Source organism: Vibrio misgurnus, assembly GCF_029635775.1.
Taxonomy (GTDB): domain Bacteria; phylum Pseudomonadota; class Gammaproteobacteria; order Enterobacterales; family Vibrionaceae; genus Vibrio; species Vibrio chanodichtyis.
The window spans coordinates 2,017,359-2,075,029 of sequence record NZ_CP113241.1; the positions used below are offsets into that span (position 1 = coordinate 2,017,359).

The window sequence follows — 57,671 nt, forward strand, 5'->3', positions numbered from 1 at the left end:
TGGCGATTGCGGATCACGCTTCTGATAAGGTAAAGAAACGCCTGCAAAGCTTAGCGCAGTTGGCACAGACTAAACACCAGTAAAGCGCGATCTTTCACCGCTCCACACTTTGCTTTGCCGAGAAACAATAAAGCCAGACTTGAAGTCTGGCTTTATTAGCAATTCTATTACGACGCTTTTATTGTGACGTAGTGCTTGATGAAGCGCTTAGGCAATAACCATATTGGGCTCTGCAAACGCAACCGGAGAACCCGCTTGCTCTTCGAACGTTGCCCATTCCCAAGCTTCTTGATCAGCTAATACAGCACGTAGCAGTTGGTTGTTCAAACCGTGACCTGATTTATAAGCACGGAATTCGCCGACAATCGCATGACCTGCCATGTACAGATCGCCAATCGCATCCAGCACTTTATGCGTGACAAACTCATTGTCGAAACGTAAGCCTTCATCGTTCAGGATCCGGTAATCATCCAACACGATCGCACAATCAAAACTACCGCCTAAACAGAGATTTTGTGATTGTAGGTACTCGATATCACGCATGAAACCGAACGTCCGCGCACGGGAAATTTCTTTCACAAAACCTTGCGAAGAGAAATCAAACACAAGGCGTTGATCATCACCATCAATCGCAGGGTGATTGAATTCAATTTCGAAATCCATACGGAAGCCATTGAAAGGCAAAAATTCCGCCCACTTATCACCGTCTTCAATACGTACAGGTTTCTTAATGCGAATAAAGCGTTTAGCGGCATTCAGTGTTTCAATACCAGCTTGTTGCAGCAGATAAACAAATGGGCTAGCACTGCCATCCATAATAGGAATTTCAGGTGCATCGACTTCGATAATCGCGTTATCGATGCCCATGCCAGCCAGTGCAGCATTGAGGTGCTCAACTGTAGAGATGCGTACACCATGGTCATTGACCAGAGCGGTACACAGCATGGTATCGCGCACTGAAGCTGGATCAGCAGGAAAATCAACCGGTGGGTTGAGATCAGTACGGCGATAAACGATTCCGGTATTGGCAGCAGCTGGGCGAAGAGTTAGCGTAACTTTACGACCAGAGTGTAAGCCCACCCCAGTTGTTTTCACTATTTCTTTGAGAGTACGTTGTCTGATCATCTCGTTGCCTCGAATTTATTAGCCATAATGCACGGCCGGCACAACACCGACCGTCATCCTACCAGAATTTTGAACACTGTCAAATTATGCTGCTATTTTAGTCAGCCTGGCGTCTTAGGAATGCAGGGATATCAAGATATCCACTCTCTTTTTCCTGCTTTGGCGCCACACTTTGACTGGCTGAAGCGTGAGATGGCACTGCGACTGATTGAGCTTTGATTTCCACTCGTTCATGCACAGAAGCAACCGCTTTTTCTTCAACACGGGCAGTAACCGGAGCTGATACCGCAGCCACTTTCGCTTTACCACCAGCGACTAAGGTAATGTCTGGTTTTTTCTCATTACCAATACCAGTTGCAACTACGGTAACGCGGATTTCGTCTTGCATATCTGGATCTAACGAAGTACCGATCACCACAGTGGCATTGTCCGATGCAAAAGCTTTCACGGTATTACCAACCGTTTCAAACTCATCCAATCGCATATCTAAGCCTGCAGTAATGTTAACTAACACACCTCGAGCGCCAGCCAGATCGATATCTTCTAGCAGCGGGCTAGAAATTGCCATTTCAGCCGCTTCTTCGGCGCGATCATCACCGCGCGCAACACCGCTGCCCATCATCGCATGACCCATTTCCGACATCACAGTGCGTACGTCGGCAAAGTCGACGTTAATCATGCCTGGGCGAGTAATCAATTCCGCAATACCTTGCACGGCATTTTTCAATACGTTATTTGCGCTAGCAAAAGCTTCCAGTAACGTAATACCGCGACCCAAGACTTTGAGTAGCTTTTCATTAGGAATCGTGATCAAAGAATCAACGTGCTTAGACAGCTCTTCAATTCCTTGTTCAGCAAAGGCCAAACGTTTTTTACCTTCAAAGCTAAAAGGCTTGGTGACCACCGCAACGGTTAAAATCCCCAACTCTTTAGCCACTTCAGCAATCACGGGAGCGGCACCTGTACCAGTACCACCACCCATACCCGCTGCGATAAACACCATATCGGCACCGGTGAGAAATTCTTTAATCCGCTCTTTATCTTCCAGAGCGGCATCACGTCCCACTTGTGGATTGGCACCAGCGCCAAGACCTTTAGTGATATTGCCACCAATTTGAATCACCGTACTCACACTGGTTTTACGTAACGCTTGTGCATCGGTATTGATGCTCATGAATTCCACACCTTCGATGGATTCACGCACCATGTGTTCAACCGCGTTACCGCCGCCACCACCTACTCCAACGACCTTAATTACCGCGTCGTCAGACATTTCCATCATCGGTTCAAACATGTGTTATCTCCGTTTTTCCTGTCTCTCAGGTTAAAACTCTTTTTGTATCCAATTGCGCAAGCGGCTTATCCAACCGGTCATTGACGGTCGTTTCGGCTCTTGATATTCAGCCTCATCATTGATTTGGCTATCTCTTGCGTAGTGAAGTAATCCAACGGCCGTAGCATGATACGGCTCTTTTACATAGTCAGTAAGGCCGCTCACTTCGAGTGGTTTACCAACCCTAACTTGATTGCGGAATACGCGCTCGGCGCATGCCACTAAACCTTCAATTTGTGCTGCGCCACCGGTCAATACAATCCCAGCGGCTAATTGGTGTTTAATGCCTTCTTTACGTAGTGATTCTTGAACGGTATCCACGGTTTGGTTAACCATTCCGATCAGCTCAGTGTAGCGAGGCTCAATCACTTCCGACAAGGTTTGCCGTTGCAAACTGCGTGAAGGACGCCCACCAACGCTGGGGACATTCACGGTATCGTCTTTGCTGACCAATTCACTCAGTGCGCAGCCATATTTTACTTTGATCTCTTCGGCGTCACTGACTGGGGTACCAAAAGCAAACGCAATATCACTGGTGACCGCATTGCCCGCATAGGAAAACACTTCGGTATGACGCAGTGCGCCGCCGGTCCAAATCGCGATGTCCATGGTGCCTGCGCCGATATCAACCACGCACACACCCAGTTCACGCTCATCTTCGGTGATCACCGCATTGCTGGCAGCTAAACCAGAATAGACTAATTGTTCAACTTTTAGCCCACAGCGTTCGACCGCTTTGATAATGTTTCTCGCCATATCATTATGGCATGTGATCAAGTGCACGCTAACTTCCATGCGAACCCCTGATAAACCCAGTGGGTTCTTAATTCCTTCTTGATAATCGATGGTGAACTCTTGCGGAATCACATGCAGAATGCGTTGTTCTTCACCAATTTTGATCGATTTAGCGGTATGGATAGCGCGATCCATATCCTCTTGGCAGACTTCTTCATCAGAAATCGTCCCCATGCCTTTCTCAATCCGACTGGCAATATGCCGCCCGGAGATAGACAGAAATACCTGGCTAATTTTACATTCAGCCATCATTTCTGCTTGATCGATCGCTCGCTGAACCGATTTAACGACCGATTCAAGGTCGTTGACCCCACCTTTATCCATTCCGCGCGATGGGCTACTTCCCGCGCCAATAATATTAATTTGACCATCAGGGAGTATTTCACCCACGAGAGCGGAGACGGTGGCAGTGCCTATGTCCAGACCAACAATAATGTTGTCATCGACAGTCTTAGTCATCGTTTTTCTCTTGTGTTAACTCTTGTTCAGGGAACCAACCCACGGCGGCTCCAGTATCATACCTGAGGTCGATATAGCTGACTTGTTCAGCTTTATTACCTAATTGTTTATAGAGCAAAAAGAAACGCGCCACTCGCTCTTCTAATGACTCTTTACCTAATTCTAGACGAATGCCATTGTCGAGAATAATTTGCCAAGCTCTGCGCTCATTTAAAACTAATGAGGAGATATTTAAACCTAGCTGGGCAAATTTCGGGTTGAAATCTCGCCACGCGCTTAATACTTGTGACGCGCTGCCCTCAGGGCCATATAATTTAACGTATTCGCCTTTAACTTGGCCAATATCGCCATAAAAAACTCGGCCATGTTTATCTAATAACGCATTGGCATTCCACAACGCTTCAACCTGATATTCGGTTAAATAAACTTTAATCGTATCTGGCCACTGTTTACGAATCGATGCCTGAGCTACCCATGGGATCGACTGCACGCTCTGTTGCAGAACATTAATATCTTGTGACATAAAAGTTCCAATATGATTCAAGCGCGCTAATACCCGTTGCACATCGAGCGCGGAAACATATTGTAAGTCACCCTGTAAAACCAATTTCGACAGCGGTAGGCGTTGCTCATCCCACATCCAACTGATCGTGGTATACAGCAGACTCACGAGCAGCAGCAGTACCACCAAAAAAAAACTCGCCCCACAGGCATGTTGCTGAACATGTGGTGAGCGGGTAATTCTACGGCCTTCTAAAAGTACTTGCTTGATCAAAGCCTGATGTTCCTGTTTTAACCACTGGCAATTGGATGCTCCATTTCGCTGCATCATTACAGTATAAAGCAATAACTTTAACCCACGGATTATACTGAGGTGGTCAAAAGTAGCAAATACCCAACATCAGAAATCTGGGTTTGATACCAAGTAATTCACCAATGAGACACCCATAAGGTTGCTTATATTGCTTGCATACGCGCAATATTGAGCTCTAACGCAGCTAAATGTTTGGCTACTTTCCCAACATCGCCCGCACCTTGCGTCAGTACCAAGTCACCATCTTGCAAGATGTTAGCCAACACCGAAGGCAAGGTGTGACTATCGGCAACAAAAATCGGGTCAATTTTGCCACGACTACGAATGGTACGACATAACGAGCGACCATCCGCACCTGCAATCGGTTTTTCGCCTGCCGAGTACACATCCAGCATGATCAGGACGTCCACCTGTTCCAGTACGTTCGCAAAATCATCATACAGATCGCGAGTACGTGTATAACGGTGCGGTTGGAAAATCATCACTAAGCGTTTATCAGCCCAACCATTGCGAGCGGCTTTGATGGTGACATCCACTTCTGTCGGATGGTGACCGTAATCATCCACCAGCATCGCAACCCCATTACCGGTAACAAATTCACCGAGGTGATCAAAGCGGCGGCCAGTACCTTGGGTATTGGCCATCGCGCGTAAAATCGCCTCATCACTAATGTTATCTTCACTCGCCACCGCAATCGCGGCCGCGGCATTGAGTGCATTGTGTCGACCTGGAATATTCAGGGTGATATCCAAATTGGCTTTGCCCTTACGCACCACCGTAAATTGACCTTGCTGACCAAGCTGACGATAATTTTCGATGCGTACATCAGCATCTTGCGCAAAACCATAGGTGATCACTTGGCGGCTAATACGCGGAATAATCTCGCAAATCACCGGGTCATCAATGCAAACAATCGCTTGACCATAAAACGGCAGGTTATGCAGAAAATCGATAAAGGTCTGTTTCAGGTTGTCAAAATCACCGCCGTAAGTGTCCATGTGATCCGCTTCAATATTGGTGACGATAGTCACCATCGGTTGCAGATGTAGGAAGGAAGCATCGCTTTCATCGGCTTCGGCAATCAAAATTCGGCTAGAGCCCAAGCGTGCATTGGTACCAGCGCTTTTTACCAAACCACCATTCACAAAGGTAGGATCTAATCCGGCTTCAGAATAAATCTGCGTGACCAGCGCGGTGGTGGTAGTTTTACCATGAGTACCAGCCACCGCTATCCCGTGACGAAAACGCATCAGCTCGGCCAACATTTCAGCCCGGCGCACAATCGGAATGCGTTTTTCACGGGCGGCTTGAATTTCTGGGTTCTGTTCATTGATCGCGGTTGAAACCACCACCACGCTGGCATGCGCCACATTTTGCTCTGCATGACCAATAAAAATGGTCGCGCCTTTTTGCGCTAAACGTTCTGTGACAGGATTGGCCGCTAAATCAGAGCCAGAGATTTGGTAGCCTTCATTAAGCAACACCTCTGCAATCCCGCTCATCCCAGCCCCGCCAATACCGATAAAGTGAATCGCTTTCACGCGGCGCATCTCTGGCACCATAGCGCGAATTTGCGCGAGGTCTTGGGTATGTTTAATCGTCATAATTCTGTTCTCATTATTGGGTGATGGCGATGATTGCCTCAGCCACCACCTTATCTGCATCTAATTTCGCCGCGTGACGAGCTTTGTGGGCCATGGATAATAACCGAGCGCGATCCAAATCGCGCACGGCCTGAGCCAGTTTTTCCACACTCAGATCGGGCTGCTCAATCATTTGCGCGGCACCACAAGCCACCAAATGATCAGCGTTCAGCGCTTGCTGGCGATCTTTATGCATGAAGGGAATAAAAATCGCCGCTAGCCCTGCGGCCGAGACTTCCGAAACGGTCAGCGCTCCAGAGCGGCAAATCACCAGATCGGCCCAGCCATAAGCTTCGGCGACATCATCGATAAACTCGGTCACTTGCGCGTCAGCGATCCCCGCTTGTGCATAAGCATCGGCTACCGCTGGCTGATTGTGTTTACCCGCTTGATGGCGAATTTGGTAACCCTCGCCAAGCGCGGCCATCACCGCAGGCATGGTTTGATTCAAAATGCGCGCACCTTGACTGCCGCCCATCACCAAAATTCGCAGCGCGCCACTGCGCTCGGCAAAACGTTGTTCCGGCCTCGCAAGCTGGACCACATCTTGGCGCACCGGATTACCGACCACCGGCGCATTGCGAAATGCGCCAGGAAAAGCTTGAAAAACACGACGAGCGATTTTCGCTAGCCACTGATTAGTCAGGCCTGCCACCGCATTTTGCTCATGCAACACCAGCGGAATACCGAGTAGCCAAGCTGCAATCCCGCCCGGGCCACTGACATAGCCGCCCATGCCAAGCACTGCATCGGGCTGATAAGCCTGCAAATGACGACGCGCTTGTAAAATCGCGTTAACGATTTGCACGGGAGCTTTCAGCAAACTAACCCATCCTTGGCCGCGCAACCCTTTGACCTGAATAAAATCAATGTCGATACCGTGTTTGGGGACCAAATCCGCTTCCATGCGATCCGCAGTGCCTAACCAGCGGATCTGCCAACCTTGTTGCTGCAACTGCTTTGCCACTGCTAAACCCGGAAATACATGACCACCAGTACCACCGGCCATCACCATCAATTTTTTACTGTTCATCGACTATGCTTTCTTCTGCTGTGTGGCGCTCGGCTAAACGGCATTCATAATCAATGCGCAGTAAAATCGATACCGCCACGGACATAATAATTAAACTGGAACCGCCGTAACTGATCAGCGGTAAGGTCAAACCTTTGGTTGGTACCATACCCGCGGCTGCACCAACGTTAACCAAGGTTTGAAACGCAAACCAAATCCCAATCCCAAACGCCAGATAACCACCAAATTGCTGATCGTACTGAAAGGCTTTTTTACCAATCAACATCGCTTTTAAGATCAGACTGAAAATCAACATCAGCACCAACACCACACCGACAAAACCTAGCTCTTCGGCTAACACCGCGAAGACAAAGTCGGTATGTGCTTCTGGTAGGTATTCTAGTTTTTGGATCGAATTGCCCAAACCTTGCCCAAACCATTCGCCACGGCCAAACGCCATCAGCGATTGCGTCAACTGATAACCACTGCCAAACGGATCTTCCCACGGATCTAAAAACGCAGTCACTCGCCGCACTCGATAAGGCTCGATAGCAATCAGCGCGACTACTGCTAGCACTCCGGCTACCATTAGCGCCAAAAATTGCGACAACTTAGCCCCAGCAATAAATAGCATGCCAAACAGGGTCACTAGCATCACGATCACGGTACCTAAGTCAGGCTGAAAGAGCAGTAATACCGCCAAAGCACCAAACACCATGATCGGTTTTAAAAAGCCGCCAAAGAACGTCTGCCGGACTTCATCGTGCTTGCGCACCAGATAACCAGACATAAAAATAAACAGCGATAGTTTAGCCACTTCAGCGGGCTGTAAATTAAAGATACCCAGTGGGATCCAGCGCGATGCACCGTTGACTGATTTACCCGCAGCTAACACCACGATCAGTAAAAAGAACGAAAAGCCGAGCAGCAGCGAGCTGTATTTCATCCAGCGCTCTAACGGGATTTGCAGCACCACACTGGAGGTGAGCAGCGCCAGCAGTAAGAACAGTGCATGGCGCAGCATAAAATGAAATGGCTGATCGGTCAGCCGCGAGCTGATCGGAAACGAAGCCGAAGTCACCATTACCAAACCGATCAACATCAGACCAAAGGTAATCCACACCAATTGACGATCAAACAGCGCCTTGGGTGAACGAGAGCTCAACCAAGTGCGCAGTGCGGTGACAGTTTGGGCTACAGACAAGCTAAGTTACCTATCGTTATGCGTATTGCTGAGCGAGTTGAGCAAAGCGATCTCCCCGCGCCATAAAGTTTTTGAACTGATCAAAACTGGCACACGCCGGTGACAGCAGCACCATATCGCCACTTTTTAACTGTGGGCGCAGGGTATCGATGATGCTTTCCAGCGAGTCATAAAAACGCGCAGTGGGATGTAGTGACATAAATTGCTGACCATCAACGCCAAAACAGCACAAATGCACTGGCAAAGTCGCGAGCACTGGCGCTAACGGTGTGAAATCCGCACCTTTACCGACACCACCGACCAAGAGATATAATTGACCTTGGATGTGCAGCCCAGACAAGGCCGCTAAAGTACTGGCTACATTGGTCGCTTTTGAATCGTTAACCCAGCGGATCCCATGTTTGTCGGCCACTACTTGGCAGCGATGGCTCAAACCGGTGTAAGATTTAAGCGCAGGCAAAGCCAAATGGTAATCCACTCCGGCCGCATCAAGCAAAGCGAGCGCGGTCAGTACATTCGCCACATTATGTCGCCCGACCAAACTCAGCTCATCAGTCGCCAATAGCGCGTGATCACCGGCCACCAGATATTCACGATCTTGCCGCTTCGCCACACTAAATTGTGCTGGCTGCTCAACCGCAAAAGTGACCAACTTAAGGTGATCGGTCTGATCAGGTAAAGTTTGCGGATCATCGGCATTCACCACTGCGGTTTCAGCATGATCAAATATGCGCAGTTTGGCTTGGCGGTAATCGGCCATGCCTTGATAGCGATCCATATGATCTTCAGAAAGATTGAGAAACGCGGCCGCTTTCAGTTTTAGGCTAGAGGTAGTTTCTAATTGGAAGCTTGATAGCTCCAGCACATACAGCTCGACCTCAGGGGCGAGCAGATCCAACGCCGGAACACCAATATTGCCGCCAATCGCTGTTTTTACACCAGCGGCATTGGCCAGCACACCGCTTAAATCGGTCACGGTGCTTTTGCCGTTCGAGCCAGTGATCGCAATCACTGGCTTATCCACATGCCAAGCGAACAGTTCAATATCGCCGACCACAGGAATTCCAGCGGCCAGTACTTGTTGGATTTCCGCTGTCGCCAGCGCGATACCTGGATTGGTGACCACTAAATCGGCATTGAGCAACCACTCAAGATTCCAACCGCCACGATGCAGTGCAACGTCAGGCGAAAGTTGCTCTTGCCCCGCTGGTGTTGCGCGAGTATCGATCACCTGCACGGTCACTGACGGATGGTATTTGCGCAGATAATTGACGACCGATAGCCCAGTAATACCGAGCCCAACCACCACCACATGCTGTATGTTTTGCCAACGATCCATGGAAATTTACATCCTTAAGCCAGTTTAGCGAACCTTGAGGGTCGCTAAGCCAATCAATACCAACACAATCGAAATGATCCAAAAACGCACGATCACGCGCGGCTCAGGCCAGCCTTTTAATTCGTAGTGATGGTGGATAGGCGCCATGCGAAAGATACGCTGCCCGCGCAGTTTGTACGAACCAACCTGTAAAATCACCGAGAGGGTTTCCATAACAAACACGCCGCCCATGATCACCAGCACAAATTCTTGACGCACCAATACCGCGATCGTGCCTAATGCACCGCCTAATGCTAATGCGCCGACATCGCCCATAAACACTTGCGCCGGATAGGTGTTAAACCATAAAAAGCCTAGCCCAGCACCGACCATTGCGGTACACACTACCACCAATTCCGAACTGTGCGGGATGTAAGGGATGTGTAGATAATTAGCAAAATTGACATTACCAGTCGCCCAAGCAATCACCGCAAATCCAGCCGCCACTAATACGGTTGGCATGATCGCTAAACCATCCAAACCATCGGTCAAGTTCACCGCATTACTGGTGCCAACAATCACAAAATAGGTCAGCACGATGTACATTAAACCGAGCTGGGGCATCACCTCTTTAAAGAAAGGCACCACCAGTTGAGTGGCCGCAGTATCTTGGCCATGTACATACAGCGCAAACGCCACCACTAACGCAATGGTTGATTGCCAGAAATATTTCCAGCGAGCAATTAAGCCATCAGTATTCTTGCGCACCACTTTACGGTAATCATCCACAAAACCGACCGCACCGTAACCGAGCAATACCGTGAGTACCGCCCAGACATAAGGATTGGAGAGATCGGCCCACAGCAACACGGTGATCACAATCGCAGCAAGGATCATGACGCCGCCCATGGTTGGGGTACCGCGTTTACTAAAATGCGATTCTGGTCCTTCACTGCGAACCACTTGACCAATTTGCAGCAACTGCAAACGCTTAATCAGACGCGGTCCCATCCACAAGGAAATCGCCAATGAGGTTAAAATGCTGACAATCGCGCGAAATGACAGATATTCAAATAGACGAAAAAAAGAAAAATATGGCTGGAGCAGTTCAGCAAGCCAAATAATCATGCAAATTTCTCCTTAAGAGCAGCCGCAATCTTACTCATTCCGGCACTGTTGGCACCTTTAACCAACAGCACTTGAGCGCGACCCTGTTGTTGTTCTATATGTTGCTCAATAAATGCTAGTAGGTCTTGATGGGTAGCAAAGTGATGGCCTTGGCACCGATCACTGATCACTTTTGCATCCTGACCATAAGTCAGGACAAACTCAAAACCAAAGGGTGCAGCATGTTCACCGACTTGTTGGTGAAGTGCAAGGCTTTCGTCACCTAACTCCGCCATATTGCCCAAAATTAACCAGCGCACTGCCGAAAAGCTAGCGAGCAGATTAATCGCCGCTTGCATCGCCGGCACACTGGCGTTGTAGCTGTCATCAATCAAGCGAATATCGCCGCGCAGTTGTGTGAGATCAACCCGACCTTTGACTTGGGCAAGCTCCGCTAAGCCTTGAGCAATTTCGGTCAAGCTCGCGCCCATCTGTTGTGCTAACGCAGCGGCGGCCAGTGCATTAGCCACATTGTGTTGACCAATAATGCCAAGCTCGACATCAACCGCGCCTTGTGGCGTCACTAAACTAAAACTAGCCACTCCGTGCGCATTTAACCGCACATCACGTGGATAAAAGTCAGCGCTGTGATCGACCATAGAAAAAGTTGTCACTTGTTTATCGGCTAATACATTGTTCCAGTACTCGCCACCTTGGCTATCTCGATTGACAATCGCGACCCCACCAGCGGCTAAACCTTGATAAATTTCACCTTTGGCACGTTTAACCCCATCAATAGAGCCAAAACCTTGCAGGTGTGCCGCCGCGACATTATTGACCAATGCCACATCCGGCTTAACCAATCTAGTAGTGTAAGCAATTTCCCCCACATGATTGGCTCCCAGCTCAATCACCGCATAATCATCCGCTTCGGTTGAGCGCAGCAAAGTGAGCGGCACACCAATATCATTATTAAAATTACCTTGGGTATACAGCACTTGGCCTTTGGCACTTAAAATGCTCGCGACCATCTCTTTAACCGTGGTTTTGCCGCAACTACCAGTGATCGCCACGGTGGGGGTATGACATTGTGCATGTACCCAAGCCGCCAGTTGACCTAACGCTTGTTTGGTATCCGCAACTACCAGTTGCGAGCACTCACTTGCTAGCTCACGCTCAACCAGTAAGGCAACCGCGCCGCCGGTCACCGCTTGAGCGGCAAAATCGTGCGCATCAAAACGCTCGCCAACCAAAGCGACAAATAGCGCTTGAGCTGGAATGTTGCGGCTATCGGTCGAGACCGCGCTGATCGCGCGATCTTCGCCAACGAGGCGCGCATTAAGGAGAGTGCAGAGCTGTGAAAGCATCACGCGGATCATAATGGTAACTCCAATAACTGTTGCGCGGTTTCCCGATCTGAATAGTGGATCGTTTGCTGAGCCAGCACCTGATAATCTTCATGGCCTTTGCCCGCGAGCAAAATAATGTCTTGTGCACTGGCCTGTTGCAGCGCATAACTCGCGGCCTGAAAACGGTGATGTTCAATATGAGCGAGTTCGGGATGAGCAAGTCCAGCCAGCATATCGGCCACAATCGCTTGCGGCGCTTCACTGCGTGGATTGTCATCGGTGAGGATCACTCGATCGGCAAACTGCTCAGCCATCGCCGCCATCAATGGCCGTTTACCACGGTCGCGATCGCCACCACAGCCCACAATCACCCACAATTGTCCGGCACAATGCACGCGCAAAGCACGCAGCGCTTTTTCTAATGCATCCGGTGTATGGGCATAATCGACCACGATTTTGGCACGCTGCGCACGTTGAAACAGTTCCATGCGGCCTAAGACAGGGCGCAGCTGTGGCGCGCTCGCCAACAAAGCACTTTTGTCAAAACCTAAGCTGAGCAAGGTCGCCAGAGCGAGCAAGACATTACACGCATTAAACTCACCGATGAGCGGAGCGTGCAATTCGCCCTCGCCCCAACTACTCTCAAAATTGAGCGTGATACCGCTTTCGGTGTATTGCACTTGGCGCGCCCAAATCCCTTGCGCGGTGCTTGGTTGTGCTAGCAACGAAACCCCAATCGCATCGGGTAACTGTTTGACCCATTGCGCACCCACTGCATCATCGACATTGATGATAGAACGTTGGCAAGCATGCTCACTAAATAGAGAGAATTTCGCTTGCGCGTAAGCCTCCATAGTGCCGTGGTAATCAAGATGGTCACGAGTGAGATTAGAAAATACCCCGGCAACAAAATTAAGCTGTTTGACTCGCCCTTGCACTAAGCCGTGCGAAGAGGTTTCCAGTACGGTGTACTGCGCGCCGCGCTCGGCGAAATCACGCAGACTGGCTTGAATTTGTAATGCATTACCCGTGGTATTCGCCGCTGGTTCAAGTGCATTTAAAAAACCATTGCCGGTGGTGCCCATCACCGCCGCTTGATGGCCTAATAACTCAAGCCACTGCGCAATCAATTGGCTAATGGTGGTTTTGCCATTGGTACCCGTCACCGCAATCAATTGATTGTGATGACCGCCATACAGACGCCCAGCCAACTCAGATAAGTGCAAACCAAGCTCAGCCAAGTAGATCACGGCCACTTGCTGGCAATATTCAATCTGACCGTGGGCATGCTTGGCATCCGCCTCAGCCAATACCAACGCGGCACCTTGCGCGATCGCTTGCTGAATATAATGCCGACCATCAACGGCATGGCCTTGAATCGCGACAAACGTATCACCCGCTTTGATCTGGCGGCTATCCAGCTCTAAATGAGTGATGGGCTGTGCCGCCAAATGTGCGTCGCTCAGCTCTAACCAAGGAGCGATCAGTTCAAAGAGCGCTTTATGCGTGTTCATGTTCCCTCTCACACTATGCTTTATTCGGACCGCGAGCTCGACACAACGCGGCCAATTTGAGGTGTTTCTGCTTTAGGAATCTAGCCAAAAGATAATCAAACTATCTGGCTTGGAAGCGGTTTTCATCCGGCGCGACATTGAGGATCTGTAACGCACCTTTCATAATTTCGGAAAAAACCGGCCCCGCCACCGCACCGCCATAATAAGAATCGCCCTGCGGCTCATTAACCATCACCACCAACGAAATTCTGGGATTACTCACCGGAGCGACACCAGCGGTATAGGCAAAATATTCATCACTATATCCGCCCGCAATCGCTTTACGCGAAGTGCCCGATTTGGCTGCAATCCGATAACCCGGTACGGCAGCGCGAGTAGCAGTGCCTCCCGGTTGGGTAACGGTTTCCAACATTTCTAGCACTTGCTTGACGTATTTAGGCTCCACCACTTGGCGCGCAGGAGCAGGCTGATCGCCTTTAATAATGTGGATTGGCTGATATTTGCCATGATTACCCAACGTGGCATAGGCGTGGGCAAGTTGGATTGGAGTGATCGCCAGTCCATAACCAAACGATAAGGTGGCAATTTCAAACGGAGACCAGCGGCGGCGATTGGGGAAAATCCCCGCCGTTTCACCAACCAAATTCAAGCTAGACATTTCGCCTAGTCCGACCGAACTGTACATACCAAGCAAAGCTTCCAGCGGCATCTCTAAGGCTAATTTCGCCACGCCGATATTGCTCGATTTTTTCAAAATTAGGGTTAAGTCAGCTTTCCCCACTTTAGAAGTATCACGCACTCGACTGCCACCAATTTGCATGGTGCCATCACCGGTATCAATCACGGTATTTTTATCGGCGATGCCATTGGCCAACGCCGCCAGCACCACAAAAGGCTTAACCGTCGAGCCAGGTTCAAAGGCATCGGTGATCACCCGATTACGCATTTTAAAACTTTGCCAGTCATTACGATTATTCGGGTTATAAGATGGTGCATTAACCATCGCCAATACCGCGCCAGTTTTGACATCCAACATCACCGCCGATGCCGAGGTGGCACGATAATCAACCATCGCCTGCTTGACGGCACGAAAAGCGATCGCTTGTAAGCGCTGATCGATGGTCAATTGTAACGGCTTGCCCTGCTCGCGCTCTTCTAGCGCAATATTTTCTACCACCCGACCATCTTTATCTTTGCGGATCACGCTCTTGCCTGACTCGCCGGTCAAAGTGTTGTTGTAGCTGCGCTCGATCCCCTCAAGCCCGGCACCATCAATCCCTGTCACTCCAACTAGATGAGCACTCACTTCACCGGCTGGATAATAACGCCGAGACTCTTCTTTAAGGCCAATTCCGGTCAATTTCAGTTCACGAATATAGTTAGCCATCGCGGGGCTGACTTGGCGCTGCAAATAAATAAAACGTCGCGTGCGGTTATCCTCAATTTTTTTGATCATCTCTTGTCGATCTAATCCGAGCACATCAGCCAAGGCATGCCACGGTTTTTTATCGACCAAGCCACCTTTTTTATAGATGTCGACCGGATCGGCCCATACCGCTTCCACTGGCACGCTCACCGCTAATGCTTCGCCATTACGATCGGAAATAATACCGCGCGCGGAAGGTAAGGTTTTGGCGCGAATTGAGCGTAAATCCCCTTCGCGGATCAGATTATCAGGCTCAATGATCTGGATATACGCCACCCGTGCCACCAAGGCACAGAAAGCGATCAACACAAAAAACAGTAGCAGATAAAAGCGCCAGCGGATAAAAACTGGCTCAGGCTGAGTAGAGCTCACTTTAGGCGAGACTTTGGCTGATTTGGCTCGGGCAGTTTTGTTGTTCATTTAAGATTGATCACGACTTCGGTTTCTGAGTCTGGACGCTGCATCTGCAGATCTTGTCTCGCCAATTGTTGCACTCGGCTATGTTCCGATAGAGCAGTTTCTTCCAAAATCAAATTGCGCCACTCATTATCAAGCCGTTCACGCTCCATAAACGCTTGGTCTTTAGCGCTGATCGCTTGTCTGGCCTGATGAGTCATAAATACCACCGCCATCGCGCAGCTAAAAATCAGCAGCAGCAACAATAAAGACAGCCGACCTACGGTGAGTAGGTCGAGGGCAATTAATTTAGCCAAATTCGGCGGTGACTGACGAGGCATAGCAACCTGCTACAGCTTTTCCGCCACGCGCAGCACAGAACTGCGTGAACGCGGGTTAAGTTCAACTTCTTGATCGGTTGGTTTGAGCGCTTTACCGACGGTTTTCATCTTGGCGCTACCGAGGGCCTGGATCTGCACTTGAGTCAGTGGCAAACCATGGGGTACTACTGGACCTTGGCTCTCTTTACGCATAAAGCGCTTCACCATGCGATCTTCCAACGAATGGAAACTGATCACGGACAAACGCCCTTGCGGAGCCAGAATTTCACTCGCACCACGCAGCGCGGTATCAATCTCTTCTAATTCACTGTTGATGTAGATCCGAAAAGCTTGAAAAGCGCGGGTGGCCGGATGTTTTTTCTCTTTAAAACTCTTTGGTGCCGCTTCGGAGATCAGCTTGGCTAATTGACTGGTGCGGGTTAACGGCTCATTAAGCTCGTTTTGGCGGTATTCGACAATCGCTTTGGCAATTCTGCGCGCATGTTTATCTTCGCCAAACTCGCGGATCACCCAAGTAATATCATCCAGATCCGCTTGTGCTAACCAAGCAGAAACCGGCATACCACTGGTCGGATCCATACGCATATCCAGCGGGCCATCTTTCATAAAGCTAAAACCGCGCTCGGCATCATCCAACTGTGGTGAAGACACGCCTAAATCAAACAGCACGCCGTCAACTTTTCCAACTAAATCATAACGCTGTGCGTATTCTGCAATCCCAGAAAAAGGACCATGGACGATGGTAAAACGCGGATCATCGATTTTCTGCGCTTCGGCAATCGCTTGTGGATCACGGTCGATACTGTACAAACGGCCTTGTGGGCCTAACTGGGCGAGAATGCTGCGGCTGTGACCACCACGGCCAAAGGTACCGTCGATGTAGATCCCATCCGGCTTGATCGCCAATCCTTCAATCGATTCGTTAAGGAGTACTGAGATGTGTTGGAAAGATGCAGTCATGATTTTCTCGTTGTGCTGGGCATACCCGCCATATAGTGTACTGATTTCAGACACTACCGCTAACTATAAGCGTTACAGGACGTGACTTTGCGCTAAGTTTAATGGTTTTGCTGTTACCTGAGTCAGCAAAAAGCAAAAAACCCACCATAACACAAGGCTATGATGGGTCTGCAATAGGTGGAGTCGACGTATAAGCCGGGTTCTGTTCCGCTTGCGCGGTAGTAGCCATTCCTCTAGGCCAGCAATCACTCACTGGCTCAAGCAACCTACCCGCCTCCTAACGCGAGCAACGCTATGTGGAGGCCTATTTGGTCTTGCTCCGGGTGGAGTTTACCCTGCTACGAACTGTTGCCAGTCGCACGGTGCGCTCTTACCGCACCCTTTCACCCTTACCTGATCCTATCCCGAAGGAGAGGCCATCGGCGGTTTGCTCTCTGTTGCACTTGTCGTAGGCTTGCGCCCCCCAGGCGTTACCTGGCACCCTGCTCTCTGGAGCCCGGACTTTCCTCCCCCTTATCAGTCTCCCTGACACAAGGCCAAGGGACGTCAATAAGGCAGCGACTACCCAGTCAACTCCGCGGCGGATTGTAGCGGGAAGTGTGAACAGAGTCCAGAAACAATCGGTCAGCAGCTCAAATCTCGCTTTAACTGCTTACTTTGCCGCCAATCAGGAAGCGGAGACGAAAAAAAACCGCTGCCAGCAGCGGTTTCTTCAATCAAACGCGGAAAGTTAACCGCATAGATCAGGCATTATTTTTTCTTTTTCGCTTTGGCGTTTGGCAGGTCAGTAATCGTACCTTCAAACACTTCCGCCGCCAGACCAACCGACTCATGCAGCGTTGGGTGAGCGTGAATGGTCAGTGCGATGTCTTCTGCATCACAGCCCATTTCGATCGCTAGACCGATTTCGCCCAGCAGTTCACCACCGTTAGTACCGACGATAGCACCACCGATCACACGGTGAGTCTCTTTATCGAAGATCAGCTTAGTCATGCCGTCCGCACAGTCAGAAGCGATCGCACGGCCAGAAGCGGCCCACGGGAAAGTCGCCACTTCGTAGTTAATCCCTTCCGCTTTCGCTTCTTTTTCAGTTTTACCTACCCAAGCCACTTCTGGCTCAGTATAAGCAATCGATGGGATCACTTTAGGATCGAAGTAGTGCTTCTTCCCTGAGATCACTTCGGCTGCCACGTGGCCTTCATGCACCCCTTTGTGGGCGAGCATCGGTTGACCTACGATGTCACCAATCGCGAAAATGTGCGCAACGTTGGTACGCATTTGCTTATCCACATGGATAAAGCCGCGCTCATCCACTTCCAGACCCGCTTTCTCAGCATCCAGCAGTTTACCGTTTGGCACACGACCAATCGCAACCAGAACCGCATCGTAACGCTCAGGCTGAGCTGGCGCACTCTTACCTTCCATTGACACGTAGATCCCATCTTCTTTCGCTTCTACCGCGGTGACTTTGGTTTCTAACATCAGGTTGAATTTGTCTTTGATGCGTTTGGTATAGACTTTAACCATATCTTTATCCGCCGCTGGGATAAGTTGGTCAAACATCTCAACCACATCAATTTTAGAACCGAGTGAGTGGTAAACGGTCGCCATTTCTAGGCCGATGATACCACCGCCCATGATCAGCAGTTTGCCCGGAACTTGCTTCAATTCCAGCGCATCGGTTGAATCCCAAATGCGTGGATCTTCATGCGGAATGAATGGCAATTTGATAGGACGTGAACCTGCAGCTACAATCGCGTGCTCGAAAGTCACCACAGTGGTGCCGTCTTCGCCTTGCACTTCAATGGTGTTCGGGCCAGTGAATTTACCGTAACCATTGACGACATTCACTTTACGCATTTTCGCCATTCCAGCCAGACCGCCGGTCAGCTGAGTGATCACCTTCTCTTTCCACAGACGAACTTTATCAATGTCTGTTTTTGGCTCACCAAATACGATACCGTGCTCAGCCAACGCTTTGGCTTCTTCAATCACTTTGGCTACGTGCAGCAGTGCTTTAGAAGGAATACAACCAACGTTAAGACATACACCACCTAGCGTGTTGTAACGTTCGATGATGATGGTATCCAGACCTAGATCTGCACTACGAAATGCGGCGGAATATCCGGCGGGACCGGCACCTAGCACCACGACTTGGGTTTTAATTTCTTTGCTCATTGCGACCTCTTGTAGTCAATATCCCTAACAGGCTGATGGGCGTTATCTCTCGTGGTGTGATTTAACCTACCGCAACGAGAATGGCAAACCAATCATCTAACACGCTGACTTGCAGACCGTAACAGTTTAACGAGATGTTAATGGTGTGCAAAGTCAATCCATGTAGCCTGTGAGCGAAACAACAATTCAACCTAGCAAGCTTGCAGCGTCAAATTGCGAGAGAACCAATAGATCGGGTGGCTTACACCACCCGAAAACTCGCTTACAGTACCAAACGACGAATATCGCTCAGACTCTCATTCAAGTAAGTGATAAAGCGAGCACCTTCCGCACCGTCGATTACGCGGTGATCATAAGACAGCGACAGTGGCAATTGCAGACGTGGCACAAACTCTTTGCCATTCCACACCGGCTTCATCTCCGACTTAGACACGCCAAGGATCGCTACTTCTGGTGCGTTAACGATCGGCGTAAACGCAGTACCACCAATGCCACCGAGGCTAGAGATAGTAAAACAGCCGCCTTGCATATCCGCCGCCGTCAGTTTACCGGCGCGCGCTTTCTTCGAAACTTCCGCCAGCTCTTTCGATAGCTCGTAGATGCCTTTCTTATTGACATCTTTAAACACAGGAACCACCAAACCATTCGGAGTATCGACCGCAATGCCGATATTGACATATTTCTTCAGGATCAAGCTTTCGCCATCATCAGACAAAGAAGCATTGAACGCTGGGAAAGCTTCTAACGCTTTCGCCGCTGCTTTCATGATGAACACTAATGGCGTGATTTTCATTCCGGTATCACGCTTGGCTTCCATCGCATTTTGCTCTTGACGGAATTTCTCTAACTCGGTGATATCCACGTTGTCCCATTGGGTTACGTGCGGGATCATCACCCAGTTACGGTGCAAGTTAGCACCAGAGATTTTCTTGATGCGCGACAGTGGTTGCACTTCGGTATCACCAAACTTGCTGAAATCCACTTTTGGCCAAGGCAGTAAGCCGAGCGCCGAGCCGTCACCTTTACCCGCCGCTTGCGCACCAGATTCCAAACGTTTCAACGCTTCTTTGACGTAAAGCTGTACATCTTCTTTTAAGATGCGGTTCTTACGTCCAGAGCCTTTTACTTGCTCAAGATTAACCCCAAACTCACGTGCTAAACGACGCACTACAGGTGAGGCATGTAAGTACTGATGGTTTTCTTTAAACTCACCACTGGCGGCCGGTGCTGCTGCAGCGACTGGCGCTGCTGCTGGCGCTGAAGTAGCCGGGGCCGGAGTAGCAACTGGGGTCGCAGCTGCCGTTACTGGAGCCGCGACGGGTGCTGCGCCCGCCACTTCAAATACCATGATCAGCGAGCCAGTTGAGACTTTGTCGCCAGCGGCAATTTTGATCTCGGTGACCGTGCCAGCAAAAGGCGCGGGTACTTCCATTGACGCTTTATCACCTTCAACGGTGATCAGTGATTGCTCTTCTGCCACCACATCGCCCACTTTGACCATGATTTCAGTCACTTCAACTTCATCACCGCCAATGTCTGGCACTTGTACTTCCTTGCGTGCCGCGGCGGCTGGAGCCGCAGCAACAGGTGCCTCTGCTTGAGGCGCAGGAGCTGGTGCAGCCGCTGCTGCACCTTCTGCTTCAAAGACCATGATCAGCGAGCCAGTAGACACTTTGTCACCCGCCACGACTTTGATCTCTTTCACGATGCCCGCTTGAGAAGCAGGCACTTCCATTGATGCTTTGTCGCCTTCCACTGTGATCAGCGATTGTTCTTCCGCCACTTGGTCGCCAACTTTGACCAGAATCTCAGTGACTTCAACCTCATCCGCACCGATGTCAGGTACATAAATTTCGATTGTCATTACGTTTCCTTCCTTCAATTAAGCGTACTGCGGGTTGGTTTTTTCAGGGTCGATGTCGAATTTCTTGATGGCATCTGCAACCACAGACTTCTCCACGTCACCACGTTTAGCCAATTCATTCAGCGCTGCGACAACCACGTAGCCAGCATTCACTTCGAAATGACGACGCAGATTTTCACGGCTGTCTGAGCGGCCGAAACCATCGGTTCCCAGCACTTTGTAAGACTCAGCTGGAATGAATGCGCGTACTTGATCCGCGTAGTTCTTCATGTAGTCGGTCGCTGCGATCGCAGGCTCACTACCCATCACTTGTGCGATGTAAGGCACTTGCGCATCCGCGGTAGGGTGCAGCATGTTGAAACGCTCACACGCTTGGCCATCACGTGCCAATTCGTTGAATGAGGTCACTGAGTAAACATCCGATGCAACACCGTACTCTGCACTCAGAATTTGCGCGGCTTTACGCACTTCATTCATGATCGTGCCTGAGCTCATCAGTTGCACTTTGGCTTTGTCACCCGCCTTTCCTTGAGACGAATAGCTTTCCAGCTTGTAGATCCCCTTACGGATCCCCTCTTCAGCACCCACTGGCATCGCAGGATGAGCGTAGCTTTCGTTCATCACCGTCAGGTAGTAGAACACGTTCTCTTGCTCACCATACATGCGGCGAATACCGTCTTGTAGGATAACCGCCACTTCATAAGCGAAGGTTGGATCGTAAGAGATACAGTTAGGAACGGTACCCGCCAGAATGTGCGAATGACCATCTTCATGCTGCAGACCTTCACCATTCAGTGTGGTACGGCCGGCTGTCGCACCCAATAGGAAGCCACGCGCTTGTTGGTCGCCCGCCATCCATGCCATGTCGCCAACGCGTTGGAAACCGAACATCGAGTAGTAGATGTAGAACGGGATCATCGGCAAGTTGTTGGTGCTGTATGAGGTTGCTGCCGCAACCCAAGAGGACATCGCACCCAGCTCGTTGATACCTTCTTGCAGTACCTGACCTGACGTCGCTTCTTTATAGTAAGAAACAATATCGCGATCTTGTGGGGTGTAGTTCTGACCATGTGGGTTGTAAATACCAATTTGACGAAACAGACCTTCCATACCAAAAGTACGCGCTTCATCAGCGATGATCGGCACAATATTCTGACCAATGTTCTTATCTTTGAGCAGGATATTCAGCGAACGGACATAGGCCATAGTTGAAGAAATTTCACGGCTCTGCTCTTCCAGCAGCGGCTTAAACTCTTCCAGCGCTGGCACCACGAATTCGCCAGTGAAGTTAGGCAGACGCGCAGGGGTATAACCGTGCAGCGCTTTACGACGTGCGTGCAGGTACTCGTACTCTTTTGAGCCTTCATCTAGCTTCAGGTAAGGCAGGTTTTTGATCTCTTCATCAGAAATCAGATCTTGCAAGCCAAGACGGTTACGCATCGCCAGAACATGGGTCATATCCATCTTCTTCACTTGGTGGGCAATGTTCTTACCTTCCGCCGCTTCACCCATGCCATAACCTTTGACCGTTTTGGCTAGGATCACGGTTGGACGACCTTTGGTCTCTTGGGCATTTTTGTACGCCGCGTACACTTTCGATGTTTCATGACCACCGCGTTTCAGTGCGAAGATCTCATCGTCAGTCATATCAGCCACTAGCGCAGCTGTCTCTGGGTATTTACCAAAGAAGTGCTCACGCACATACGCGCCATTTTTCGATTTGAGCGTTTGGTAATCGCCATCAACCGTTTCGTTCATCAGTTGCAGCAGTTTACCGCTGGTGTCTTTGGCCAGCAGTTTGTCCCAGCCGTTACCCCAGATCACTTTAACCACGTTCCAGCCTGCGCCACGGAACAGACCTTCCAGCTCTTGGATGATCTTACCGTTACCCGTCACTGGGCCATCCAGACGTTGCAGGTTACAGTTGATCAGGAAACACAGGTTATCCAGCTTCTCACGGGCCGCAAAAGAGATCGCACCGCGTGATTCTGGCTCGTCCATTTCACCATCGCCAAGGAAAGCGTAGACACGCTGTGCGGTAGTGTCTTTTAGGCCACGGCCATTGAGATACTTCAGGAAGCGCGCTTGGTAAATCGCAGAAATTGGTCCCAAACCCATAGATACGGTTGGGAATTGCCAGAATTCAGGCATCAATTTCGGGTGTGGGTAAGAAGGAATGCCTTTGCCATCCACTTCCTGACGGAAGTTATCCAGTTGCTCTTCGCTCAAGCGGCCTTCAACGAAAGCGCGAGCATAGATCCCCGGAGAAATATGACCTTGATAGTAAACCAAGTCACCACCGTCTTGCTGATTAGGCGCACGGAAGAAGTGGTTGAAACAGGTCTCGTAGAACGCTGCAGAAGATTGGAAAGAAGCCATATGGCCACCCAGTTCCAAATCCTTTTTCGAGGCACGCAGCACGATCATGATCGCGTTCCAGCGAATGATCGAACGAATACGACCTTCGAGCGTGGTATCACCTGGGTAAGCAGGCTCTTGCGCCGCTGGAATGGTGTTGATGTAGTTGGTGGTCACGCCGGTTGGCATATCAACCCCATCTAAACGCGCTTTTTCTAATACTTGCTCAAGCAGGTATTGGGCACGCTCTACGCCTTCTTCACGGACAACGGATTCAAGGGCAGCAAGCCACTCCTGAGTTTCCAGTGCATCTACGTCATGCTTCATGTCAGACATGGCGATCTATCCTTCTGTTGGTTGGATTAAGTTGAATCGCAATGGCCGCTTATTGCGGCGCATTACCTTGCTGAATTCGACGCAGAGATCGCTCTCGACGAGTCTGCTCTCGGGTCAAGTCCAACAACGTTTCTTCAATATAAGCTAAATGAGAATGGGACATTTCACGCGCCTTTTCCGGCTGACCAGAAACAATCGCATTCACAATGTTAGCTCGGTGCTTAGTTACTTTCTCTACCGCTGCTGGGCGGTGATGTAATAATGTAAAGTTTTGACGAATATTCTGCTCAAGCAGCGGGCTTAAACTGCGCACAATGTGTAATAGCACCACGTTGTGCGCCGCTTCAGTAATGGCAATTAAAAATGCCATAACACATTCCGCTTCTTGATCGACATTGTGTTGATCAACATCGTTGCCGTGTTGAGTTTCGGCAATCTTAGTCGCACAGTGTTGGATCTGAGCAAAATCTTGTTCGGTACCACGCAATGCCGCAAAATAAGCGCAGATGCCTTCCAGCGCATGGCGCGCTTCCAACAGATCTAACTGCGTTTCGGAGTGGCTAGACAATAAATTGAGCAAAGGGTCGGTAAAGCTTTGCCACATACGATCACTAACGAACGTACCACCACCTTGGCGGCGGGTGAGCAAACCTTTGGCTTCTAGGCGTTGTATCGCTTCTCTGATTGAGGGACGAGACACATCAAACTGCTTGGCCAGCTCACGTTCCGGGGGCAGTTGCTGACCGGGCGAGAGTGATCCTTCCACTATCAATCTCTCCAATTCTTGTTCAATCGCATCAGAGAGTTTTGGCTGACGAATCCTTTGATAGGCCATAATTTATTGTTCTTCTACTTTTATTCTTGTTGCTGGCAATTGGTCATACCAATTTCAAGTTGCTGCAGAAATTAACATAATTAAAATATCACTGTCCAGCCAAAAATTGACCCAAATCATGGAAATGCCACCAAGCAAACATTTTGCTAACAAGATTTAATTGAGACTGTAAAACAATTAAGCGAGTCAGTTACAAAAAACACACGAACGGGGCATTAATGGGCTAGAAAACGACAACACCAGCGGATTTGTTGCTCGCAAGAGTGCGATTTGGGGATATTGCTCAGCGCAAAATGCGTGGACAGTCAGTGCCCACGGCAGAAAAAGAAATGGCAAAATGGGAGTATCCACAACTCAATGATTTGGCGTTGTGGATCAGCGGCAACAGGCCGCTGATGCTTAAAATCACAAACGGATGAATCTATTTGGCTTCGATATGATCGATCATCAATTGCAGTGACTGATTACCACGGAATTGATTGATATCGAGTTTATACGCTAAGCGAACGGTTTTGACCGAGGCATCCGGCCAGCGGCGCAGATCAACATTAAACGCAATCCCATCGATCATCACATTGCTGGCAAAGCCTTTATACAGTGGCTCTAACATCAATTTGAGATGCTTCTCGCCAACCAATTTTTGGTGCAATACTTTAAACTCGCCATCAAACAGTGGCTCAGGGAACGCTTGCCCCCACGGCCCACCCGCGCGCAGTATTTCAGCGGTGTGTAGCGAAAACTGTTCCGGCGTCAGCTCACCATCACTGAGAATAATGCCTTTCAAGGCGGCATCATCCAGCTCTTGGCGTACTAGTTGATCAAACAGCTGACAAAAACGCTCAAAGTTTTGCGGCTCAATAGTTAAACCCGCCGCCATCGCATGGCCACCAAATTTAACGATGATATCGGGATGCTGGGTGTCAATTTTATCCAGTGCATCGCGCATATGCAGCCCAGCAATTGAGCGGCAAGAGCCTTTCAGTTTGCCATCACTGCCTTGCGCAAAAGCAATCACTGGGCGGTGATATTTCTCTTTGATGCGTGAAGCGAGAATGCCGATCACCCCTTGGTGCCAATCACGCTGAAACAGCACTAAACCGTAAGGCAGCTCGCGATCGTCACTCAGTTGCAAACGCTCACAAAACGCCACCGCCTCTTGCTTCATGCCCTCTTCAATCTCTTTGCGAGTTTGATTAAGGCCATCCAGTTCACTGGCCATGCGCCTTGCGGCGTGGATATCGTTACACAGCAGCAACTCAACCCCAAACGACATATCATCCAAACGGCCAGCGGCGTTGATCCGAGGCCCGAGCGCAAAACCAAAATCAGCCGCCACCAAACGCGATGCATCACGTTTCGCGATTTCAATCAATGCTTGGATCCCCGGACGCGCAAGCCCAGCGCGAATGCGTTGCAACCCTTGATGGACCAAAATGCGGTTATTGTCATCCAGTGGCACCACATCAGCTACCGTGCCGAGCGCGACGAGATCAATCAATTCCATTAATTTAGGCTCAGCCATGCCTTGTGCGGCAAACCAACCTTGCTGACGCATATGCACGCACAGCGCCATCATCAAATAGAACGCAACCCCAACTCCGGCTAATGCCTTAGAGGGAAAAGCACACTGCTGCAAGTTAGGGTTCACCATTGCATCCACCGGCGGTAACTGTTGCCCCGGTAAATGATGGTCGGTGACCAACACTTGCAAGCCTTGCTGTTTGGCGTAACTCACCCCTTCTAGCGAAGAGACCCCATTATCGACCGTCATGATCATCTGTGCGCCACGCTGCAGCGCTTGATCCACCACTTCTGGGCTTAAGCCGTAGCCATCGTCAAAGCGGTTTGGTACTAAGTAATCAACATTACGACTGCCAAGCATCCTCAGCGCCAACACCGACAACGCCGAGCTGGTCGCACCATCGGCATCAAAATCGCCCACCACTATGATGCGTTTTTGCTCGACAATCGCGGCAAACAGCAACTCCACCGCACGCTCAATGCCGTGCAGTTGTTTAAATGAGTGCAGCGCTTTGGCGGCTTTTTCCAGTTGTGCTACATCGCTTACACCACGGCTCAGATAAAGCCGCCGTAACAGTGGGTCGATGTGATCAGGTAACAGCGCAAGATCAGGCGCAGAGCGACGTTGAATTTCTATCATGTGATGACAGGCCAAAGTTACCTTCGGCCTGATCCTTTAATTAATGGTCAATAAGGATGACAACAGATTATTGAGTGGCTTGTAGACGTTGCAACAACTGTGGCGCAGGCAGATAACCGCCAACCATCTCACCATTAGGCAAGAAAATCGCCGGTGTGCCGCTAATACCTAACTCTTGGCCAAGTCGGTAATGCTGGGCAATGGTTTGTTGGCACTGGGCGAGCGATTGACCTTTGGCCAGCGAATCTGCACTAATGGTTTTACGATTGACTTTCGCCTCATGCAGCGCCGCTTTCGGATCGCTGGCGCACCAAATCGCGGCCATTTGCTCAGCCACTTGGCCAGTCGGCCCTTGGCGAGGATAAGCCAAGTAGCGCACGGTAATACCTAAATCGTTGTACTCTTGGATTTGGCTGTGCAAGCGTACGCAGTAACCACAAGAGATGTCGGTAAACACACTGATCGCGTATTGCTCATTGGCCGCTTTAAATTCCAGCATGCTCGGTTGCAGTGCCGCCAATTTTTGCGCATTCAGCGGAGCTTGACGCTGCGCCAACACATCAACATAGCCGCCATTAGCATCCAGCGCGTACAGCGTGCCCGCAATAAAATGCTGACCATCTTCGGAAGCAAACAGTACCCCACCAGAAGTTTGCACTTCGAGTAAACCGGCAATATCCGCCGGTTTGACCTGCACCACTTGCAGGCCGAGTTTGGCAAAGCGCTGTTCAAGTTGCGCAGTATTTGATGGCGCAGTGCTGGCTTGTACGCCCGCTGCCATGCTCAATAAAGGAAAGGCCAGCCATGTTAGTCGGCGCAGTATGCTCATCAATATCACCTTATTTTCAAGCCCTTGGATGGTGCTCGTTGTGGAGTTGTTTAAGCCGCTCAGTCGCGACATGCGTATAAATTTGTGTGGTGGATAAATCACTATGCCCAAGCAGCATCTGCACCACACGCAAATCCGCGCCATAATTGAGCAGATGAGTCGCAAACGCATGCCGCAATACGTGCGGCGAGAGTTGATCGAGTTCAATCTGCGCAATCAGCGCATAGTGTTTGATGCGATGCCAGAAGGTTTGCCGGGTCATTTGTTGACCACGGCTGCTCGGAAACACAATATCTGAAGTCCGTTCACCTAACAGTAAAGACCGTCCGTGCTGTAAAAAAGTTTCAATCCATTCCACGGCATTTTCGCCCATCGGCACCAAACGCTCTTTGCCACCTTTACCGGTCACGCGCACCACCCCTTGGCGCAAGCTCATATTTTCCATGGTCAGCGAGACTAATTCAGTGACCCGCAAACCGGTAGCGTACAACAATTCGAGCATCGCTTTATCGCGTAGCTCAATTGGCGCTTGCGGATCAGGTGCATTCAGCAGCGCCTCCACTTGCGCCTCACTCAAATCTTTGGGCAGACGCACCGGTAATTTGGGGCTGATCAACAGTGCGCTCGGATCATCGGCTCGCACTTGCTCACGGTGCAAATACTGAAACAGCCGCCGGATGGCCGATAGCATGCGCGCTTTGGAGGTTGCTTGGTAATTTTGCTCACTTAACCAGCTTTGATACTCCAGCAGGCCCGCAAAGCTAATGAAATCTAATCGATAGCCCTGTTCGGCCATCCAATCTAATAATTTAATCAAATCATTGCGATAAGAAGCGACGGTATTTTCCGCTAACCCGCGCTCCAACCACATCGCATCTAAAAATCGTTCAACCATCCCCAGATCTGTCGATAAAGGTTCAGCAGATAAGGGATCGATAGATAAGGGATCGATAGATAAGGCTTCGCTCACACAGTCCTCAGCTTTAGCTGTCTCGTTACAGCGTGTTTTTATTCTTAACTCAACAATTCCCGCCCGACTTGGCGTTGCCGTTAGGCGGCAAGTAGCACGGGTATAACATAAAAAAGCCCACGATGCAGGATATTGGCTGCATTGCGCCCATATTTATGGTTAGAATTTGCCATTGCTACCCCAACCGATACAAACAACTGATGAAGATTGGTCTATTTTATGGTTCTAGCACCTGCTACACCGAAATGGCAGCCGAGAAAATTCGCGCCATAATTGGTGAAGAGCTGGTGGATATCCACAATGTCAAACATGCTCCGCTCAGCTTGATGAATGATTATGATCTGCTGTTGCTGGGCATTTCAACTTGGGATTTCGGTGAAATTCAACAAGACTGGGGGGCGGTATGGGATCACATCGCTGGCGTGTCGCTAAAAAACAAGTACGTCGCGTTATTCGGCTTAGGCGATCAAGAAGGCTATGGCGAGTGGTATCTGGATGCGATGGGGCTGCTACACAGCCAGATCCAACAGAGCGGAGCTAAGCTGCTTGGCTACTGGCCCAATCAGGGCTACCAGTTTGAAGCTTCCAAAGCCTTGACCGAAGATGGCAGTCATTTTGTCGGCCTAGCGCTGGATGAAGATTCACAATATGAATTGAGCGATCAGCGCATCGCCACTTGGGTGGAACAGGTGCTGAGCGAATACCACGCCGCGCTTTAAGCCTAGGCCAAATCTATGCCGCAAAGCCAGGCTGCCAAGTAAAACCATGCCACCAACGATTAAAGCGCTTTAGCCTGTAATCCCGCGCGCAAGCGTGGCCAATCAAATACTAAACCGGGATCGGTTTTGCGTAGCGGCGCAATATATTGATGCCCGGTAATCCGCGGCACGGTGATGTGCGGATAACGCGCCATCAGCGCTTGAGTCAGGGTGATCAACGCCTGATATTGCGCTGCGGTGTACGGCACAAAATCGGTGCCTTCTAATTCAATGCCAATCGAATAGTCATTGCATTTCGCGCGCCCAGCAAACGATGACACCCCAGCATGCCACGCGCGCAAACCAAACGGCACCAACTGCACCACTTCACCATCACGGCGGATCACACAATGCGCCGACACGCGGATTGGCGCGATCACTTTAAAAAACGGATGCTGTTCGGCATCCAATTGGCCGAGAAAAAACTGCTCAATATACGGGCCACCAAATTGACCGGGCGGCAAGCTGATGTTGTGGATCACCAACAAAGAAATATCTTCACTATCACCGCGCGCATCACAGTGTGGCGAGGGGACTTTTCTCGCCTGATGGTACCAGCCTTGTGCATCGATCATGCTCGCTCCTTGATAGGTTCACTGCTTGGGTTTGTTCGCGACTTGGGTTTGTTCGCTACTTAGGTTTATTGACGACTTAGCTTTATTCAAAGCTTAGCTTTGTTCGCGACTAGGAATAAATTTGCCGCTGACAACCAACGCCAAGTCGCTGGCAGAGGGTGCCCATTCTAGCGTGCGGCAAGTGAAATGCGAGATTAAAGGCTGAATTTCTCGCCGACAGTCAGTATCATGACCTAGTTAGCCATTAACACGGACCCTCGACTTGCGATGAAATCGACTCACAACAGCCAAGATCGCCTAGCATACTTAACCCAACAATTGCCGGCCGATATTACCCGCAGCGTCAGCGACGCGCTCAAAGAAGATTTAGGCGGCACACTTGATCCCGCGGCCGATATTACCGCAAGCCTGATCCCCGCCGATCGGATCAGCAGCGCGACCATTATCACTCGTGAAGCGGGGGTATTTTGCGGCCAACAATGGGCGCAGCAGGTATTTGAACAGCTCGGTGGCCAAGTCCATATTGAGTGGCATGTGCAAGACGGTGATACGCTTACGCCCAACCAAACCTTGTGTACCTTAACCGGGCCAGCGCGGATTTTGCTCACCGGTGAGCGCAGCGCGATGAACTTTATCCAAACCTTATCCGGCTGCGCCACGCTCACTGCGCGCTATGTGCGTGAACTGCAAGGCACCCAGTGCCGTTTGCTCGATACCCGCAAAACCATTCCCGGTTTACGCAGCGCCCTAAAATATGCGGTCACTTGCGGCGGGGGCCATAATCACCGAGTTGGGGTATTTGATGCTTACCTGATCAAAGAGAACCACATTATCGCCTGTGGCGGGATCACACAGGCGGTGACTCGCGCGAAGCAGCTTAACCCTGGTAAACCGGTTGAAGTGGAAACCGAAAGTTTGGCCGAATTGGAAGAGGCGATCCGTGCCGGAGCCGACATCATTATGCTGGATAACTTTAGTCTTGAGATGATGCGTGAAGCGGTAAACATTAACGCTGGACGCGCGGAGCTGGAAAACTCCGGCAACATCACCTTAGACAACCTCAAACAGTGTGCTGAAACTGGCGTGGATTATATTTCGGTCGGCGCGCTGACCAAGCATGTGCGAGCGCTCGATCTCTCGATGCGCTTTAGCGCCGATCCCAAGCCCAATTAACAGCGCAGCCCGTCATCATCCCGCGCAGGCCACCGATAAAGTGCCTGCGTTTTTTTAACTGACTCGTAATCTTTTGCGCCGCCGCTGCAAGCAAGGCAGGTAAATCTGTGCGTGGCTCGCAGCCTCCTATCAAGCCCATTTCTCCTGTGCATCACACTGCTTATCCTCACCCCACGATATACGTCAATAACAATGGAGAGAGTGATGAAAGCGTATAACAAACTGCAACAGGGCTTTACCCTGATTGAATTAATGATTGTGGTAGCAATTATTGGCATTTTGGCCGCAATTGCCGTACCACAATATCAGAAATACGTTGCCAAAAGTGAAGCGGCAGCAGCACTGGCTTCAATTACCGCTCATAGAACCAATGTGGAAATGTACGTGGTGGAAAATGGGGCTTTTCCTCAGGATACCAATGATCTGAATATTCCATCCACAACCTCTGGGGAAATAAGTTATGGGCAAGCAGCATCTGGGGCTGCTGGGACAGGCTCAGGGACTATCATCTTTACATTCGCTGCCAGCGGGGCAAGTCCAAGTGTAGTAAGTAAACTTGTCACATTACAACGTGATGGAAATGGTACGTGGACGTGTAGTTCAACAATTGAAGCCAATGATTTAAAACCTAAAGGTTGTAAATAATTTCAAATGCTCACCAATCTAATCGCCATCTTGCGCCAAGCGGAGTTAATTAGCGCGGCACAACAGCAAGCGGTGCTAGAACACGTTAGCGCTGCCGATACTTCGGTGCCGGAAGCGCTGCTGGAGCTAAAGATTTTCCACCCTCAGCAGTTAACCGAGCAACTGAGCCATATTTTTGGCTTGCCGGAAACCGATCTTAACCGCTACGACTATGCCGAGCTGTGCCAACAGCTCGGTTTGCGTGAACTAATTACCCGCTATCAAGCACTGCCACTGGCCAAACAAGGCCATGTGCTACTGCTGGCGGTGTCCGATCCAACCTTACTGCAAGCAGAAGAAGAGTTTCGCTTCGCCTCTGGGCTACAAGTTGAGTTGGCACTGGCCAATCATCGCGCCTTGCAAGCGGCAATCCGCCGTTTGTATGGTCGGTCAATTCAAGGGGCGGCGAGTCAAGGCAAAGAGATCAGTCAAGATGAGCTGGCCGATCTGGTGCAAGTCGGTGCCGATGAGCTGCAATCGATTGAAGATTTAAGCCAAGATGACTCGCCGGTCAGCCGCTTTATCAACCAAGTGCTGCTTGATGCAGTGCGTAAAGGCGCCTCCGACATCCATTTTGAACCTTATGAAAACCAATTTCGCATTCGGCTACGCTGCGATGGGATTTTGGTCGAAACTCAACAACCGGCTAGCCAGCTCAGCCGCCGCTTAGCCGCGCGGCTAAAAATCCTTGCCAAACTGGATATTGCCGAACGCCGCCTGCCGCAAGATGGGCGGATCAAACTGCGCCTCAATGCCGATACCGCGATTGATCTGCGTGTCTCTACCTTGCCCACGTTATGGGGTGAAAAAATTGTTCTGCGTCTGCTCGACAGCAGCGCGGCCAATTTGGATATTGATAAGCTCGGCTACAACCCGCAGCAAAAACAGCTCTATTTAACCGCACTAAAACGGCCACAAGGGATGATTTTAATGACTGGCCCAACCGGCAGCGGTAAAACCGTATCGCTGTACACAGGGCTGCGCATTCTTAATACCGCGCAAATCAATATCTCCACCGCGGAAGATCCGGTCGAAATTAACCTAACGGGTATTAACCAAGTACAAGTGCAACCGAAAATTGGTTTTGGTTTTGCCGAAGCGCTGCGCTCGTTTCTGCGCCAAGATCCCGATGTGGTGATGGTGGGCGAAATCCGCGATCTGGAAACCGCAGAAATCGCGGTCAAAGCGGCGCAAACCGGTCACTTAGTACTCTCGACTTTACACACCAATTCCGCGGCAGAAACCGTGATCCGCTTAGCCAATATGGGGGTGGAGCCGTTTAACCTAGCCTCATCACTGAGTTTAATTATTGCCCAGCGGCTAGCGCGTCGCTTATGCAAACAGTGCAAAGTGGCTCATGCGCCATCAGCCATTTTGCAAAACCAGTTTGCCTTTCAAGCACAAGAAGTGTTGTATCAAGCCAATCCGGCTGGCTGCAATGAATGTACCGGTGGCTATTCTGGTCGGGTCGGCATTTATGAGGTGATGGCGTTTAATCCAGAGCTGGCAGAAGCGATTATGCAGCGCGCCTCCATTCAACAAATTGAACAACTAGCCAGCGCAAACGGCATGCAAACCCTGCAACAGTCCGGCTTAGAAAAACTGCGCCAAGGCATCACCAGTTTTACCGAGCTACAACGGGTACTCTATTTTTAAACTAAGCACGATTTCTAAACCAAGCACGATCGACCAAATAACGAGTTTTTCTATGCAAGCGAGCAAATCTGTAGCCTTAAAACACTACCGCTGGAAAGGCATCAACAGTAACGGCAAAAAAGTCCACGGCCAGTTACTGGCACTCAGCGAATTAGAAGTGCGCGACAAACTCAAAGAGCAGCACATTCAGATCAAAAAACTCAAAAAAGGCAGCGTCTCCTTGCTGTCTCGCCTCACTCATCGGGTCAAAGGTAAAGACATCACCCTATTAACCCGCCAACTGGCCACCATGCTCACCACTGGCGTACCGATTGTGCAAGCGCTCAAGTTGGTAGGCGATAACCATCGCAAAGCGGAGATGAAATCGATCCTAGCGCAAATCACCAAAGGGGTTGAAGCGGGTACGCCACTCTCAAAATCGATGCGTACCGCCAGCGCGCATTTTGACAGCTTGTATGTTGATTTGGTGGCAACCGGTGAAATGTCCGGCAATTTGCCGGATGTGTTTGAACGCTTGGCGACTTATCGGGAAAAAAGTGAACAACTGCGCGCTAAAGTGATCAAAGCGCTGATTTACCCCAGCATGGTGGTGTTAGTGGCACTTGGAGTTTCTTACCTAATGCTGACTATGGTGATCCCCGAATTTGAAGCAATGTTTAGCGGTTTTGGGGCGGAACTACCTTGGTTTACTCAGCAAGTGCTCAAACTATCACACTGGGTACAAGCCTATAGTGGATGGGCATTACTGGCGATGGGAGCGGCACTCTTCGGGCTCAAAACGCTACGCCAAAAATCATTGGCAGTGCGTTTAGCCACCAGTCGCCTCAGCCTGAAAATACCGGTTATCGGCTCAGTACTGGCCAAAGCCTCGATCGCCAAATTCAGCCGCACTCTCGCCACCAGCTTTGCCGCGGGTATTCCCATCCTCGCCAGTTTAAAAACCACTGCCAAAACCGCAGGTAACATCCACTTTGAACACGCCATCAATCAAGTACACCGCGATACGGCGGCCGGGGTACCGATGTATATTGCGCTGCGCAATACCGAAGCGTTTCCGGAAATGGTGCTGCAAATGGTGATGATTGGCGAAGAGTCCGGCCAGTTGGATGACATGCTAAATAAGGTCGCCAGCATCTACGAATTTGAAGTCGATAGTACCGTGGATAATTTAGGCAAAATTCTTGAGCCGCTGATCATTGTGTTTCTTGGCACGGTAGTGGGTGGCTTAGTGGTGGCGATGTACTTGCCGATCTTTAACTTGATGAGTGTCTTAGGTTAGTATGGCAATCCCCACGCACTTGGACGCTGGGACAATTAGCTTAGAGCATAAAAAATGGAACTGTTTGATTACTACCCGTGGCTATTTCCGCTATTGGCTAGCTTATTTGGCCTGATCATCGGTAGCTTTCTGAATGTGCTGATTTACCGCTTACCGAAAATGATGGAACGCGAATGGCGCGCTGAGTGTGCGGCAAGCTTTCCTGAATACGCGATTAGCCCGCCAGACGGAGTGCTCACCCTCAGTGTACCGCGCTCCACTTGCCCACACTGCAATACCCCGATTCGAATCATCGATAATATCCCACTGCTCAGTTGGCTTTGGCTACGCGGTAAGTGCTCGCACTGCCAAGCGGCGATTAGTGCGCGTTATCCATTGATTGAGCTGCTGAGCGCCGGGATCAGTGGCCTGATCGCCAGCCAATTTCCGTTTGGTATCTATGCCGTGGCGCTACTGTTTTTCAGCTATGTGCTGATTGCAGCAACGTTTATCGACCTCGATACCATGCTGCTGCCCGATCAACTGACCCTACCGTTACTGTGGGCGGGCATTGCGCTAGCCCTGCTCGGATTTTCTCCTCTATCACTTGGTGATGCGGTGATCGGCGCTATGGCAGGCTATCTCTGCCTATGGTCAATTTACTGGCTGTTTAAATTACTGACCGGCAAAGAAGGCATGGGCTATGGCGATTTCAAATTGCTCGCCGCACTCGGTGCTTGGCTTGGCTGGCAGCAGTTGCCAGTAATTGTGCTGCTTTCTTCACTGGTTGGCATCGTATTTGGCTTAATCCAACTGCGCCTACAACGGCAAGGGATTGATAAAGCTTTCCCATTTGGGCCTTATTTGGCAATCGCAGGTGGCTTGGCTCTGCTGTACGGTGAGTCGATCATTACGTGGTACTTCTCCACTTGGGTTGGGCCATTATGAGCTTAGTCGTTGCACTGACTGGCGGTATCGCCAGCGGCAAAACCACGGTTGCCAACCTGTTTCATGAGCAGTTTGGCATCGATTTGGTCGATGCCGATGTGATCGCTCGTGAGGTGGTGGCGCCCAACACGCAAGGGCTACAAGCGATTGCTGCCCATTTTGGATCCTCAGTGATCCAGGCCGATGGTTCACTCAACCGCGCCGCGCTGCGTGAGCGCATTTTTGCCGATCCGGATGAGAAAGCCTGGCTGGATCAACTGCTGCATCCGCTGATCCGTGAGCGGATGCGAGCGGCTCTCAAGCAAACCCGCTCCCCTTATGCATTATTAATTGTGCCGCTCTTGGTTGAAAACCAACTGCAAAGTATGGCGGATTGGGTGCTGGTGGTGGATGTGGATGAAAAAGTACAGCTTGAGCGCACTATGGCGCGCGATGGGGTTGCACGCCACCAAGCACAAGCGATTCTCGCCGCACAAGCTTCACGCGCTGAACGGCTGGCGATCGCCAACGATGTGCTCAAAAATGATGCAGAAAACCAGAAACTTTTGCCACAAATCACACTATTGCACCAAAAGTATCTAGCCATGAGCAGGCAAAATTTGTGAGAATAAGCGCAAAGAATCCAAGGCTAGCTCAATGACCACACACCTGTTTGAACATCCTCTCAATGAAAAGACGCGCATCTACCTGCGAGTTGAAGCGCTGCTCAACCAGATGGAGCAAACATCAGACTTCAGTGATGGCATTCAGTATCCGCTATTTTTCCGTTCTCTGTTCGATATGCTGGATATTTTTGAACAGATCCAACTGAAAAGTGAGCTGGCGAAAGATATGGAAAAGCAGCGCCTAACCTATCGTAGTTGGCTCAATGTGGAAGGTGTCGATCAGGCGATGCTGAAAACGCTACTTAGCGAACTGGATGCGGTACATCGCGATTTAATGAGCGCTGAGCGGTTTGGTCAATCGCTCAAAGAAGATCGTTTCCTAAGTGCCATTCGGCAGCGTTTTAATTTGCCCGGTGGTGCTTGCTGCTTTGATCTGCCTGCGCTGCATTATTGGCTGCATCTGCCACTGGAGCGTAAAACGCGCGATGCCAAGCAGTGGATGCAAACCCTAACCCCACTGTCCAATGCCCTTAAACTGTGGCTGAAACTGACCCGTGAAACCGGAACTTACCGTTCACGGATGGCCAATAATGGCTTCTATCAAAGTGATGCCGAGGATGCCAATATCCTACGTCTTGCGATCCCGCTGGAATATGGCGTCTACCCGATGATTTCCGGTCACAAAAATCGCTTTGCGATCAAGTTTCTCGACTTCTACAGCGGACAAGCCAGCAGCCAAGATATTGGCTTTGATTTAGCGGTGTGCTGTTAAACTTCCTCCGTTGTCACTGACAATCGTAATAAATTCGCTTCAATTAAGAATAGCCCGCTGCGGCTTATTCAACAGGACCGTGTTATGACCAAAAAAATCACCATCGTCAAATGCCCACAATGTCACGCCGATGTGCCATGGAGTGAGCAGAGCCCACACCGCCCATTTTGCAGCAAGCAATGCCAAATGATTGATTTTGGTGAATGGGCCGATGAAGAGAACGCGATTGCTGGCGCGCCAGATATGTCCGACAGCGATGGTTGGTCAGAAGATCCGTATTAATAATCGATGGCGGTAAAATCATCCGCACTCAATCGGCTGGTGAGTCATAACCCGTAATAAAGCCAGTCATAAACAACGAGGAGCCACTGGCTCCTCGTTGTTATTCTTATGCTTCAGTATGATCAGAGACTGGCGGCTCGGCTGAGGTTTCAATCTCAATCGCGGTCACCCGCTGTAAACCACGCGGCAACAGTGCCCCACGGCGGCCACGCTCACCACGGAAGTTATCCAGATCGCTGGCTTTCAAGCCCAATTTGCGCTTACCAGCATACAGAGTAATCGAGGCACCTTGTGGCAGCACCATCAAGTTCGATAACACTTCCTCACGTGTTTTGGCTTTGGCGGCAGGAATGTTGATGATCTTATTGCCTTTGCCCTTGCTCAGTTGCGGCAGATCCTTGATCGGGAACAGCAACATTCGGCCTTGGTTGGTGATAGCTAAAATCTCATCGCGATCCAAATCAGCAATCACTTGCGGCGTCATCACTTCTGATTGATCAGGCAAATTGATCAGCGCCTTACCAGTGCGGTTTTTCGATAATAAATCGTCACCTTTACACACAAAGCCATAACCGGCATCCGATCCGATCAGCCACAACTGCTCTTCATCGCCCATCACCACCTGACGAATCGAGGTGCCTTCCGCCATATTGAGTCGGCCAGTAATCGGCTCACCTTGGCCACGCGCAGAAGGCAGAGTGTGCGACTCTAATGAGTAACAGCGCCCATCACTGCCTAGCAGTACCGCTTGCTGGTTACTCTTACCACAGGCGTGAGTCAGATAATTATCACCCGCTTTATAGCTTAAACTGTGGCAATCCACTTCATGCCCTTTGGCATGGCGGATCCAACCTTTTTCGGAAACCACCACAGTGATCATTTCACTTGGCATCAGATCACGCTCGGTCAGCGCTTTAGCTTCTTCGCGTTCAACTAATGGAGAACGGCGATCATCGCCAAATTTATCCGCATCAGCTTTGATCTCTTTTTTGAGCAGGCTATTGAGACGACGTTCCGAGCCGAGTAACTCTTCGAGTTTTTTGCGCTCTTTTTCTAGTTCATCCTGCTCACCGCGGATCTTCATCTCTTCCAATTTCGCCAAGTGGCGCAATTTGGTATCTAAGATCGCATCGGCTTGAATCTCACTCAGGTCAAAGCGCGCCATCAGCACCGCTTTCGGGTCCTCTTCGGTGCGGATGATTTCGATCACTTCATCAAGATTGAGATAAGCGATCAGCAAACCTTGCAAAATATGTAAGCGCGCCAGTACCTTATCTAGGCGGTATTGCAAACGTGAGCGTACCGTTTCACGACGGAAAGTGATCCACTCGTTGAGGATTTGCACTAAGCCTTTGACCTGTGGACGATTATCCAGCCCGATCATATTCAGATTCACCCGAAAGCTTTTTTCCAAATCGGTTGAAGCGAATAAGTGGTTCATCAGCAGATCGCAATCCACGCGATTGGATCGCGGCACAATCACAATGCGGGTCGGATTTTCATGATCCGATTCATCACGCAGATCCTCCACCATCGGCAGTTTCTTCGCGCGCATTTGCGCAGCGATCTGCTCAAGCAATTTGGCACCTGACACTTGATGGGGCAGAGCGGTGATCACAATATCGTTACCGTCTTTGCTCCATACCGCTCGCATTTTGACGCTGCCGCGCCCTGAACGGTACATTTTTTCAAGCTCAGCGGTTGGGGTGATGATCTCCGCTTCGGTTGGAAAATCTGGGCCTTGGACATACTGCATTAAGTCGGTCAGTGACGCCTGTGGATGATCCAGCAAATGCATGGTCGCTTCAGCAACTTCACGCACGTTGTGCGGTGGAATATCGGTCGCCATCCCAACCGCAATGCCGGTGACCCCATTGAGTAAAATATGCGGCAGTCGCGCTGGCAACATTTTTGGCTCTTGCATGGTGCCATCAAAGTTCGGTTGCCACTCAACCGTGCCTTGACCTAATTCACCCAATAACACTTCGGCAAATTTAGACAATTTGGCTTCGGTATAACGCATCGCAGCAAACGATTTCGGGTCATCGGGCGCACCCCAGTTACCTTGTCCATCAACCAAGGGATAACGGTAAGAAAATGGCTGTGCCATCAATACCATGGCTTCGTAACAGGCTGAATCACCGTGTGGATGGTATTTACCTAACACATCGCCCACGGTACGTGCCGATTTTTTGTATTTGGACGAGGCGGAAAGCCCAAGCTCGGACATCGCGTAAATGATACGGCGTTGCACCGGTTTTAAGCCGTCGCCAATGTATGGCAACGCGCGATCCATGATCACGTACATGGAATAATTAAGATAAGCGTCTTCGGTAAACTTGCGCAGCGGCAACTGCTCAACGCCATCAAAGCTGATTTCTGTAGACATGGGTTACACCTCTGCTATGTCGCCGTTGCTTTGCAGCCAAGCACGGCGGTCATCCGCACGTTTTTTGCCCAGCAGCATATCCATCATTTCGTCGGTGGCTTCTGAATCATCAATCGTCAGTTGCACCAAGCGGCGAGTATTCGGATCCATCGTGGTTTCACGCAGTTGCAGTGGGTTCATCTCACCCAAACCTTTAAAGCGTTGCACATTAATTTTGGCTTTTTTCTGGCTCAGGCGCTCTAACACGCCCTCTTTTTCCTGATCATCCAAGGCGTAGTACACCTCTTTGCCACAGTCGATACGATAGAGCGGAGGCATCGCCACATACACATGGCCAGCTTTGACTAACGCACGGAAATGGCGGGTAAACAGCGCGCACAACAAGGTGGCAATGTGTAGACCATCGGAGTCCGCATCGGCGAGGATACACACTTTGCCATAACGCAGAGTTTCCAAATCATCACTATCAGGATCAATCCCCAGCGCAATCGAAATATTGTGCACTTCTTGTGAAGCAAGCACTTGATCGGCGGAGACTTCCCAAGTGTTGAGAATTTTGCCACGCAGCGGCATGATCGCTTGGAATTCGCGATCGCGTGCTTGTTTGGCCGAGCCGCCTGCCGAATCCCCTTCCACCAAAAATAGTTCGGTACGGTTAAGATCTTGCACGGTACAGTCGGTTAATTTACCGGGTAATGCAGGGCCAGAAGCAATTTTCTTACGCACCACTTTTTTGCTAGCGCGCATGCGCTGATGGGCGTTGGTAATACATACTTCTGCCAACTGTTCAGCTAATTGCGGTTTTTCATTCAACCACAAGCTGAAGGCATCTTTCACCACTCCAGAGACAAAGGCTGCCGATTGGCGGGAAGAGAGACGCTCTTTGGTTTGGCCAGCAAATTGCGGATCTTGCATCTTGATCGACAGCACATAGGCACAGCGATCAAAAATATCTTCTCCGGTCAGCTTAACCCCGCGTGGTAGCAGGTTGCGAAACTCGCAGAATTCACGCATTGCATCGAGTAAACCTTGGCGCAAACCGTTAACGTGAGTCCCCCCCTGCGCGGTTGGGATCAGGTTAACGTAGCTTTCGCTGATCAGATCACCTCCTTCCGGCAGCCAAATCACCGCCCAAGTCGCCGCTTCAGTTTGCGCGCTAAACTCACCGGTAAACGGCTCTTCAGGCAATAAGGTGTAACCTTTCACCCCTTCGGCCAGATAATCTTTCAAACCGTCTTGATACAGCCAACGGTGCTCATGGTTATTAACTTTATCGGTAAAGATAATCTCTAAACCGGGGCACAGCACCGCTTTAGCACGCAAATTATTAATCAGGCGGGATGCGGAAAAGTTGGCGAAATCAAAATATTTGCTGTCCGGCCAGAAATGTACGCTCGTGCCGGTATTGCGTCGACCACAGGTGCCTGTCACGCTCAACTCGGTGACTTTCTCGCCATGTTCAAAAGCAATGTCATACACTTGACCATCACGGCGTACCGTCACTTCCACCCGTTTCGACAGGGCGTTGACCACCGAAATACCAACCCCGTGCAAACCGCCGGAGAATTGGTAGTTTTTATTGGAAAACTTACCGCCTGCATGCAGTTTGCATAAAATCAGTTCAACTCCAGAGATTTTCTCTTCTGGGTGAATATCCACTGGCATTCCTCGCCCGTCATCAATCACTTCTAATGATTGATCGGCATGCAGAATAACCTGAATTTTGGAGGCGTATCCGGCCAACGCTTCATCGACAGAGTTGTCGATCACTTCTTGGCCAAGATGGTTAGGCCGCGTGGTATCGGTATACATTCCCGGTCTGCGACGGACTGGTTCTAAGCCATTGAGAACCTCAATAGCGCCAGCATTATATTGTTCAGTCATAATCGGAATGCTTTATTTGCTGAATGATTAGGCGTGTACTAGACGCCAAAGTCTAAGGGCAACATAGTCTGGAAGCTGCCGATTGATGTCAAGGACAGAGCGCAAGGATTGATTAAATTTATGACGCTTTGCGCAGCAAAATACACAAGCTGCACCTAAATGAGCAAACTCGCCCATCAATCAAAGGGCTAGGAATTGAATGATCTGCGCTGGGTAGCGTTCAAAATCGATAAAGCTGTGATCGCCACCCGCTTCGAGTGTCAGCTTGGCGGCATGGTATTTTTCAACTGCTTGGAGATAATCGAGCACTTCATCCCCCATCTGCTGCAATAACCAAAAATCACTCGGCTGCTTGAGCTGCGGGACGTCTAACGCTTTGAGCTCATCAATATGACCCGCATCAAGCACGTAACGCTCATGTGTGTAAGGGTTAAGCTGCTCACCGAGAAAATCCGCTAACAGCTCATAAGGCTTGACCGCCGGGTTAATCACTACCGCGGGCAAACCCCATTGAGCATTTAGCCAAGTGGCTAAATAGCCGCCCAGTGAACTGCCGACCAAACCAATTCGGTATTGCTCACGATACGGCTCGATCAGCGCGAACAAATGCTGCGCGGCTTGGGCAGGAAAACTCGGCAACTTGGGGACCAAGACCGTGATATCTGGCCGATGTTGCAGGCAATACTGCTGCATCACCTGCGCTTTGTGTGACAACGGTGAGCTGTTAAAGCCATGGATGTAAACCAGCAGTGAGGGACGCGCAGCCATATTAGTATCCATTGGAAGTAAAGTCAGGTAAGAAACGACCGTGCTTCAAACGGTTAACTTGACTACTGATCTGCCCATCCGCGTGCAAGGTCAGCTCACGCCAACCGGGAGAACAGTTGTCCAAGGCAAAATTTTGTGAATTGGGTTTAAACTGCACACAGGTCGATGGGGTTGCCATCACCCGCGCACCTAAATGCATCCGATCCATCTCCTGATGCACATGGCCACACAACAACGCGCGGACATTACGATGTTTTGCCACCACCGCCCAGAGATCTTCACTCTGTTTCAGCGCATGTTGATCCAACCACGCACTGCCGACCAATAACGGATGATGATGAAGTAAAACTAAACTGTGGCGCTGAGGATGCTGGCTCAATTGGTCATCAAGCAATTGCAGTTGTGCAGGACTTAGGCAACCATGCGGAGCGCCACTGACTTGTGAATCGAGCAACACCATCTGCCAATGTTCACCGAGCAAAACATGCTCAATAGCTTGAATCTGCTCGCTGGGCAACACACTGTGCATACTGGGCGGATAATCGTGGTTGCCAGGCAACCAGTAGCAAACTTTGGGTTGTGCTTGGGTGGTTTGTAGCGGCGCAACAGTGCGCACGAAACGCTGATAAGATTCCGGCGTATGATCTTGCGAAATATCCCCTGTCGCAACCAGCGCATCAAACTCGACCTGCTCTTCTACAATGGCCGCCACCACCGCAGAAAAACTATCCGCAGTATTCACACTCAGCAAGCTACCATCCTCTGCTGCGAATAAATGGGTATCCGTGATCTGAATAAGCTTGATTGCTGACGGTTCTGATTGAGATGACACTTTCAAAATCGGTAAACCTACCTCTGTTATTTATGGTGATAGAGTGATCGGGCTGCGGCTAATGCCATATTTTAGGCAGAAGGTCAGCCAATCACCTAAAAAGCGGTTTAATTGCGCTTTTTCATCAGGTTGCACCATGTTTTGATTGGGATAATCATAACACGGTAACACTCGCTCTCGCGGCAGCGTAGAGCACACTTCGGCCACCCGAACATCGTGGTATAGCCTGACAGACATAGTCGGCAATGGAAACGCCGACCAGTCATCACTTTGACAAATTTCCAGCAAAGTTGTGTATTTTGTGACTTCTCGCACTTCCAGTTGATAGGCCATCTGTGCCGCTTGGTAACAGCGCTGCTCTCCCACTTCTGGTTGGGCAGGCAACAGCGCATTCAATTTAGCGTAGTTGGTCTCATAGACGCGCATCAGCTCTCTAAGATCAACATGATAAGGCTTTCTTGCTCTCAATTGACTATTCACAGCCCATTATCACTCTGTATGCTGCCACTGTTGCTGTAAGCGCTGATAATTCAATGCCAACCATTGCAGGGCAATAATCGACGCACCATTCTCAATTTTGCCTTGTTCGACCAGCTGATACGCCTTGGCTCGACTCAGCACATGAACCTGAATATCTTCACCTTCACAGTCTAAACCATGAATGCCGCCCGCCAGTGAGCAGTCAACTTCGCCAACAAACACATCCAACTTTTCAGAGCAGCCACCCGAAGAGGGGTAATAAGAGAGGATTTTTTCCACTCTTGCAACCGTTAATCCGGCTTCTTCGATCGCTTCGCGACGCACCACTTGTTCTGAGCTCTCTTGGCTATCGATCACCCCAGCGACAATTTCCAATTGCCAAGGCTGCGCGCACTCGAGTGCACCGACTCGGATCTGTTCAATGATCACCACTTGGTCACGGATCGGATCGTACGGTAATAGTGCCGCTGCATGACCACGCTCAAACATTTCACGCTCGATCGGCTCACTCCATCCCCCAGCAAAACGCTGGTGTTTAAAGCGATATTTCACCATCCGAAAATAACCTTGAAACAAGGTCTGTTTGTTAAGGATCTCGACGTGTTGCTGATTAAAACAGAGCGGTTGTGGCTTGGCATCTTGCATAGTGATCTCCTCGCGGTCGATTTTACAGTTTACTCGCGGAATTTGCCGACTTCCAACAAGTGCTCAACTTTTTATGTAAATTTTATTTTAAATTTTAAGTGGCTCAAAATTTTTATTGCACAAGTGGATAGTTAAGTGTAAAAAAGTGCAAAGTTTCGAGTGAATTACCACCAATTTGGGTTAAACTCTTGAGGAATAAATCCTTTCACATCACGTCAGGAATAGGACCGATGAAAAAACTGATTCCATTATTTGTTAGTGCTGCGCTAGGCACACTAAGTTCTGCTGTGTGGGCAGAAAACCTGGCAGAGATTTATAACCAAGCAAAAGAACATGACCCTCAATTACTCAGTGTCGCCGCGCAACGTGAAGCGGCATTTGAAGCGATAAACTCCAGCCGCAGCAGTCTATTACCACAGATTAACCTGACTGCTGGTTACAATATCAGCCGTAGTGATCAAGACTCACGGGAAAGTGATCTGCTCTCGGCGGGCATTGCGTTCTCACAAGAGCTGTATCAACGTTCAAGCTGGATAAATTTAGATACCGCAGAGAAAAAAGCGCGCCAAGCGGATTCACAATACGCAGCAGCTCAGCAAGGTTTGATCCTGCGTGTCGCACAAGCCTATTTTGAAGTGCTGCTCGCTCAAGATACCCTTGAATTCGTGCAAGCCGAAAAAGCGGCGGTCGGTCGTCAATTAGAGCAAACCAAACAACGCTTTGAAGTTGGCTTGTCGGCGATTACTGACGTACACGATGCACAAGCACAATACGATAGCGTGTTAGCCGATGAAGTGCTCGCCGAAAACAATCTGATCAATAGCTATGAGACGTTGCGTGAAATCACTGGCCAAGGATATTCAAAACTGGCGGTATTAGACACCAAACGTTTTGCGGCAAGCCGTACCACAGAGTCAAGCGAAGCGCTGATTGAGCAAGCTCAGCAGAAAAACTTATCGCTGCTGAGTGCGCGCATTAGCCAAGATGTGGCGCGCGATAATATCTCGCTAGCCAGTTCTGGCCATCTGCCATCACTGACACTGGATGGTGGTTACAACTATGGTAACAACAGTAACGATAACGCCAAAGGTACTTCCGGTGAAGAGTACAACGATTTCAAAATCGGGGTTAATTTGTCGGTACCACTTTACACCGGTGGTAACACTACCTCACTAACCAAGCAGGCTGAATTTGCTTACGTGGCTGCCAGTCAAGATCTTGAAGCGACTTATCGTTCGGTGGTGAAAGATGTACGTGCTTACAACAACAACATTAATGCCTCAATCGGTGCCCTGCGTGCTTACGAGCAAGCGGTAATTTCGGCCAAATCAGCCCTTGAAGCGACTGAAGCAGGTTTTGATGTGGGTACGCGTACCATTGTCGATGTGCTTGATGCTACACGCCGTCTGTATGATGCCAACAAAAACTTGTCTAATGCACGTTACGACTACATTTTGAATGTACTACAACTGCGCCAAGCCATTGGTACGCTGAGTGAGCAAGACATTATTGATGTCAATGCGGGCTTGCGAGTCGCGAAAAAATAATTCGCCACTATCGATTGATACCAAAAATAAAGGGGCCTGTTCATTTGGCCCCTTTGCTTATTGATAACATCAGCGAACGCTTCAGCAATCCAGTTAATCACTGTCGCGCACTGGCTGGGGGGGAATTAACCACGCCCGCCTTTAATTGCCGCGATAATTTCTGAAGTTGAACATCCATCTTCAAAGTTCAACACTTTCACTTCACCACCGGCCGCCATCACCTCTTGCCCACCCGCGATCTCATGCGGTTGGTAATCACCACCTTTGACTAACAAATTAGGCAATACGGCCGCGATTAAACGCTGTGGCGTATCTTCACTAAATGGCACCACCCAATCCACCGCGCCGAGTCCAGCTAATACTGCCATGCGACGCTCAGTGCTGTTGACTGGACGCGCTGGGCCTTTTAAGCGTTTGACTGACTCATCAGTATTGACCGCTACAATCAGTCGATCGCCAAGCTCGGCCGCATGGTTAAGATAGGAAACATGGCCAGCGTGCAAAATATCAAAGCAGCCATTAGTCATCACCACTTTTTCACCGCGCGCCTTGGCTTTTTTCACTGCTTCAATCAGGGCTTGTTCGCTGATCACGCCAAAATCGGTATCTTGACTGCCGTGTACCGCCTCCGCCAATTCAATGGTCGAAACGGTTGAGGTGCCCAGTTTACCTACCACTACCCCAGCTGCGGCATTGGCCAGCGCACACGCTTCATCCAAATCTTTACCTGCCGCAACTGAAGCGGCCAACACTGAAATCACCGTATCGCCGGCACCGGTCACGTCATACACTTCGCGCGCTTGGGTTGGCAAATGGAATGGTGTCATTCCACGGCGTAACAGGGTCATACCATGTTCACTACGCGTCACCAATAACGCTTCTAAATCGAACTGCTCAATCAGTGCGAAGCCTTTGTCGACCAGATCTTGCTCCGATGTCACTTTACCGACCACCGCTTCAAACTCAGACATATTCGGCGTTAGCAGTGATGCACCACGGTACGGTTCAAAATCACTGCCTTTCGGGTCAATAAACACCGGAACCCCAGCCTGCTTAGCTTGTTGAATAAACTGCTGCACGTGCTCTAGCGCACCTTTGGCATAGTCAGACAGGATCACCGCACGCACCTTAGGTAGCGCATTTTGCATACGCGATAAGATCAAATTCGCATCGGTATTTTCAAATTTGTCTTCAAAATCGAGACGGATCAACTGCTGGCCGCGGCTCAAAACGCGCAATTTAGTGATGGTCGGATAATTAGCCAACGCCACAAAATCACAATCTACCTTCAGTGAAGTCAATTTGTCGGTCAGCACACGCGCCGGTTCATCTTGCCCAATCAGGCCAATAATGTGCGCTTGGCCGCCTAATGACGCAATATTCATCGCCACGTTAGCCGCGCCGCCAGGCCGCTCCTCACTCTGCTCTACTTTGACCACAGGCACCGGGGCTTCCGGTGAGATACGGCCAGTTGGGCCATACCAGTAACGGTCTAGCATCACATCACCGACAATTAATACCCCTGCTTTGCTGTAGTCAGGTAGGACTGGTTTCATGCTTAATCTCCAATAATCCGATTGCGACCAAGTCTATCACAGCCACTGAAAGGGCAGAAGTCATCAAGCGAGCCACTGCTGCCAAGCTTGTATCACTTGTTGACGTTCCACGACAAATTGCGTATCGCGCACATCGGCCGATTGGTTGAGTAAATTACGGCGATGGATTTGATCCCGCATGCTGGTGTAAGCCTGAGTCAAAGCCAGCGCTTGTGTTTCATCCATCACTTGATGCTGCATCAACGACTCAAAAATACGCACATTATCCGACCAGCGGGTCAGCTTAGGCTGTTGATGGCTAAAACATAACACCAGATATTGCGCTAAAAATTCAATATCGGTAATCCCGCCTTGATCTTGCTTGAGCATAAAACGACCGGCTTTTTTGCCGCCAAGGTGATCGCGCATTTTCAAGCGCATGGCAACCACCTCTTGTTTCAACTGCTCTGGCTCGCGTGGCAAGCAAAGGATCTCATGCCGCGTAGTGGCAAACGCTTGTTGCAGCGGTGCATCACCGTAAATCATCCGCGCTCGAACCAAGGCTTGATGCTCCCATGTCCACGCCTCTTGGCGTTGGTACTCATCAAACGCTTGGGTTGGGCAAACCAGTAATCCGGAAACGCCGGAGGGGCGCAGGCGGGTATCTACCTCATACAGAATTCCCGATGCGGTACGGGTGGAAAAAATGTGCATCACGCGCTGGGCTAAGCGTAAATAAAACTGGCGACCATCAATCACTTTCTCGCCGTCGGTGTACACCTCGGCTGGGCAATCGTGCATAAACACGATATCTAAATCTGAGTTGTAGCCAAGCTCCCAACCGCCGACTTTGCCATAGCCCACCACGCCAAAACCTTTGCCATCACGCTGTTTAAGATGGGTCGGCTCGCCATATTTGCTGCTCACTTGCAGCCAGGCTTGACGGATCACCGCTTCGACAATCGCTTCGGCCAGATAGGTTAAGTGATCACTCACTTTCATGATCGGCAGCGCGCCCGCAATGTCTGCCGCCGCGATGCGTAAAATCGAGATCTGCTTAAATTGGCGCAGCGCTTCCATCTGCTGCTCCATATCTTCCTCTGGAATTCGCGCCAGAAAATCGCGCAGCTCGCTTTGATAAGACTCTAGTGGGATCGGGTGATACAGATGCTGTGGATCGATCAGTTCATCGAGCAAAATCGGATAACGCGCTAACTGCTCTGAAATCATTGGACTGGCGGTACACAACCGTACCAGTTGCACTAACGCCGCCGGATGCTCATCCAACAATTCAAGGTAAGTGGTGCGAGTTGCAATATTGTGCAGCAGGTTGAGCACGCGGGCTAAACCAAATTCGGCCTCAGGATGAGCAAACACCGCTTGGTACAGTTTCGGCATCAAGCGATTGAGTACCTCGCGCCCACGGGGGCCGATAGTACGCTTGGCGAGATCCTCTTTAAATTGGGTAATGATGCGAATCGGCTGCTCGCCAGCGGCGAGGCCAAGATCGTGCTGAATAATGTGCTCGATCACTTCCGGCTTATGGGCCATATCCCACAGCTCATGAAAATGGCGCTCCACCGTTTGATCTTCTTCCTCATCTTCACCGATCAAGCTCGCAAAGACCTGATGCACCTGCTGCATATGCTGGTTCACTTGTTGTTGCAAACTTGACCAATCGCTCACTCCCATTGCCACCGCAAGCCGCCATTGATCTTGCTCTTTATCTGGCAAGGTCTGCGTCTGTTTATCGGCGATCGCTTGCAGCAAATTTTCTACTCGGCGCAAAAAGCGATAAGCATCCCGCAGATCTTGCACTTGCGCGAGTGGCAACAGGGCTAACTCAGCAATCGCATCCAGCGTTTCCAATAGGCCGCGTTTACGTAAGCTTGGCTCGCGGCCACCTCGGATCAATTGAAACACTTGGGCGATAAATTCGATTTCGCGGATCCCGCCCGCGCCGAGTTTAATATTGTTACTTAAACCACGGCGGCGCACTTCGCTACTGATCATCGATTTCATGCGACGCAGCGACTGAATGGCACTGAAATCGATGTAACGCCGAAAGACGAAAGGCCGCAACATTTGGCGCAGCTCTTGGTATTGGGGATACATTTCGCGCCCAATCACCCGCGCTTTGATCATCGCGTAGCGTTCCCAATCACGCCCCTGCTCTTGATAATAATCTTCTAACGCCGCATAGCTCATTGCCAGTGGACCACTATCACCAAATGGGCGCAAACGCATATCAACTCGATAACAGAAGCCCTCCGGTGTCGGCTGATCCAACAATTTGATCAAGCGTTGGCCAAGCCGGGTAAAAAACTGAGCATTGGCGATTGCTCGGCGCGCACCTTGGGTTTCACCATTTTCCGGATAAGTGAAAATCAGATCGATATCAGAGGAGAAATTAAGCTCACCACCACCTAGTTTGCCCATCCCAATGATCAGCATTGGTTGTGGCTGGCCTTGTGCATTACATGGTGTACCCATTTCCAGACAACAGCGCTGATATAACCATTGGTAACTTTCAAAAATTAACGCTTCCGCCAATTGTGAAAGATGCGTGAGGCTCTGCTCAATCGTCCAACTGCCACAAAAATCACGCCATGCGATGTAGACCATCTCTTGATGACGAAATTTTCGCAGTATCGCTTGCCCTGCGGATTCATCATGACAATCCACCAAATGTTGTGCCAATTGGTGTCGATAGCCCTGCCAACGTGACGCTTGGGCAAGCCAGTTCGGCAATTGCTGGCACAACTGGCGATCCCGCTTTAAAGTTTCGGCAATAAACTCACTCAGCCCAAGCACTCGATGCAGCTCGGTTTGATAATCAGCCGGCCATTGAGCAATCTCTGGCTGCAATGCCAACAGTTGCTGATAATGTTGTTCGGCGATGGGTAAAAGAGCACTAGGCAGTGGCATGCGGCGTCCTTGTCTTGATCGGTTAAGCTCTATGGTGATTACGCTAATTCATGATTCGTTATCAGTGATGAGTTATATCGCAAACTGGGGTTGAAAAAAAACGCCCACCGCAGAGTGTGAGCGTTATATTCCTCTTTTTATTGAGTGGAACCGTGTTAGCGGGTTTACACTCGAAAGGCAGTGATTTTGCTATCCAACTCTTCGGCGTTAGTTTGCATGATTTCTGATGTTTCTAACAGTTCGCTCATCACGGTGACTGAGCCTTCAACCAATTCGCGGACATTATTGAGATTTTTGTTCATCTCTTCTGCCACACTGCTTTGCTGGCCGGCGGCAGAAGCAATTTGGAAGTTCATATCATTTAATTGCTGCACTTGGCTGACAATCCCATCCAGCTCAGTGCCAGCATTGGTGATCAGCTCAACCCCATCCGCCGCTTGCACGACGCTTTTTTCCATTAAATCGACCGCGCTGTTGGCACTCTGTTGCAACTGAGTGATCATCTCTTGAATTTCCACCGTCGCATTTTGGGTACGCTGCGCCAGATTACGCACTTCATCAGCCACCACCGCAAAGCCACGTCCAGCTTCACCGGCACGCGCCGCTTCAATCGCCGCATTGAGCGCCAATAAATTGGTTTGCTCTGAAATGCCACGAATGGTACCCACCACACTGCTGATCGCGACCACTCGCTCTTCAACCTGATTGACCGCGTGAGCAGAAGCGCTGATGTCTTTCGACAATTCACTCATTTTACTGATGGTGCTTTTCACAAACTGCTGGCCGGTATCGGCTTGCAGTGAGGTACTTTCGGTCAGGGATGAGGCATTTTGCGCATGTTCCGCCACAGTTTGGACGGTCGATGACATTTCACTCATCGCTGTCGCTAGTTGATCAATCTCATTGAACTCTTCCAGCGCCGAATCTTTGGTTTCCGACATGCTCATGGTCATCACTTCAGTCAATGAAGTTAATTCCTGTGAGGCGTTGATCTGCGTGCGGATCAGCTCTTGCAATTGATGACGCGTTTTTTCTAGCTCACGCGCCACATCACCGTATTCATCTTTACAGTCCATATTGATCGGTTGCGATAAATTACGCTGTGCCATTAACTTAATTGCATCATTCAGGTACTGAGTTTGGCGCAGCATGACTCGTGCAACAAACAGCAGCAGTGCAGCAAAGAAAGCAATTAATAGCAGGGTTTGCCAAAAGATTTGCACCAAGTAGTTATCATAATACTGCTGGGCGACTTGCGCATTTTGGGTAGCCGAGAGCAGCGACTGGTAGAAAATACTGGCATCCCATAACTGCTTGCCAACGATCAACACCGTGCTGAATACCATTAGTATCACCATTTTCGGCACTAAGCGAAAATCGGTAATTAAACGCTCCCACGGCTTAAAAGACATCGTTGTCATGATCCTGACTCCATATTATTGAGATTAGGTAACCAAACTGAGCGCGTATTAATGCAATCAGTTGTACGAATAATGCCGATGATAACAAACATTAAACTCAACCAATGCGCGGCACATCGCTAATTCTTTCGTTGAGTAAAATAATTTGTGAGCTTGGTCGGCTTCCCGAGCATTCTCGTCACCTACTATCGGCTTCTACCACCAAAACTAAAGAGTTTTTACCAAGGTGTAGCAAGCAATCAGGGAGGCCAAAGCCTCCCTGATCTCAATCACACTCAGTGATCAACAACAAAAACGTGTTACTCATGCCAATAACGATGGGCTTCAACCCCCATAGTGCGGCTCTGCTCCATCGCATGCAGAATTGAGTTTTCTTGACGGTTCAGCCAGCGTTTCAGTTGATCTTGCTCGTCACCTTGCAGTAAATCCACCAGCCGCTCTAACGGCTTCAGGCGCAGTAGATCATCAATGCCATGCAATAAATCGGCCCACGGCATACGAAATGCCTGACGATCTTCCGCCGCATACAAGTTGGCAAAACTGACCCCTGTGTACAAATTGCGCATTAAACGATACTGCTGATCGATGTACTCTTGCACGGTTAGTACTTTACCCGGAGGGAAAGCTTCCATTAACTCAGCCCAAGCTCGATCCAGTTTTCTTACCGCAAAGATTTCCAGCGGCAGTGCCATTTTTTCACGCGCTTTGTCATCTAAAAACGGCTGCCAACCACGGGTCAATACCCAGCGACTAAGATCGAGCAATAGTCCGGTATAACGCGCACTACTCAACAAGCGCAGAGTATCCTCACGCTGGGGTAAACTTTCTTGCACAGTTTTTAGCTCAGTCACCAAGAACTTACGCGCATCCAATTTACGCAGCGCATAGCCTTTGTCCTCTTGCAAACTGGCAAGGTATTCAAACTGTTTTAGCCACTGCAGCTCTTGCTCTAGCCATTTCAATTCTTGACGTAAAATGGCACTGGCACGGCGCGGTATCACCCCACCATACACTGACAACAATTGGCGTAAATAACTGACCGCATGGTGTATTTCATGTAGAGCGGCCACCTCTTCACGCTCGATGTAAATCTGCTCATGACGGTGCCAATGGTCAAGGGCATGTTCCAGCGCACGAATGAAGCACGATTCTGCGCTGTCATTTTTATCGACACTGACCAGTGCCAATGGCGTGATCGGCTCACCCGCATGGTTAGCCGCTAACCGATAGCCACGCGCGGCTTTACTTAGGTTACCTAAGCGCATGCCGCCCTGTTCACACAACTGACGTGCCAAGGTAAACAGTGCATCGGTTTGCCCTGATTTAAGCTCTAATTCCACTTCACAAATCGGCTGTTGGCGCTCACCGGCCACCACCACACCTTGATCAAAAGCAACCTCGACTTGGCTACCATCAGCCATGCTAATCAGCCATTGTTCACGGGTAAAATTGGTAGAAAACAGTGGCAATAACTCGGCTTGCAACTCGGCCAACGGTTTCGCGGCCGGCCAAATATCCATCGGGTGTAAAGAGAGATCGGGATCATTACTATGATGTTCGGCATTAAACTCTGGACGCTGATGCAGACCTGCCACCACGCGGCCAGCGGTTTTCACCGTTTGGACATACACTTCATCAAAACGACGGATGCGCAAGCCAATATCATGCTGGCGTAACCAGTTGTCAGGTGTATCAAAGTACGTGTTTCCTAGCTCGCGACAGCTGTGCTGAAGTACTTTAGTTTCAGAAAGTTTGGCGCATAAAATCGTCGAAAATTCTGGATAAACAAAAAACTTCAGTTCTATCTCGGTTTCCATAGTTATACCTTTCGCTGCAGATGCCGACAGGATATTGCCTTATAGACATAGGAGCAAGAGAGAAATATCCGTTCAATCGTGATCTAAAACAGTTTTATTGCGCCAGTGTTTGAGTTAACATGCGCGCCTTTATAGCCAACGCTCAACATTTCACCATATTATGGTGTATGTTATTTAAAGGTTATAGCTATTAGGTTGAATGACCATGCCAGTAAATACAATTATGGGGTTATTTGCAAAGTCCCCAATTAAGCCTTTGCAACGTCATGTTGTGTGTGTGAATGAATGCTGCTCACATCTGATCAATTTCTTTGAAGTTTGTAACAAAGATGATTGGGAAACGGCCGGTGAAATTCGTGCACAAATTTCTCACCTTGAGAAAGAAGCTGACGTGTTAAAACGTGAAATCCGCCTTAAACTTCCTCGTGGTTTGTTCATGCCAGTCGATCGCAGTGACATGCTTGAACTGCTCACCCAACAGGATAAATTAGCTAACCTTGCCAAAGATATTGCCGGCCGAGTGTATGGCCGTCAGCTTATCATCCCTGAGCCTCTCCAAGAAAACTTCATCGCTTACGTTAAACGCTGTTTAGATGCAGCGAACCAAGCGCAGAAGGTGATCAGCGAGCTCGACGAGTTATTGGAAACCGGATTCAAAGGCCGTGAGGTCACCCTCGTGGCTGAAATGATCCATCAACTGGATGTGATTGAAGATGACACCGATACCATGCAGATTCGCCTGCGCCAGCAACTGATGGCCATCGAATCGAAAATGAATCCGATTGATGTCATGTTCTTGTACAAAATTCTTGAATGGGTGGGCGGCATTGCCGACCAAGCGCAGCGCGTTGGCGCTCGCTTAGAGCTGATGCTTTCTCGTTCTTAAATTTAAAGTTAACCAAATAACGAAGAGCAACCATATGATGACAACCCGCTAGGCGCTAAGTACTCACTACGCTGAAGGTTGTCATGTGCATAAAAAAACAAGCAAAGGTTGCTCCGCTTGTTATCAACAACTAGGTATTACGATGGAAATCCTTGCAAACTACGGCACTGTGTTGATTATTGTGGCAGCTGTCTTCGGTTTCTTGATGGCAATTGGTATTGGTGCCAATGATGTGGCCAATGCCATGGGCACTTCCGTAGGGTCAAAAGCACTCACTGTTAAACAAGCAATTATTATTGCGATGATTTTTGAATTCGCAGGCGCTTACTTAGCCGGTGGTGAAGTGACGGAAACTATCCGTAATGGGGTTATCGACACTTCACTTTTCGTAAATACACCGGATGTGCTGATCTACGGCATGATGTCAGCTCTGCTGGCAGCTGGAACTTGGTTACTGGTCGCCTCTTATATGGGCTGGCCGGTTTCCACTACCCACTCGATTATTGGTGCGATCATCGGTTTTGCGTGTGTGTCGGTAGGCACTGAAGCGGTCGATTGGAGCTCAGTACAAGGCATCGTCGGTAGCTGGCTGATCACGCCAGTCATTTCTGGCTTATTTGCTTACCTGATCTTTGTCAGCGCCCAACGCCTGATTTTTGATACCGAAAAACCGCTGATTAATGCTAAGCGTTTTGTGCCAGTGTACATGTTTATCACTACAATGGTGATTGCGCTGGTGACCATCAAAAAAGGCTTGAAGCACGTTGGCCTACACCTTTCAAACACCGAAGCTTGGATGTGGGCGGCGGTACTCTCTGCGATTGTGATGGTCGGCGGCTACTTGTACATTCAACGCAAATTTGCCAATCGAGATGAAGACCACGGCTTTAGTGGTGTAGAGAGCATCTTTAGCGTATTGATGGTGATCACCGCCTGTGCGATGGCCTTTGCCCACGGTTCAAACGATGTCGCCAACGCGATTGGTCCATTGTCAGCGGTGGTTTCAACCGTTGAGCATATGGGTGAAGTGGCAGCGAAAAGCTCGATCGCATGGTGGATCCTACCGCTTGGTGGTTTTGGTATCGTGGTTGGCTTAGCCACACTGGGTCATAAAGTCATGGCCACTATAGGCACTGGAATTACTGAACTGACGCCAAGCCGTGGTTTCGCCGCTCAGCTTGCCACCGCCTCTACGGTAGTGCTGGCTTCTGGTACTGGTCTGCCTATTTCAACCACACAAACTTTGGTGGGTGCTGTGTTAGGGGTAGGTTTTGCACGTGGTATTGCCGCACTTAACTTAGGTGTAGTGCGTAACATTGTCGCCTCTTGGGTGGTCACCCTTCCGGCTGGTGCGCTACTGGCGGTGGTGTTCTTCTACGCTATTCAAGCAGTGTTTGTCGGCTAAGCCTAGGTAAAATCAGAGTTAGCCAACCGTCAGGATTGGCTCAAACGCACAGAAAGGGAGGCTTAGCCTCCCTTGTTAGTTGCAGCGCTTACCAAAACTGCATACTATTTGCGACACATTTGATGAGACCTATCACTAAACCTATCGTTAACCTAAGGGATTTACTGTGAAAAAACTGATCTGCATGGTGCTACTTTCCATGTTGGCTGCACCAACGTTCGCGCAAGAGCGCTACATTGCCGATAAACTCTTCACTTACATGCATTCAGGCCCAAGTAACCAATACCGTATTCTTGGCAGCATTGAAGCAGGTGAAAAAGTTAAGCTGCTCAGTGTCAATAAAGAAAATGGCTATAGCCAGATCAGCGATGAACGCGGCCGTACCGGTTGGGTAGAAAGTCGCTTGATTAGCCGTCAAGTCAGCAATGCACTGCGCCTACCCGCGCTGGAGCAAGAATTGGCCGATGTGAAAAAGCAGTTAGCCAATGCGCGACAAAATGCCGACAGTGAAAAAGCGGGACTGGCCGAATCCCTTGAGCTGCGCAATCAACAGATCACCGATCTGGAACGTAGTTACAGCGAGATCAGTAAACAGCTCACCCAGTCACAAACGGAAATTCGCGAACTGCGCGCCAAACTCGATACGCAAAAAGAAGATTTGCTGCTCAAATACTTCACCTATGGCGGTGGCGTCGCAGGGATCGGCTTACTATTTGGTTTGCTATTACCGCATATTGTGCCACGCCGTAAACGTAATCCTTCTGGTTGGGCCTAACTATCCAGCTTACTTAGACAAAACGGTCACTTAGGTGACCGTTTTGTTTTAGCTCTCTTTCATCGTTGGGCAATAAGAGTTGGGCTGCACCTAACCTTTCCAGTCATACAGTGCTGGTATCTCGATCTCCTCACCACCAAAGATAATCACGCTGCTTTGGGGCTTGATACTTTGTAACTTGACCTCAGGCGCTAAGCTATCCCCTTCACGATATTCGACCCCATTCACTTTTATCCAGCGTTTTTGGTCATTACTGGAAAAAGCATGCATCTGAAAATTCAGTGCTGGAAGCTGCCCTTGGTAACGATCGCTGTGCTGAGTTAATGGCACCGCCGCAGAAGTTGCTGTGGTTGGGGCGGCTGACTCACTGGATTGATCGCGCATAATCGCCTGAACACGCAATGCTAATTCAGGCGAAAGCTGAGTTAAATCGAGATCGCCTAACGCCTGATTTGATGCACTCTGTTGAGCAGAAGCTTGGATTGTCGCCGGTGGTGACACTATGTTTCCAGCTAAAGACGTCAAATCCTCTTCTGGATAGGATTCGTCGAGTACTGATTCGACAAAGGTCGGTTGCAGATCCTCAAATTCGGGATAAGTTAAACGCTCTAATGGCGCATCAACTTGCACCGTTTTAGGCTCGGTTGGTCGATTAGCCACTTCCTGCTGCACTTGTTCATAGCGTTGGTAAGTCATCACTCCCGCTGTCACTAACCCCGGCACGAGCCACAGCATTAAATGCAACCAGCGTGATCGACTCATCGCTGCGGGTTCTTGCTCGGTATAAGCGCGATCACTGACTGGATGAGCTTGTTGATAATGGTGCTGAGATTGCTGCAAGGCATGCATTACTTTTGACATTATCCCTCCTCCTGCAAGCTTGGTGCTTGCTGCTGGGTCAATAGCTCAAGGCGGCGTAAGGTTTGTCTTCCTGCGATACCATCAACATGCATATTTTGCCAACGTTGGAATAACTCAACTTTACGCGACAAATCCTTATCAAATTGCTCACGCGGACGTTCAGGCGCACCTAACACTTGCGCCAATTTGCTCTCGAGTAACGCGACATCTCCCCCTCGCATTCCCTGTTTTAAGGTTCGGGAAAAACCACCTTGCCAAAGTAGAGCAAACTGCCCATTCCATAGCGGCTCTAGCCATTGACGTGCAACACGATAACGCTCGCCATTCACCAACAGCTCAACTTGCTCGCCCGTTAAGCGATACAGCACTGCGTAAACTGGCACTTCATCCAGCACTAAAGTCAATACCGCTGGCAAATCGTAAATTTGCAGCGTTGACCAATCTCCGCTCTGCTCTTCGC

The 57,671-nt window shown here is 49.9% G+C and carries 47 protein-coding genes, 1 other RNA gene and 1 pseudogene (2 of these 49 cut by a window edge); 14 read left to right on the forward strand and 35 right to left on the reverse strand.

Annotated elements, in window-relative coordinates; genetic code table 11:
• Positions 1 to 83, forward strand: partial view of a DUF721 domain-containing protein gene (locus OOK74_RS09210; protein WP_277208106.1) — the final stretch only. 385 nt of this gene lie to the left of the window's left edge; 83 of the gene's 468 nt are visible here — the last part of the coding sequence; its start codon lies off the left edge, out of view; the stop codon is at positions 81 to 83.
• A gap of 124 nt (positions 84 to 207) precedes the next feature.
• Here OOK74_RS09210 and lpxC read toward each other — a convergent pair whose 3' ends face one another.
• From lpxC to xerD, 22 genes and pseudogenes are all read right to left on the reverse strand, one after another.
• On the reverse strand, positions 208 to 1,125 hold the full coding sequence (lpxC, locus tag OOK74_RS09215; protein ID WP_166014403.1) for a UDP-3-O-acyl-N-acetylglucosamine deacetylase: 918 nt from the start codon (positions 1,123 to 1,125) through the stop codon (positions 208 to 210).
• A gap of 97 nt (positions 1,126 to 1,222) precedes the next feature.
• Positions 1,223 to 2,419: a cell division protein FtsZ gene (gene ftsZ / locus OOK74_RS09220; RefSeq protein WP_274722813.1), complete on the reverse strand. Its 1,197-nt coding sequence runs from the start codon at positions 2,417 to 2,419 to the stop codon at positions 1,223 to 1,225.
• A gap of 30 nt (positions 2,420 to 2,449) precedes the next feature.
• Complete coding sequence (gene ftsA / locus OOK74_RS09225; RefSeq protein WP_274722814.1) at positions 2,450 to 3,712, reverse strand: cell division protein FtsA; 1,263 nt, start codon at positions 3,710 to 3,712, stop codon at positions 2,450 to 2,452.
• On the reverse strand, positions 3,705 to 4,487 hold the full coding sequence (locus tag OOK74_RS09230; RefSeq protein ID WP_274722815.1) for a cell division protein FtsQ/DivIB: 783 nt from the start codon (positions 4,485 to 4,487) through the stop codon (positions 3,705 to 3,707). The genes ftsA and OOK74_RS09230 overlap by 8 nt, the downstream gene beginning before the upstream one ends.
• A gap of 182 nt (positions 4,488 to 4,669) precedes the next feature.
• Positions 4,670 to 6,130, reverse strand: coding sequence for a UDP-N-acetylmuramate--L-alanine ligase (gene murC / locus OOK74_RS09235; RefSeq protein ID WP_278182656.1), 1,461 nt, complete (start codon positions 6,128 to 6,130; stop codon positions 4,670 to 4,672).
• Between the two features lie 13 nt (positions 6,131 to 6,143).
• Positions 6,144 to 7,184: an undecaprenyldiphospho-muramoylpentapeptide beta-N-acetylglucosaminyltransferase gene (gene murG, locus OOK74_RS09240; RefSeq protein WP_278183265.1), complete on the reverse strand. Its 1,041-nt coding sequence runs from the start codon at positions 7,182 to 7,184 to the stop codon at positions 6,144 to 6,146.
• Between the two features lie 7 nt (positions 7,185 to 7,191).
• Positions 7,192 to 8,385, reverse strand: coding sequence for a cell division protein FtsW (gene ftsW / locus OOK74_RS09245; protein WP_278182657.1), 1,194 nt, complete (start codon positions 8,383 to 8,385; stop codon positions 7,192 to 7,194).
• A gap of 16 nt (positions 8,386 to 8,401) precedes the next feature.
• Complete coding sequence (gene murD, locus OOK74_RS09250) at positions 8,402 to 9,724, reverse strand: UDP-N-acetylmuramoyl-L-alanine--D-glutamate ligase (protein ID WP_278182658.1); 1,323 nt, start codon at positions 9,722 to 9,724, stop codon at positions 8,402 to 8,404.
• Between the two features lie 24 nt (positions 9,725 to 9,748).
• A complete protein-coding gene (mraY, locus tag OOK74_RS09255; protein WP_166014396.1) occupies positions 9,749 to 10,831 on the reverse strand; it encodes a phospho-N-acetylmuramoyl-pentapeptide-transferase in 1,083 nt (360 codons plus the stop codon).
• On the reverse strand, positions 10,828 to 12,189 hold the full coding sequence (locus OOK74_RS09260; protein ID WP_278182659.1) for a UDP-N-acetylmuramoyl-tripeptide--D-alanyl-D-alanine ligase: 1,362 nt from the start codon (positions 12,187 to 12,189) through the stop codon (positions 10,828 to 10,830). Before OOK74_RS09260 ends, mraY begins: the two co-directional genes overlap by 4 nt.
• Positions 12,186 to 13,673 (reverse strand): UDP-N-acetylmuramoyl-L-alanyl-D-glutamate--2,6-diaminopimelate ligase, encoded by a 1,488-nt coding sequence (murE, locus tag OOK74_RS09265; protein WP_278182660.1) that lies wholly within the window; start codon positions 13,671 to 13,673, stop codon positions 12,186 to 12,188. The genes OOK74_RS09260 and murE overlap by 4 nt, the downstream gene beginning before the upstream one ends.
• Positions 13,674 to 13,773: 100 nt before the next feature.
• A complete protein-coding gene (locus OOK74_RS09270) occupies positions 13,774 to 15,519 on the reverse strand; it encodes a penicillin-binding transpeptidase domain-containing protein (protein ID WP_278182661.1) in 1,746 nt (581 codons plus the stop codon).
• A complete protein-coding gene (ftsL, locus tag OOK74_RS09275) occupies positions 15,516 to 15,836 on the reverse strand; it encodes a cell division protein FtsL (protein WP_278182662.1) in 321 nt (106 codons plus the stop codon). Before ftsL ends, OOK74_RS09270 begins: the two co-directional genes overlap by 4 nt.
• Positions 15,837 to 15,845: 9 nt before the next feature.
• Positions 15,846 to 16,796, reverse strand: a complete 951-nt coding sequence (rsmH, locus tag OOK74_RS09280) for a 16S rRNA (cytosine(1402)-N(4))-methyltransferase RsmH (RefSeq protein WP_278182663.1) — start codon at positions 16,794 to 16,796, stop codon at positions 15,846 to 15,848.
• Between the two features lie 175 nt (positions 16,797 to 16,971).
• Positions 16,972 to 17,373, reverse strand: an RNA gene (rnpB, locus tag OOK74_RS09285) — RNase P RNA component class A.
• Positions 17,374 to 17,546: 173 nt separating this feature from the next.
• Positions 17,547 to 18,974 (reverse strand): dihydrolipoyl dehydrogenase, encoded by a 1,428-nt coding sequence (gene lpdA, locus OOK74_RS09290; protein ID WP_274722826.1) that lies wholly within the window; start codon positions 18,972 to 18,974, stop codon positions 17,547 to 17,549.
• Positions 18,975 to 19,236: 262 nt separating this feature from the next.
• Positions 19,237 to 20,829, reverse strand: a pseudogene (gene aceF, locus OOK74_RS09295) (pyruvate dehydrogenase complex dihydrolipoyllysine-residue acetyltransferase); the annotation flags it as partial.
• Between the two features lie 27 nt (positions 20,830 to 20,856).
• On the reverse strand, positions 20,857 to 23,532 hold the full coding sequence (gene aceE, locus OOK74_RS09300; RefSeq protein ID WP_278182665.1) for a pyruvate dehydrogenase (acetyl-transferring), homodimeric type: 2,676 nt from the start codon (positions 23,530 to 23,532) through the stop codon (positions 20,857 to 20,859).
• 49 nt (positions 23,533 to 23,581) lie between these two features.
• Positions 23,582 to 24,367, reverse strand: a complete 786-nt coding sequence (pdhR, locus tag OOK74_RS09305; RefSeq protein ID WP_274722829.1) for a pyruvate dehydrogenase complex transcriptional repressor PdhR — start codon at positions 24,365 to 24,367, stop codon at positions 23,582 to 23,584.
• A 421-nt stretch (positions 24,368 to 24,788) separates the two neighbouring features.
• Positions 24,789 to 26,528, reverse strand: a complete 1,740-nt coding sequence (recJ, locus tag OOK74_RS09310; protein ID WP_278182666.1) for a single-stranded-DNA-specific exonuclease RecJ — start codon at positions 26,526 to 26,528, stop codon at positions 24,789 to 24,791.
• Between the two features lie 67 nt (positions 26,529 to 26,595).
• Positions 26,596 to 27,357 carry a bifunctional protein-disulfide isomerase/oxidoreductase DsbC gene (dsbC, locus tag OOK74_RS09315; RefSeq protein ID WP_278182667.1) on the reverse strand — a complete coding sequence of 254 codons (762 nt, stop codon included), beginning with the start codon at positions 27,355 to 27,357 and terminating at the stop codon, positions 26,596 to 26,598.
• Positions 27,358 to 27,373: 16 nt separating this feature from the next.
• Positions 27,374 to 28,252, reverse strand: coding sequence for a site-specific tyrosine recombinase XerD (gene xerD / locus OOK74_RS09320; RefSeq protein ID WP_274722896.1), 879 nt, complete (start codon positions 28,250 to 28,252; stop codon positions 27,374 to 27,376).
• A gap of 275 nt (positions 28,253 to 28,527) precedes the next feature.
• Between xerD and fldB the strand changes: the two genes are divergently transcribed.
• A complete protein-coding gene (gene fldB / locus OOK74_RS09325; protein ID WP_274722832.1) occupies positions 28,528 to 29,046 on the forward strand; it encodes a flavodoxin FldB in 519 nt (172 codons plus the stop codon).
• 59 nt (positions 29,047 to 29,105) lie between these two features.
• On the opposite strand, the gene ampD is transcribed toward fldB, so the two are convergent.
• A complete protein-coding gene (gene ampD / locus OOK74_RS09330) occupies positions 29,106 to 29,660 on the reverse strand; it encodes a 1,6-anhydro-N-acetylmuramyl-L-alanine amidase AmpD (RefSeq protein ID WP_278182668.1) in 555 nt (184 codons plus the stop codon).
• Positions 29,661 to 29,927: 267 nt separating this feature from the next.
• Here ampD and nadC point away from each other — a divergent pair, with 267 nt between their 5' ends.
• From nadC to yacG, 8 genes are all read left to right on the forward strand, one after another.
• The gene (nadC, locus tag OOK74_RS09335) at positions 29,928 to 30,833 is read left to right on the forward strand and encodes a carboxylating nicotinate-nucleotide diphosphorylase (protein ID WP_278182669.1); all 906 of its coding nucleotides are present in this window, start codon (positions 29,928 to 29,930) and stop codon (positions 30,831 to 30,833) included.
• 204 nt (positions 30,834 to 31,037) lie between these two features.
• Positions 31,038 to 31,478 (forward strand): pilin, encoded by a 441-nt coding sequence (locus OOK74_RS09340; RefSeq protein ID WP_278182670.1) that lies wholly within the window; start codon positions 31,038 to 31,040, stop codon positions 31,476 to 31,478.
• Positions 31,479 to 31,484: 6 nt separating this feature from the next.
• Positions 31,485 to 33,173 carry a type IV-A pilus assembly ATPase PilB gene (gene pilB, locus OOK74_RS09345; RefSeq protein WP_278182671.1) on the forward strand — a complete coding sequence of 563 codons (1,689 nt, stop codon included), beginning with the start codon at positions 31,485 to 31,487 and terminating at the stop codon, positions 33,171 to 33,173.
• Positions 33,174 to 33,225: 52 nt separating this feature from the next.
• Positions 33,226 to 34,452, forward strand: a complete 1,227-nt coding sequence (locus tag OOK74_RS09350) for a type II secretion system F family protein (RefSeq protein WP_278182672.1) — start codon at positions 33,226 to 33,228, stop codon at positions 34,450 to 34,452.
• A gap of 54 nt (positions 34,453 to 34,506) precedes the next feature.
• Positions 34,507 to 35,379: a prepilin peptidase gene (locus OOK74_RS09355; RefSeq protein WP_278182673.1), complete on the forward strand. Its 873-nt coding sequence runs from the start codon at positions 34,507 to 34,509 to the stop codon at positions 35,377 to 35,379.
• Positions 35,376 to 35,984 (forward strand): dephospho-CoA kinase, encoded by a 609-nt coding sequence (gene coaE / locus OOK74_RS09360; protein ID WP_278182674.1) that lies wholly within the window; start codon positions 35,376 to 35,378, stop codon positions 35,982 to 35,984. The genes OOK74_RS09355 and coaE overlap by 4 nt, the downstream gene beginning before the upstream one ends.
• A 31-nt stretch (positions 35,985 to 36,015) precedes the next feature.
• The gene (gene zapD, locus OOK74_RS09365) at positions 36,016 to 36,756 is read left to right on the forward strand and encodes a cell division protein ZapD (protein WP_274722840.1); all 741 of its coding nucleotides are present in this window, start codon (positions 36,016 to 36,018) and stop codon (positions 36,754 to 36,756) included.
• A gap of 84 nt (positions 36,757 to 36,840) precedes the next feature.
• Positions 36,841 to 37,038 carry a DNA gyrase inhibitor YacG gene (gene yacG / locus OOK74_RS09370; protein ID WP_277206628.1) on the forward strand — a complete coding sequence of 66 codons (198 nt, stop codon included), beginning with the start codon at positions 36,841 to 36,843 and terminating at the stop codon, positions 37,036 to 37,038.
• A 106-nt stretch (positions 37,039 to 37,144) separates the two neighbouring features.
• Here the strand turns inward: yacG and parC are convergent, their stop codons facing one another.
• The 6 genes from parC to nudF form a co-directional block, all read right to left on the reverse strand.
• Complete coding sequence (gene parC, locus OOK74_RS09375; RefSeq protein ID WP_278182675.1) at positions 37,145 to 39,427, reverse strand: DNA topoisomerase IV subunit A; 2,283 nt, start codon at positions 39,425 to 39,427, stop codon at positions 37,145 to 37,147.
• Positions 39,428 to 39,430: 3 nt separating this feature from the next.
• Complete coding sequence (gene parE / locus OOK74_RS09380) at positions 39,431 to 41,311, reverse strand: DNA topoisomerase IV subunit B (protein WP_277206630.1); 1,881 nt, start codon at positions 41,309 to 41,311, stop codon at positions 39,431 to 39,433.
• Between the two features lie 180 nt (positions 41,312 to 41,491).
• Complete coding sequence (gene yqiA / locus OOK74_RS09385; protein ID WP_278182676.1) at positions 41,492 to 42,079, reverse strand: esterase YqiA; 588 nt, start codon at positions 42,077 to 42,079, stop codon at positions 41,492 to 41,494.
• A gap of 1 nt (position 42,080) precedes the next feature.
• Positions 42,081 to 42,917 (reverse strand): 3',5'-cyclic-AMP phosphodiesterase, encoded by an 837-nt coding sequence (gene cpdA, locus OOK74_RS09390; protein WP_488153805.1) that lies wholly within the window; start codon positions 42,915 to 42,917, stop codon positions 42,081 to 42,083.
• 24 nt (positions 42,918 to 42,941) lie between these two features.
• Positions 42,942 to 43,391, reverse strand: a complete 450-nt coding sequence (locus OOK74_RS09395) for a DUF1249 family protein (RefSeq protein ID WP_274722846.1) — start codon at positions 43,389 to 43,391, stop codon at positions 42,942 to 42,944.
• Between the two features lie 9 nt (positions 43,392 to 43,400).
• Positions 43,401 to 44,036 carry an ADP-ribose diphosphatase gene (gene nudF, locus OOK74_RS09400; RefSeq protein ID WP_277206633.1) on the reverse strand — a complete coding sequence of 212 codons (636 nt, stop codon included), beginning with the start codon at positions 44,034 to 44,036 and terminating at the stop codon, positions 43,401 to 43,403.
• A 230-nt stretch (positions 44,037 to 44,266) separates the two neighbouring features.
• Between nudF and tolC the strand changes: the two genes are divergently transcribed.
• Positions 44,267 to 45,583 (forward strand): outer membrane channel protein TolC, encoded by a 1,317-nt coding sequence (gene tolC / locus OOK74_RS09405; protein WP_278182677.1) that lies wholly within the window; start codon positions 44,267 to 44,269, stop codon positions 45,581 to 45,583.
• A 125-nt stretch (positions 45,584 to 45,708) separates the two neighbouring features.
• On the opposite strand, the gene hldE is transcribed toward tolC, so the two are convergent.
• The 4 genes from hldE to OOK74_RS09425 form a co-directional block, all read right to left on the reverse strand.
• Positions 45,709 to 47,139: a bifunctional D-glycero-beta-D-manno-heptose-7-phosphate kinase/D-glycero-beta-D-manno-heptose 1-phosphate adenylyltransferase HldE gene (gene hldE, locus OOK74_RS09410; RefSeq protein ID WP_274722849.1), complete on the reverse strand. Its 1,431-nt coding sequence runs from the start codon at positions 47,137 to 47,139 to the stop codon at positions 45,709 to 45,711.
• Between the two features lie 63 nt (positions 47,140 to 47,202).
• The gene (glnE, locus tag OOK74_RS09415) at positions 47,203 to 50,046 is read right to left on the reverse strand and encodes a bifunctional [glutamate--ammonia ligase]-adenylyl-L-tyrosine phosphorylase/[glutamate--ammonia-ligase] adenylyltransferase (RefSeq protein WP_278182678.1); all 2,844 of its coding nucleotides are present in this window, start codon (positions 50,044 to 50,046) and stop codon (positions 47,203 to 47,205) included.
• 164 nt (positions 50,047 to 50,210) lie between these two features.
• On the reverse strand, positions 50,211 to 51,467 hold the full coding sequence (locus OOK74_RS09420; protein WP_278182679.1) for a methyl-accepting chemotaxis protein: 1,257 nt from the start codon (positions 51,465 to 51,467) through the stop codon (positions 50,211 to 50,213).
• Between the two features lie 299 nt (positions 51,468 to 51,766).
• A complete protein-coding gene (locus tag OOK74_RS09425) occupies positions 51,767 to 53,284 on the reverse strand; it encodes a CYTH and CHAD domain-containing protein (RefSeq protein ID WP_278182680.1) in 1,518 nt (505 codons plus the stop codon).
• Positions 53,285 to 53,489: 205 nt separating this feature from the next.
• On the opposite strand from OOK74_RS09425, the gene OOK74_RS09430 reads away from it, so the two are divergent.
• The 3 genes from OOK74_RS09430 to OOK74_RS09440 all read left to right on the forward strand — a co-directional run bounded on the left by OOK74_RS09430 (position 53,490) and on the right by OOK74_RS09440 (position 56,350).
• The gene (locus tag OOK74_RS09430; RefSeq protein ID WP_166014364.1) at positions 53,490 to 54,170 is read left to right on the forward strand and encodes a TIGR00153 family protein; all 681 of its coding nucleotides are present in this window, start codon (positions 53,490 to 53,492) and stop codon (positions 54,168 to 54,170) included.
• A gap of 142 nt (positions 54,171 to 54,312) precedes the next feature.
• Positions 54,313 to 55,575 carry an inorganic phosphate transporter gene (locus OOK74_RS09435; RefSeq protein WP_274722853.1) on the forward strand — a complete coding sequence of 421 codons (1,263 nt, stop codon included), beginning with the start codon at positions 54,313 to 54,315 and terminating at the stop codon, positions 55,573 to 55,575.
• A 166-nt stretch (positions 55,576 to 55,741) separates the two neighbouring features.
• The gene (locus tag OOK74_RS09440; RefSeq protein ID WP_166014362.1) at positions 55,742 to 56,350 is read left to right on the forward strand and encodes a TIGR04211 family SH3 domain-containing protein; all 609 of its coding nucleotides are present in this window, start codon (positions 55,742 to 55,744) and stop codon (positions 56,348 to 56,350) included.
• A 90-nt stretch (positions 56,351 to 56,440) separates the two neighbouring features.
• Here the strand turns inward: OOK74_RS09440 and OOK74_RS09445 are convergent, their stop codons facing one another.
• Positions 56,441 to 57,211: a general secretion pathway protein GspB gene (locus OOK74_RS09445; protein ID WP_278182681.1), complete on the reverse strand. Its 771-nt coding sequence runs from the start codon at positions 57,209 to 57,211 to the stop codon at positions 56,441 to 56,443.
• On the reverse strand, positions 57,211 to 57,671 hold the final stretch of the coding sequence (locus tag OOK74_RS09450; RefSeq protein WP_278182682.1) for an ExeA family protein. Its footprint extends 1,129 nt past the window's final position; only the last 461 of its 1,590 coding nucleotides appear in the window; the start codon falls outside the window, past its right edge — the gene reads right to left on this strand; its stop codon occupies positions 57,211 to 57,213. The genes OOK74_RS09445 and OOK74_RS09450 overlap by 1 nt, the downstream gene beginning before the upstream one ends.

Bases quoted from the DNA above. Each gene is read 5' to 3' on its own strand.
- lpxC (WP_166014403.1), bottom strand. From the start codon at position 1,125: ATGATCAGACAACGTACTCTCAAAGAAATAGTGAAAACAACTGGGGTG.
- ftsZ (WP_274722813.1), bottom strand. From the start codon at position 2,419: ATGTTTGAACCGATGATGGAAATGTCTGACGACGCGGTAATTAAGGTC.
- ftsA (WP_274722814.1), bottom strand. From the start codon at position 3,712: ATGACTAAGACTGTCGATGACAACATTATTGTTGGTCTGGACATAGGC.
- murC (WP_278182656.1), bottom strand. From the start codon at position 6,130: ATGACGATTAAACATACCCAAGACCTCGCGCAAATTCGCGCTATGGTG.
- murG (WP_278183265.1), bottom strand. From the start codon at position 7,184: ATGGTGATGGCCGGTGGTACTGGTGGTCATGTATTTCCGGGTTTAGCA.
- murD (WP_278182658.1), bottom strand. From the start codon at position 9,724: ATGGATCGTTGGCAAAACATACAGCATGTGGTGGTGGTTGGGCTCGGT.
- mraY (WP_166014396.1), bottom strand. From the start codon at position 10,831: ATGATTATTTGGCTTGCTGAACTGCTCCAGCCATATTTTTCTTTTTTT.
- OOK74_RS09260 (WP_278182659.1), bottom strand. From the start codon at position 12,189: ATGATCCGCGTGATGCTTTCACAGCTCTGCACTCTCCTTAATGCGCGC.
- murE (WP_278182660.1), bottom strand. From the start codon at position 13,673: ATGAACACGCATAAAGCGCTCTTTGAACTGATCGCTCCTTGGTTAGAG.
- OOK74_RS09270 (WP_278182661.1), bottom strand. From the start codon at position 15,519: ATGAACAACAAAACTGCCCGAGCCAAATCAGCCAAAGTCTCGCCTAAA.
- ftsL (WP_278182662.1), bottom strand. From the start codon at position 15,836: ATGCCTCGTCAGTCACCGCCGAATTTGGCTAAATTAATTGCCCTCGAC.
- rsmH (WP_278182663.1), bottom strand. From the start codon at position 16,796: ATGACTGCATCTTTCCAACACATCTCAGTACTCCTTAACGAATCGATT.
- lpdA (WP_274722826.1), bottom strand. From the start codon at position 18,974: ATGAGCAAAGAAATTAAAACCCAAGTCGTGGTGCTAGGTGCCGGTCCC.
- aceE (WP_278182665.1), bottom strand. From the start codon at position 23,532: ATGTCTGACATGAAGCATGACGTAGATGCACTGGAAACTCAGGAGTGG.
- pdhR (WP_274722829.1), bottom strand. From the start codon at position 24,367: ATGGCCTATCAAAGGATTCGTCAGCCAAAACTCTCTGATGCGATTGAA.
- recJ (WP_278182666.1), bottom strand. From the start codon at position 26,528: ATGATAGAAATTCAACGTCGCTCTGCGCCTGATCTTGCGCTGTTACCT.
- dsbC (WP_278182667.1), bottom strand. From the start codon at position 27,357: ATGAGCATACTGCGCCGACTAACATGGCTGGCCTTTCCTTTATTGAGC.
- xerD (WP_274722896.1), bottom strand. From the start codon at position 28,252: ATGGTTGAACGATTTTTAGATGCGATGTGGTTGGAGCGCGGGTTAGCG.
- fldB (WP_274722832.1), top strand. From the start codon at position 28,528: ATGAAGATTGGTCTATTTTATGGTTCTAGCACCTGCTACACCGAAATG.
- ampD (WP_278182668.1), bottom strand. From the start codon at position 29,660: ATGATCGATGCACAAGGCTGGTACCATCAGGCGAGAAAAGTCCCCTCG.
- nadC (WP_278182669.1), top strand. From the start codon at position 29,928: ATGAAATCGACTCACAACAGCCAAGATCGCCTAGCATACTTAACCCAA.
- OOK74_RS09340 (WP_278182670.1), top strand. From the start codon at position 31,038: ATGAAAGCGTATAACAAACTGCAACAGGGCTTTACCCTGATTGAATTA.
- pilB (WP_278182671.1), top strand. From the start codon at position 31,485: ATGCTCACCAATCTAATCGCCATCTTGCGCCAAGCGGAGTTAATTAGC.
- OOK74_RS09350 (WP_278182672.1), top strand. From the start codon at position 33,226: ATGCAAGCGAGCAAATCTGTAGCCTTAAAACACTACCGCTGGAAAGGC.
- OOK74_RS09355 (WP_278182673.1), top strand. From the start codon at position 34,507: ATGGAACTGTTTGATTACTACCCGTGGCTATTTCCGCTATTGGCTAGC.
- coaE (WP_278182674.1), top strand. From the start codon at position 35,376: ATGAGCTTAGTCGTTGCACTGACTGGCGGTATCGCCAGCGGCAAAACC.
- zapD (WP_274722840.1), top strand. From the start codon at position 36,016: ATGACCACACACCTGTTTGAACATCCTCTCAATGAAAAGACGCGCATC.
- yacG (WP_277206628.1), top strand. From the start codon at position 36,841: ATGACCAAAAAAATCACCATCGTCAAATGCCCACAATGTCACGCCGAT.
- parC (WP_278182675.1), bottom strand. From the start codon at position 39,427: ATGTCTACAGAAATCAGCTTTGATGGCGTTGAGCAGTTGCCGCTGCGC.
- parE (WP_277206630.1), bottom strand. From the start codon at position 41,311: ATGACTGAACAATATAATGCTGGCGCTATTGAGGTTCTCAATGGCTTA.
- yqiA (WP_278182676.1), bottom strand. From the start codon at position 42,079: ATGGCTGCGCGTCCCTCACTGCTGGTTTACATCCATGGCTTTAACAGC.
- nudF (WP_277206633.1), bottom strand. From the start codon at position 44,036: ATGCAAGATGCCAAGCCACAACCGCTCTGTTTTAATCAGCAACACGTC.
- tolC (WP_278182677.1), top strand. From the start codon at position 44,267: ATGAAAAAACTGATTCCATTATTTGTTAGTGCTGCGCTAGGCACACTA.
- hldE (WP_274722849.1), bottom strand. From the start codon at position 47,139: ATGAAACCAGTCCTACCTGACTACAGCAAAGCAGGGGTATTAATTGTC.
- glnE (WP_278182678.1), bottom strand. From the start codon at position 50,046: ATGCCACTGCCTAGTGCTCTTTTACCCATCGCCGAACAACATTATCAG.
- OOK74_RS09420 (WP_278182679.1), bottom strand. From the start codon at position 51,467: ATGACAACGATGTCTTTTAAGCCGTGGGAGCGTTTAATTACCGATTTT.
- OOK74_RS09425 (WP_278182680.1), bottom strand. From the start codon at position 53,284: ATGGAAACCGAGATAGAACTGAAGTTTTTTGTTTATCCAGAATTTTCG.
- OOK74_RS09430 (WP_166014364.1), top strand. From the start codon at position 53,490: ATGCCAGTAAATACAATTATGGGGTTATTTGCAAAGTCCCCAATTAAG.
- OOK74_RS09435 (WP_274722853.1), top strand. From the start codon at position 54,313: ATGGAAATCCTTGCAAACTACGGCACTGTGTTGATTATTGTGGCAGCT.
- OOK74_RS09445 (WP_278182681.1), bottom strand. From the start codon at position 57,211: ATGTCAAAAGTAATGCATGCCTTGCAGCAATCTCAGCACCATTATCAA.